The 55,367-nt window shown below is 55.1% G+C and carries 60 protein-coding genes, 2 tRNA genes and 1 other RNA gene (1 of these 63 running past the window's edge); 28 read left to right on the forward strand and 35 right to left on the reverse strand.

All coding sequences use genetic code 11. The features are described 5' to 3' along the window. Positions 1-81: 81 nt before the first annotated feature. The 22 genes from V8L71_RS15615 to smpB form a co-directional block, all read right to left on the reverse strand. A complete protein-coding gene (locus tag V8L71_RS15615; RefSeq protein ID WP_336274694.1) occupies positions 82-831 on the reverse strand; it encodes a hypothetical protein in 750 nt (249 codons plus the stop codon). 1 nt (position 832) lies between these two features. Then, complete coding sequence (locus V8L71_RS15620) at positions 833-1,063, reverse strand: hypothetical protein (protein ID WP_336274695.1); 231 nt, start codon at positions 1,061-1,063, stop codon at positions 833-835. Beyond that, positions 1,060-1,668: a hypothetical protein gene (locus V8L71_RS15625; protein WP_336274696.1), complete on the reverse strand. Its 609-nt coding sequence runs from the start codon at positions 1,666-1,668 to the stop codon at positions 1,060-1,062. Before V8L71_RS15625 ends, V8L71_RS15620 begins: the two co-directional genes overlap by 4 nt. Before the next feature lie 14 nt (positions 1,669-1,682). Then, positions 1,683-1,877 (reverse strand): hypothetical protein, encoded by a 195-nt coding sequence (locus tag V8L71_RS15630; RefSeq protein ID WP_336274697.1) that lies wholly within the window; start codon positions 1,875-1,877, stop codon positions 1,683-1,685. Beyond that, positions 1,864-2,949, reverse strand: coding sequence for a hypothetical protein (locus V8L71_RS15635; RefSeq protein ID WP_336274698.1), 1,086 nt, complete (start codon positions 2,947-2,949; stop codon positions 1,864-1,866). Before V8L71_RS15635 ends, V8L71_RS15630 begins: the two co-directional genes overlap by 14 nt. Further along, positions 2,949-3,194: a hypothetical protein gene (locus V8L71_RS15640; protein WP_336274699.1), complete on the reverse strand. Its 246-nt coding sequence runs from the start codon at positions 3,192-3,194 to the stop codon at positions 2,949-2,951. Before V8L71_RS15640 ends, V8L71_RS15635 begins: the two co-directional genes overlap by 1 nt. Before the next feature lie 220 nt (positions 3,195-3,414). After that, entirely contained in the window at positions 3,415-3,885 is a 471-nt protein-coding gene (locus V8L71_RS15645; RefSeq protein WP_336274700.1) for a GNAT family N-acetyltransferase, read from the reverse strand. Further along, entirely contained in the window at positions 3,857-4,198 is a 342-nt protein-coding gene (locus V8L71_RS15650; protein ID WP_336274701.1) for a hypothetical protein, read from the reverse strand. The genes V8L71_RS15645 and V8L71_RS15650 overlap by 29 nt, the downstream gene beginning before the upstream one ends. Next, positions 4,188-4,709, reverse strand: a complete 522-nt coding sequence (locus V8L71_RS15655) for a hypothetical protein (protein ID WP_336274702.1) — start codon at positions 4,707-4,709, stop codon at positions 4,188-4,190. Before V8L71_RS15655 ends, V8L71_RS15650 begins: the two co-directional genes overlap by 11 nt. After that, entirely contained in the window at positions 4,706-5,689 is a 984-nt protein-coding gene (locus V8L71_RS15660; protein WP_336274703.1) for an AAA family ATPase, read from the reverse strand. The genes V8L71_RS15655 and V8L71_RS15660 overlap by 4 nt, the downstream gene beginning before the upstream one ends. Then, entirely contained in the window at positions 5,686-6,627 is a 942-nt protein-coding gene (locus tag V8L71_RS15665; protein WP_336274704.1) for a toprim domain-containing protein, read from the reverse strand. Before V8L71_RS15665 ends, V8L71_RS15660 begins: the two co-directional genes overlap by 4 nt. Beyond that, positions 6,627-6,866: a hypothetical protein gene (locus V8L71_RS15670; RefSeq protein ID WP_336274705.1), complete on the reverse strand. Its 240-nt coding sequence runs from the start codon at positions 6,864-6,866 to the stop codon at positions 6,627-6,629. The genes V8L71_RS15665 and V8L71_RS15670 overlap by 1 nt, the downstream gene beginning before the upstream one ends. After that, positions 6,863-7,087, reverse strand: coding sequence for a hypothetical protein (locus tag V8L71_RS15675; protein WP_058578199.1), 225 nt, complete (start codon positions 7,085-7,087; stop codon positions 6,863-6,865). The genes V8L71_RS15670 and V8L71_RS15675 overlap by 4 nt, the downstream gene beginning before the upstream one ends. Continuing rightward, on the reverse strand, positions 7,080-7,475 hold the full coding sequence (locus V8L71_RS15680; RefSeq protein WP_336274706.1) for a hypothetical protein: 396 nt from the start codon (positions 7,473-7,475) through the stop codon (positions 7,080-7,082). The genes V8L71_RS15675 and V8L71_RS15680 overlap by 8 nt, the downstream gene beginning before the upstream one ends. Continuing rightward, positions 7,472-7,708, reverse strand: a complete 237-nt coding sequence (locus V8L71_RS15685; protein ID WP_336274707.1) for a hypothetical protein — start codon at positions 7,706-7,708, stop codon at positions 7,472-7,474. Before V8L71_RS15685 ends, V8L71_RS15680 begins: the two co-directional genes overlap by 4 nt. After that, positions 7,705-7,950: a hypothetical protein gene (locus V8L71_RS15690; protein WP_336274708.1), complete on the reverse strand. Its 246-nt coding sequence runs from the start codon at positions 7,948-7,950 to the stop codon at positions 7,705-7,707. The genes V8L71_RS15685 and V8L71_RS15690 overlap by 4 nt, the downstream gene beginning before the upstream one ends. Beyond that, the gene (locus tag V8L71_RS15695; protein ID WP_336274709.1) at positions 7,947-8,153 is read right to left on the reverse strand and encodes a hypothetical protein; all 207 of its coding nucleotides are present in this window, start codon (positions 8,151-8,153) and stop codon (positions 7,947-7,949) included. The genes V8L71_RS15690 and V8L71_RS15695 overlap by 4 nt, the downstream gene beginning before the upstream one ends. 272 nt (positions 8,154-8,425) lie before the next feature. Beyond that, positions 8,426-8,650, reverse strand: a complete 225-nt coding sequence (locus V8L71_RS15700; protein ID WP_336274710.1) for a hypothetical protein — start codon at positions 8,648-8,650, stop codon at positions 8,426-8,428. A 75-nt stretch (positions 8,651-8,725) separates the two neighbouring features. Beyond that, positions 8,726-9,394, reverse strand: coding sequence for a hypothetical protein (locus V8L71_RS15705; protein ID WP_336274711.1), 669 nt, complete (start codon positions 9,392-9,394; stop codon positions 8,726-8,728). Between the two features lie 2 nt (positions 9,395-9,396). After that, positions 9,397-10,626 carry a tyrosine-type recombinase/integrase gene (locus tag V8L71_RS15710; RefSeq protein WP_336274712.1) on the reverse strand — a complete coding sequence of 410 codons (1,230 nt, stop codon included), beginning with the start codon at positions 10,624-10,626 and terminating at the stop codon, positions 9,397-9,399. A gap of 166 nt (positions 10,627-10,792) precedes the next feature. Then, positions 10,793-11,170, reverse strand: a transfer-messenger RNA (tmRNA) gene (ssrA, locus tag V8L71_RS15715). 45 nt (positions 11,171-11,215) lie between these two features. Then, positions 11,216-11,707: an SsrA-binding protein SmpB gene (gene smpB, locus V8L71_RS15720; protein WP_008958772.1), complete on the reverse strand. Its 492-nt coding sequence runs from the start codon at positions 11,705-11,707 to the stop codon at positions 11,216-11,218. A gap of 126 nt (positions 11,708-11,833) precedes the next feature. Between smpB and V8L71_RS15725 the strand changes: the two genes are divergently transcribed. Continuing rightward, entirely contained in the window at positions 11,834-12,268 is a 435-nt protein-coding gene (locus tag V8L71_RS15725; RefSeq protein WP_336274713.1) for a type II toxin-antitoxin system RatA family toxin, read from the forward strand. Then, positions 12,258-12,575 carry an RnfH family protein gene (locus tag V8L71_RS15730; RefSeq protein WP_336274714.1) on the forward strand — a complete coding sequence of 106 codons (318 nt, stop codon included), beginning with the start codon at positions 12,258-12,260 and terminating at the stop codon, positions 12,573-12,575. The genes V8L71_RS15725 and V8L71_RS15730 overlap by 11 nt, the downstream gene beginning before the upstream one ends. 11 nt (positions 12,576-12,586) lie before the next feature. Here V8L71_RS15730 and bamE read toward each other — a convergent pair whose 3' ends face one another. Next, positions 12,587-13,045 carry an outer membrane protein assembly factor BamE gene (gene bamE, locus V8L71_RS15735; RefSeq protein WP_336274715.1) on the reverse strand — a complete coding sequence of 153 codons (459 nt, stop codon included), beginning with the start codon at positions 13,043-13,045 and terminating at the stop codon, positions 12,587-12,589. 72 nt (positions 13,046-13,117) lie between these two features. On the opposite strand from bamE, the gene fur reads away from it, so the two are divergent. Beyond that, positions 13,118-13,570 carry a ferric iron uptake transcriptional regulator gene (fur, locus tag V8L71_RS15740; RefSeq protein ID WP_007111850.1) on the forward strand — a complete coding sequence of 151 codons (453 nt, stop codon included), beginning with the start codon at positions 13,118-13,120 and terminating at the stop codon, positions 13,568-13,570. Between the two features lie 143 nt (positions 13,571-13,713). On the opposite strand, the gene recN is transcribed toward fur, so the two are convergent. After that, complete coding sequence (gene recN / locus V8L71_RS15745) at positions 13,714-15,387, reverse strand: DNA repair protein RecN (RefSeq protein WP_336274716.1); 1,674 nt, start codon at positions 15,385-15,387, stop codon at positions 13,714-13,716. 210 nt (positions 15,388-15,597) lie between these two features. On the opposite strand from recN, the gene grpE reads away from it, so the two are divergent. The 4 genes from grpE to V8L71_RS15765 all read left to right on the forward strand — a co-directional run bounded on the left by grpE (position 15,598) and on the right by V8L71_RS15765 (position 20,591). Then, positions 15,598-16,239: a nucleotide exchange factor GrpE gene (gene grpE / locus V8L71_RS15750; protein WP_336274717.1), complete on the forward strand. Its 642-nt coding sequence runs from the start codon at positions 15,598-15,600 to the stop codon at positions 16,237-16,239. A 158-nt stretch (positions 16,240-16,397) separates the two neighbouring features. Then, positions 16,398-18,332, forward strand: a complete 1,935-nt coding sequence (dnaK, locus tag V8L71_RS15755; protein ID WP_336274718.1) for a molecular chaperone DnaK — start codon at positions 16,398-16,400, stop codon at positions 18,330-18,332. 124 nt (positions 18,333-18,456) lie between these two features. Next, on the forward strand, positions 18,457-19,602 hold the full coding sequence (gene dnaJ / locus V8L71_RS15760) for a molecular chaperone DnaJ (protein WP_298965657.1): 1,146 nt from the start codon (positions 18,457-18,459) through the stop codon (positions 19,600-19,602). Positions 19,603-19,691: 89 nt separating this feature from the next. After that, on the forward strand, positions 19,692-20,591 hold the full coding sequence (locus V8L71_RS15765) for a DMT family transporter (protein ID WP_008958780.1): 900 nt from the start codon (positions 19,692-19,694) through the stop codon (positions 20,589-20,591). Here the strand turns inward: V8L71_RS15765 and V8L71_RS15770 are convergent. Genes V8L71_RS15770 through V8L71_RS15780 form a run of 3 tightly spaced genes read right to left on the reverse strand, consistent with a single transcriptional unit; the run spans position 20,569 to position 23,520 of the window. Next, complete coding sequence (locus V8L71_RS15770) at positions 20,569-21,318, reverse strand: ABC transporter ATP-binding protein (RefSeq protein WP_336274719.1); 750 nt, start codon at positions 21,316-21,318, stop codon at positions 20,569-20,571. The genes V8L71_RS15765 and V8L71_RS15770 overlap by 23 nt on opposite strands. Then, positions 21,312-22,397 carry a FecCD family ABC transporter permease gene (locus V8L71_RS15775; RefSeq protein WP_198556007.1) on the reverse strand — a complete coding sequence of 362 codons (1,086 nt, stop codon included), beginning with the start codon at positions 22,395-22,397 and terminating at the stop codon, positions 21,312-21,314. The genes V8L71_RS15770 and V8L71_RS15775 overlap by 7 nt, the downstream gene beginning before the upstream one ends. Further along, a complete protein-coding gene (locus V8L71_RS15780) occupies positions 22,387-23,520 on the reverse strand; it encodes an ABC transporter substrate-binding protein (protein ID WP_101145705.1) in 1,134 nt (377 codons plus the stop codon). Before V8L71_RS15780 ends, V8L71_RS15775 begins: the two co-directional genes overlap by 11 nt. 230 nt (positions 23,521-23,750) lie before the next feature. Here V8L71_RS15780 and V8L71_RS15785 point away from each other — a divergent pair, with 230 nt between their 5' ends. From V8L71_RS15785 to greA, 5 genes are all read left to right on the forward strand, one after another. Continuing rightward, entirely contained in the window at positions 23,751-24,032 is a 282-nt protein-coding gene (locus V8L71_RS15785; protein ID WP_101145704.1) for a DUF2218 domain-containing protein, read from the forward strand. Positions 24,033-24,149: 117 nt separating this feature from the next. Next, positions 24,150-24,956 (forward strand): 4-hydroxy-tetrahydrodipicolinate reductase, encoded by an 807-nt coding sequence (gene dapB, locus V8L71_RS15790; RefSeq protein WP_336274720.1) that lies wholly within the window; start codon positions 24,150-24,152, stop codon positions 24,954-24,956. A 381-nt stretch (positions 24,957-25,337) separates the two neighbouring features. Further along, positions 25,338-26,483: a glutamine-hydrolyzing carbamoyl-phosphate synthase small subunit gene (carA, locus tag V8L71_RS15795; RefSeq protein WP_336274736.1), complete on the forward strand. Its 1,146-nt coding sequence runs from the start codon at positions 25,338-25,340 to the stop codon at positions 26,481-26,483. Between the two features lie 68 nt (positions 26,484-26,551). Beyond that, the gene (gene carB / locus V8L71_RS15800) at positions 26,552-29,782 is read left to right on the forward strand and encodes a carbamoyl-phosphate synthase large subunit (protein WP_336274721.1); all 3,231 of its coding nucleotides are present in this window, start codon (positions 26,552-26,554) and stop codon (positions 29,780-29,782) included. After that, entirely contained in the window at positions 29,779-30,255 is a 477-nt protein-coding gene (gene greA, locus V8L71_RS15805) for a transcription elongation factor GreA (protein WP_008958788.1), read from the forward strand. Before carB ends, greA begins: the two co-directional genes overlap by 4 nt. A gap of 94 nt (positions 30,256-30,349) precedes the next feature. On the opposite strand, the gene yhbY is transcribed toward greA, so the two are convergent. Next, a complete protein-coding gene (yhbY, locus tag V8L71_RS15810) occupies positions 30,350-30,676 on the reverse strand; it encodes a ribosome assembly RNA-binding protein YhbY (protein ID WP_008958789.1) in 327 nt (108 codons plus the stop codon). 114 nt (positions 30,677-30,790) lie between these two features. Between yhbY and rlmE the strand changes: the two genes are divergently transcribed. The 16 genes from rlmE (at position 30,791) to V8L71_RS15890 (ending at position 48,141) form a co-directional block, all read left to right on the forward strand. Further along, a complete protein-coding gene (gene rlmE / locus V8L71_RS15815) occupies positions 30,791-31,438 on the forward strand; it encodes a 23S rRNA (uridine(2552)-2'-O)-methyltransferase RlmE (RefSeq protein WP_101145700.1) in 648 nt (215 codons plus the stop codon). Between the two features lie 274 nt (positions 31,439-31,712). Beyond that, on the forward strand, positions 31,713-33,719 hold the full coding sequence (ftsH, locus tag V8L71_RS15820; protein ID WP_101145699.1) for an ATP-dependent zinc metalloprotease FtsH: 2,007 nt from the start codon (positions 31,713-31,715) through the stop codon (positions 33,717-33,719). A gap of 114 nt (positions 33,720-33,833) precedes the next feature. Further along, complete coding sequence (gene folP, locus V8L71_RS15825; RefSeq protein ID WP_336274722.1) at positions 33,834-34,748, forward strand: dihydropteroate synthase; 915 nt, start codon at positions 33,834-33,836, stop codon at positions 34,746-34,748. Then, on the forward strand, positions 34,745-36,094 hold the full coding sequence (glmM, locus tag V8L71_RS15830; protein WP_101145697.1) for a phosphoglucosamine mutase: 1,350 nt from the start codon (positions 34,745-34,747) through the stop codon (positions 36,092-36,094). Before folP ends, glmM begins: the two co-directional genes overlap by 4 nt. Before the next feature lie 154 nt (positions 36,095-36,248). Next, a complete protein-coding gene (gene tpiA, locus V8L71_RS15835) occupies positions 36,249-36,998 on the forward strand; it encodes a triose-phosphate isomerase (RefSeq protein WP_101145696.1) in 750 nt (249 codons plus the stop codon). 4 nt (positions 36,999-37,002) lie between these two features. After that, positions 37,003-37,362, forward strand: a complete 360-nt coding sequence (gene secG, locus V8L71_RS15840) for a preprotein translocase subunit SecG (RefSeq protein WP_022520708.1) — start codon at positions 37,003-37,005, stop codon at positions 37,360-37,362. Between the two features lie 48 nt (positions 37,363-37,410). Then, positions 37,411-37,497: transfer RNA gene (locus tag V8L71_RS15845), tRNA-Leu, on the forward strand. Positions 37,498-37,663: 166 nt separating this feature from the next. Next, positions 37,664-37,740, forward strand: a tRNA-Met gene (locus V8L71_RS15850). Positions 37,741-38,048: 308 nt separating this feature from the next. Further along, a complete protein-coding gene (rimP, locus tag V8L71_RS15855) occupies positions 38,049-38,510 on the forward strand; it encodes a ribosome maturation factor RimP (protein ID WP_008958796.1) in 462 nt (153 codons plus the stop codon). Between the two features lie 72 nt (positions 38,511-38,582). Then, positions 38,583-40,097, forward strand: a complete 1,515-nt coding sequence (gene nusA, locus V8L71_RS15860; RefSeq protein WP_008958797.1) for a transcription termination factor NusA — start codon at positions 38,583-38,585, stop codon at positions 40,095-40,097. Positions 40,098-40,124: 27 nt separating this feature from the next. Then, positions 40,125-42,704 carry a translation initiation factor IF-2 gene (gene infB / locus V8L71_RS15865; protein ID WP_101145695.1) on the forward strand — a complete coding sequence of 860 codons (2,580 nt, stop codon included), beginning with the start codon at positions 40,125-40,127 and terminating at the stop codon, positions 42,702-42,704. Between the two features lie 18 nt (positions 42,705-42,722). Beyond that, positions 42,723-43,133 (forward strand): 30S ribosome-binding factor RbfA, encoded by a 411-nt coding sequence (rbfA, locus tag V8L71_RS15870; protein WP_101145694.1) that lies wholly within the window; start codon positions 42,723-42,725, stop codon positions 43,131-43,133. Further along, on the forward strand, positions 43,133-44,053 hold the full coding sequence (gene truB / locus V8L71_RS15875; protein WP_101145693.1) for a tRNA pseudouridine(55) synthase TruB: 921 nt from the start codon (positions 43,133-43,135) through the stop codon (positions 44,051-44,053). The genes rbfA and truB overlap by 1 nt, the downstream gene beginning before the upstream one ends. Before the next feature lie 129 nt (positions 44,054-44,182). After that, the gene (rpsO, locus tag V8L71_RS15880; protein WP_007111823.1) at positions 44,183-44,452 is read left to right on the forward strand and encodes a 30S ribosomal protein S15; all 270 of its coding nucleotides are present in this window, start codon (positions 44,183-44,185) and stop codon (positions 44,450-44,452) included. A 163-nt stretch (positions 44,453-44,615) separates the two neighbouring features. Further along, entirely contained in the window at positions 44,616-46,784 is a 2,169-nt protein-coding gene (pnp, locus tag V8L71_RS15885; protein ID WP_101145691.1) for a polyribonucleotide nucleotidyltransferase, read from the forward strand. A 187-nt stretch (positions 46,785-46,971) separates the two neighbouring features. Beyond that, positions 46,972-48,141: an MFS transporter gene (locus tag V8L71_RS15890; protein ID WP_101145690.1), complete on the forward strand. Its 1,170-nt coding sequence runs from the start codon at positions 46,972-46,974 to the stop codon at positions 48,139-48,141. 70 nt (positions 48,142-48,211) lie between these two features. Here the strand turns inward: V8L71_RS15890 and V8L71_RS15895 are convergent, their stop codons facing one another. From V8L71_RS15895 to V8L71_RS15925, 7 genes are all read right to left on the reverse strand, one after another. Further along, positions 48,212-49,390 (reverse strand): acetyl-CoA C-acetyltransferase, encoded by a 1,179-nt coding sequence (locus V8L71_RS15895; protein ID WP_101145689.1) that lies wholly within the window; start codon positions 49,388-49,390, stop codon positions 48,212-48,214. Between the two features lie 205 nt (positions 49,391-49,595). Further along, on the reverse strand, positions 49,596-49,976 hold the full coding sequence (gene panD / locus V8L71_RS15900) for an aspartate 1-decarboxylase (RefSeq protein ID WP_101145688.1): 381 nt from the start codon (positions 49,974-49,976) through the stop codon (positions 49,596-49,598). A 28-nt stretch (positions 49,977-50,004) separates the two neighbouring features. Continuing rightward, a complete protein-coding gene (panC, locus tag V8L71_RS15905) occupies positions 50,005-50,877 on the reverse strand; it encodes a pantoate--beta-alanine ligase (protein WP_336274723.1) in 873 nt (290 codons plus the stop codon). Between the two features lie 56 nt (positions 50,878-50,933). Further along, positions 50,934-51,725, reverse strand: coding sequence for a 3-methyl-2-oxobutanoate hydroxymethyltransferase (gene panB / locus V8L71_RS15910; RefSeq protein WP_101145686.1), 792 nt, complete (start codon positions 51,723-51,725; stop codon positions 50,934-50,936). Positions 51,726-51,878: 153 nt separating this feature from the next. Beyond that, positions 51,879-52,373, reverse strand: a complete 495-nt coding sequence (gene folK, locus V8L71_RS15915; RefSeq protein ID WP_101145685.1) for a 2-amino-4-hydroxy-6-hydroxymethyldihydropteridine diphosphokinase — start codon at positions 52,371-52,373, stop codon at positions 51,879-51,881. 11 nt (positions 52,374-52,384) lie between these two features. Beyond that, positions 52,385-53,767, reverse strand: a complete 1,383-nt coding sequence (gene pcnB, locus V8L71_RS15920; protein ID WP_336274724.1) for a polynucleotide adenylyltransferase PcnB — start codon at positions 53,765-53,767, stop codon at positions 52,385-52,387. A gap of 889 nt (positions 53,768-54,656) precedes the next feature. Continuing rightward, on the reverse strand, positions 54,657-55,367 hold the 3' portion of the coding sequence (locus V8L71_RS15925) for a sigma-54-dependent transcriptional regulator (RefSeq protein WP_336274725.1). It continues 678 nt past the right edge of the window; 711 of the gene's 1,389 nt are visible here — the last part of the coding sequence; the start codon falls outside the window, past its right edge — the gene reads right to left on this strand; it ends in the stop codon at positions 54,657-54,659.

The following is a 55,367-nucleotide window of genomic DNA, read 5'->3' on the forward strand; positions in this document are numbered from 1 at the left end:
GGCGATTCCGGAAAACTGCCCAAAATCGGTCACGATAAAACGGAATGCGCGGTCACCATCATCCAGAACAGACGGTCACGTTCAAACGGAATGGGCGGTCACGATAGGGCGGAATACGCACTCAACAACCAGCGGTGCAAAAACACGTTGCTTGTAGCGAACGGCCAGCAGTGCCGGCACTTCAGACGGCAGCGCAGCTTCAACCAATGACTTTGCCGTTCTGTTTTCAGAGCCCGCCCAATCTAGTGCTGCCGTGAGTAGCGTTCCCTCAGGTGCTAAGTAGCGAGGTAACGCCCAATCCATTAAAAGGTTGATGGCTTCCTCTACTTCTGTCTGAGGGTCACGCCAGGCGCGAAGCATGATCGTCACGTTCAACTTGATAGGGGTCATGCCAGTGAAAACCTGGGTGCTGTTTAGCTTGGTAATGCCCGTACGTCCTCGCGCATGCTCAACGGCGGCGGTCGTTTTATCAGCGAAGCTACCCGGCGTGGCTTTGTCGAACTTCTCCCTCTCTTCGCTGGATAGCATCCCCCTCACGGTTTCAATAATTGGCTGAATCGTCCCAGATTGGAGCATTGCGCTAAGACTGGGTGAAAGTGAATCTGAGCCCGAGTTTTCAAACGGCGATCGCCAGTCGAACGTTGCTTCTAGGTTGGCATCATCCACGAACAAGCACTGAAGGATGCTGCCGTTCTCGTAAAGCGGGTCGCCGTTAGGGCCCACCTCGTAGATACTAGCGATTAGGTGCTTATTGATACCGTCCCAGTGGGGGCCAATGCCCCCACCTGGTGCGGCAGCGGTAACCCGCATATCAGAAAGCCGCGTTGCCATATCAATCTTCTCCCTCAGCGCATTTATAAACCGCTTTTAACAGCAGGCGGGCATTCTGAAGTCGCATCATGGCAGCCTTTAAAGCGTTTTCATCGTTACCGTATAACCGCTTATCGGCCTGAAAGCGCTGCACTGCCGGGTACGTTTCTAGCGCGCTCAGCAACTCCTTGGTTTGCTCTTCAAGGATGGCGTGGATCTCTGCCGGGGTAGGCGTCACGTTGCTCATACTCATGCGGTTAGCTCCCGGGGCGATTTGGCTTGCTCATGCATCTGTAGGCGATGAACGTAGCTACCTAAGCGCCATTGAACCTCCTCTTCAATTGAGGGCAGTGAACGAAGCTCTGAAGTTAATTTTTGAATGTCCGACTGAGGCGGCTTTGCTCGACTTTCTGCCTCTTCAAACGTTAAACCAGCTTCGGTTAACTGCTGGATCGACTTGAGTTGCTGGCTTTTCAAACACTCTATGCGTTGTTCAAGGCCCGTCTTTTCATCTTTGAAACGGCTCCTTCGGTTCATCAATGCTGTCGTGACCGACTGAAGCGCATCGTCTAAGGTTTTCTTTTGGCGTTGCAGGCGGCCATCCTCTTTGCTAACCGCATCATTGAGCGCTTCGGCATCTTCGACCTGAAGCTTTAGACTTAGCAGCAGGTCGGTAACAGACCAGTTGTTCTCGCTTAGTAGCAGCGCTATACGGGCTTTTCGCGGCGCTCGTGCTAAATCTGCATTTAGCTTATCAAGCCGTGCCAGTAGGCTCTGGCCTTCGGCGGCCAGGCGTGGGTCCGTAAGCACATCAAGCTGAACAGCGGCGGTTTTGAGGTCTGTGGTTTTTTTAGCCATGGGTAGTTCTCCGTTTAGCGGTGATTAATGAGGTGTTGGAGCTGCTCATGGGCAGCGGTGATTGATTGCTGGGCTTGCCTACTCCAGATCCGGCGCAAAACGCATAGCTGGTTGTGGGCTCCGCGATCGCCGGTGATAACGCGGCGGCTAAGCGAATCTTCCAGCCGCTGGCGCTCCTGTGGCGTGAGAGGCGCGTTATTTTTTGGCATTGCGTAGCCCTGCTATAAGCGCTTCGGCACGGTCGATACCCAGCTCGGATGCCATTCCCATGAAGGCGGCTTCAGCATCTGGGGTATTCATCCTCGCCAGAGACAGCGCCTTTTTGCTTCCGTTGGCTACTTTCTTCGGCTTCGTAGTGGTCGCCCGGCTTGCCTTGCGCAGCGATGCCCGGGAACGGTCAAACTCCCTATCGCCCGTCACAGCGCGCCCACCGGTAGGCCGTGCCGCCTGCTTGTCAGCCATACGATCGGCGTCTTTCTGAAGCTGGCGTATGTGGCCACTGCCATCGCCGCTCTTACGGCCTTTCTCGATAGCGCGGGCAAGGAACATTTGCACGGCGTTACCTGCCTCGATCTCCGACATCACGCGCAGTACGTGCTTGCAGGCCACGCCCACGAGGTTGGGATTTCGAATCTTGGGGAAGCCGTCTTCACGCGGGCCTGCGTTGTAGTTGCCTACGGTGGCTAAATACCGGTACCAGTAGCGGTGGCGGCCACAGTCGCAGTTAAACCGGATGCCTTTCTTGCGTAGCTGCCAGGCTGCTCGCTGGGGCGTGTCTTCGCCTGCAATGACCTGCTCGGCGTAGCCGGTAAACTCCACAATGATGTGGTGACGGCTTACATCGCTATCAGGCCCTGCGTTGGTCATGAAACGCACTTCCAGGGCAGTCACCTTGCCGCCTGCCTTCAGCGCACGTGCGCCAGCGGGTATGACCGTGGTGATTTGAGTACGGGCCCGCTTCCTGTCTTCAGACAGAGACATATCAACCACTTGGCGCGCTGTGATGCCCCCTTCAAAGCGGCGGCCTAGCTCGCGGGCCTTTTGGCGAAGCTGCGCTAGGTCGTCGGGCGTCATGGGGCGAATCTCGCCGCCCAGCATGGTCATCATCAGTCCGGCGGCATTGACCGGCACATTGCCCGAACGCAGCTGCTCGGGGCTTAGGATGTTCTCAGCCTTAGCGCGCTCGCTAAGCTGTTCGCTCTGAACCTTGCGCGCCTCAGCCGCGGCGCCCTTCAGGTTAGCGGCGTTGTTGGCTGGCGCTGGCCTACGTGCGCCAGCCATTAGCCTTCGTCCGCGTCGGGTTCTTCGCCTGATGCATCCATGCATTGGAGGAGGATGCATTCACGAAGGGCGGAAATGGCCAGGTCAATACCCGCTAGTCCGAGAATGGCGCGGCCTTGGGTAAGCTGCTCACCTGCGGCCACATCGAGCAGCTCATTGGCTAGGGCTTCGAGGATGCCTTCCACATCATTGAGCAGTGCTATTTGCTCTGACTGCTCGGAAGTATCGATATGGTTCTGGTGCATGGGGTACGCTCCTGTTGGTTGAGCGTCCAGTTTTCACCATGCTTGATTAATCTTACTTAGTCTTTTCCGGGTGCGAATATTCTTGTCCATATCCGGGTAAGGGCACTATGATGAGAACAGCCCATCAGGCCCCTGGCTCATTCCCGGGTAAGTCTGGTGGGCTTCTTTGTTGGTGCGCCGCTTTGTGCGTCTTGATCCTATGCGGGTCATGCCGTGAACCTCACATCAAGCGTAGCCGCGTTTCTCGATCTGCCGTTGTCATACGGCGGTATTCTCCATCTTTGCTTTCGATGCAGAAGCCAGCGCGCCCAAAGAATGCGCGGCGTCGCGGCCCATGGCAGACCAGGCTCATGCAGTATTCGCGTGAATACTTCTTCAACAGATATCGCAGAAATGCCATGCCCATCCTGCGACCACGGCGATCAGGGTCGATATATAAAGCCCAAAGGTGCGGAACTAAGCCATCCGGAGCCTCTGTCAATTGAAGTATTGCAAAGCCGTATTCGCGGGCTTCGATAACAGCACTACCGTTTTCGACTCTCGTAGTAACATCCCCTGGCTCTATGCCACTCATATCAAGTGCGTGTTGATGCTCGACCAAGAAGGCATCAATCTCCTCAGTAGTTAATTGGCTGAAGTCAGTCATATCGGTGCTCTCCAGGTCAGGCGGCAGGTGGCTGGGTGTCGTCATCAAGCAAGGCATTCACCAGCCCTTGCAGGCGTGAAAGCCGTACACGCACCAGGGCGGCCAGTGTGCCCGTTGGTAGCCGCTGGTCGAGGGTTTCCAGCGTGGCCGCGCACCCCATTAGGGTTTCATGATCGTGGTCTGACCCCAGCGCTATCCACACCATGTAGGCGCTGTGTGCAACGTCCGGGGTGATACCGTGAAGGTTGGCCGCCAGGCGGCGGGCTTCGATGATGGCTTCATCTAGCATGGCGGCTGCCTCCCTCAATTCATGGTGGCGCTTGTCGGCGTAGGCTTGGGCGGGTGGTTTACCGGGCATACTCACCCTCTCGCTTTAGTCGAGTGATAACCAAATTGGCAGCGTTGCGACCTGCATTATCTTTACGGTGTGGCTTCGGCTCTAAGCTTGCTGCTATCTGCCAGGTTTCAACGTAACGCTCGGCTATACGTTGCTGAATACGTGGATGAAGGCGTAGTAGCCCCATGGCAACATGGCGGCGATCTTCCGGCGCTAGGGGGCATTGTGTAGCGATCCACGTTAACCAATCGGGAGCTTCCTCGCTGTAGGTAAAACCTTCTGTGGCTGGCGCAACTTTTACCCCCTGATAATCCTCTGAAAGTTGCGCTGTTTTTGGGCCTTCGGTTGCGGCTTGGTTGCGTTGCTGGTTGCGCTCTTTTCTCTGCAAGTACCTGTTTGCAAGAGTTTTTAAATCGACGGTTGCGCTATCGGTTGCGCCATCACCTGCAAAAGTTGCGCTTCCTTTCTGCGAAAGTTGCGCGTTGCGTTGCCTAGGGGGCGCAACCCGCAACTTTGGATCAGTGGGCATCATGGCTTAGGCTCCCGCTTAGGCTTGGTGTATAACCCTTCGCGCTCGGCACGTTTCGCGTGTCGGTTGACGTTGGACTTGTTAATCTCCAGTTCTCGCGCAACTTCGACTTGGGTGAGCCCTTCGTTAAGCAGAGAAACGACACGCTGATACGTGCTGTCCTGTAGGGATTGATAGGCCCAAGAAATGCGTCCGCCTGGTGCGCTTACTAACTCTATTTCACGGCTCTTAGCATCATCGCCGTAGAAACCACGATTCTTTTCAAAATGAAGCTCGAATTTAGCCCCCTGGGCGTCTTCCTCGCCTTTGGGATAGCGTAGGGCTATGACCGTATCAAGTACGTCCTCTCGTCGGCTGGTGCCACGTTGCTGGCCTCCCTTGCCGCTATGGTGAACAAAAAGCACGGTTTTGCCCTGGGCACGCATACGCAGTGCCCACTCTTGAACCCCTAGCCATGACTCACCTTCGTTTTCTTTACCGCTGCGGCATAGTGTGGCGATGTTGTCCACCACGATCAGCTTGGCGGGATCGGTGAAAGGCTCAATAGCAAGTTGCCCCTCTAGGCTGGCCAAGTCAGGCATACCGCGCTCCTGTAGGTCAGGCGTAAGGATTTGTAGGTTATCGGGCGGGGCTTGGTAGGGGGCGCTGTTCACAATGCTTACAAAGCGTTCCTGAAGCGCCACAGCGGGCATCTCTCCGTCGATATAAAGCACTGGGATTGGCTCGGGCGCTTCCCATCCAAGAAAATCGCCTCCTGACGCACAAGCGTAGGCAACGCCCATTGCAAACCAAGTCTTGCCCAGCCCGCGTGGTGCGTAAACCATCGCCAAGCCGCTTGACGGCAGCCATGGGGATAGCAGCATTGTGCGCTCTGGTAAATCCATGCCAATTAGGCCGGGTAAGCTAACGGCGTTCAGGCGCATTTCGTTGACTGTTTCCTGCACGGCTGCGGCCACTTTTCGAAGGTTGGGAGCTGCTGTCATAGCGCCAGCCCTCCCCCTAGCCGTGATAGGTCGTTAAAGTCTGTAACGCCCTCGTGAGTCTCAGGCCACACACAGCGCGCCCCAATGGCTGAAGCGGCTTCCTTGCCCTTGGTCACGCCAGGATTGCCAGTGGTGCCATGGTCGTTATCAGCGCATACAATAATGGGGTGCGTGGGGTAGCGCTCGCGTAGACTTTTCGCCACCGGCAGCAGGTTGCCCGCATTCATGGCAGCAGCTACCGCGTAGCCTGTCGCTTCGTGAAGGGTGGCAGCGGTTGCCCAGCCTTCAGCTATCAGCAATGGTTGGTGCTGCACAATATTTCCTATTGGGGAATAGCAGCCTTTCACCTTGCCACCTGTCTGGAAGTATTTGGCCCCATCCGGTGCGATGGTCTGCCAATTCACTAGGCGATGCCCATCGGTAAGCGGGACCACCAGCAGGCCGCGCATCTGGCGTAGGTTGTGGGGTTTTACTCCCTTGGTGGCTAGGTAGGCATGGGTAGGGCTTGCAGGCACCAGCAGCGGCCATTCACAGCGCGTCTGGTCGGCTGTGTTGGCGTGTTGCTGGCGCTGCTCTTCCTCGCGTTTCTCCCGTGCCCGCTGGTAGGCTAAACGGGCCTCAGCGGCGGCTGTGGGGTCAATCTCGCCGCCAATGCCGATAGTGTGCTGCTCTCCGGTATGCCAGAAGCCATAAACGCCCACTTCCAGCGAAGGGCACACATACCAGCCGTTACGGTTGCCTTTAGGCTTGTCGGCACTATCAAAACGGTGCAGGGCACCATCTGCGCGGATTGCCAGCCCGGTAACGCCATAAGCGGCTAAGGCATCGACTAACGCCTGCTCGATACTGCTATACTGGTTTTGCGTTGGCAGGACGCTTGCACGGGCCTCGGCTCCTCTATTGAGGGCCGGGGCTTGTTGCTTTGTGGGTGCAGGCATCACTCACCTCCCACAAGACGCACAGAGACTCCGCTTTCAACCAAGTGATATTCGATCAAGCCATTACCTGCCAAGCGGCGCAACTCTTTGCGGGCCATCTTTCGGCTGAAGCCATTCATTGGTGCCAGTTCGTTTACCAGATAGCCCAAGAAACAGTCGTCGAATTCGTCGGTAATTTCCCTAATGGCGTTAAGCATTAGATCAACAAGGGCATGCTGAGGGTTGTCGAAGATGCTCATTGTTTGCCCCCTTCCTGCTCAATCGAACCGCCTAGCTCACTTACATCGTCAGCACCTTCCCGGGTGATTTCATGCCCAAGTTTGGCTAGGCGTGCCGCTGTCTTGTGTTCACCGCTTTCAAGCATCTTTGCGATGGCGTCAAACAGCGCGCTAGCGTGCTCAAAGCGAATCTCTGCAATCTCGACGTCGAGCATAATGTGCTGAATGGCTGCCTTATCCATGGGATACCTCCGATTGCATCTGGCTAGCTGCAAGGGCTTCTTCAAACAGGTGCGCGTAGTGAGTAAGTGCGCCAGGCATTATTTCGTGGCCACGCTCTTCTGCATCAGCAGCTTCTTGCCGCATCGTGCGAAGTAGGCCAGTGAGCTTGGTACCGGGGTCGGGGACTGGCTGGGGCTTGTGTGCAGTGGTTTGAAAGAGGCGGGTGGTAAGTTGCTCTAACGTATCGAGGTGGTGCTGGGTACCATACAAAACAGCCGCCAAGACGTGGGGCGCAACCTGCTTATCACCTTCAGCGGCATCGTTAAGCGCGATCTCCACCAGCGCGACGGTGTTACGCAGAATATTAAGATGCTGACTGGCTTCGTTGTAGGCTTGAAAGTCGCTCACGAGCGCACCTCCTGCTCTTGCGAGGCGTGATCGATGGCATCCAGGGCGCAGTAACCACGATTGGCAAGTTCATCAATGGCGGATAGCAGGCAGCCAATATGATGATCATCGAATATCGCTTTTTCGCCTTCGCTGGCCTTGCGGATCAGATCTTCCTGGATGATGTGGGTAAGGCCGCTAATGGTGCCGAATAGATCGTCTAACTTTTCGAGCTGGGGCTGAACGCGACTCATGACAGCACCTCCTGAAGATGCTCTTCGGCGGCATCAAACAGATTGGCCAGATCTTCCATGGCGGCGGCGTCATCAGCCGAAGCGTTAGCCGCTTCCTCACGCCATTTATCTGCCTGCTCGGAGAAACCAGCGTCGTCCCGGAGCAAAAGCGGCGCTTGAAGGAAGTCCACGACGGCATCATGCATCAGGTCGTGCAATTCGTCGGCGGTGGTGCATTCGTTGATGTGGTGGGTGGTAATCATGCTGCACCTCCTTTGCCGGAAACGGCATTGAGGGCACGGGCTTCTAACTGTTGGGCTTTTTCAATGTGGGAGTTGTACTTGCGGAGGCGAACGCTGGCGCTGCTATCGGCAAACAAGGCGCTTTTGGCCATTGCACGGTGGGCAGCGGCGCGGCCTTTAAGGCTGCGAGTAACCAGGTTGGATAGGCGGATTGATGCCGTCATTGGTGACACTCCTAGAGTTGAGGAGTCGCCACGATCCTTCCTACGGGATTGGGTGGCGACTGTACGCAGGGTAGGAAACCGGCACTCTAGGAAACCGGCCAAGCCGAAGCTTGCCCACGCACAGCCGCCATGACGTTCAGCGGGCACAAAAAAAGCGCCTGCTGATATGGGGGCGCTGTTGCGCCTAGAGATAAACGGGTTCCTACGCCCGGCTGACGATTTTGCGCCAGCACATGAAGCATATAACGGCATTGGTGAGCGTTGCAAGGTCATTATGCAGCACCCCGCTCAGCCAGCTTGGCCTCTAGCCAGGCGTTAAACTCGCTCACACAGAAGTAGCAGGTAGATTGTTGGCTATCGCCGAATTTCAGTGGACGGGGAAAGTTGGGGTCGGTCTTGAGTAGTCTATCTACGCCGCTGCGTGTCATATCCATCGCGCGGCACAGGTTGGGCTTGGTGATTAGCTTTTGGTCTTTGGGTAGTGCTTCGATATTCATAAGAACGCGTCCGTATGCATGAGTACGCTCTTATGGTGAGATACTGAATGTTCGTTGTGCTTAGCTTGGGTTCGTTTAGTTTTTCCCCCAGTTGGCTCTTCGCCATTCCCTTACAGTCTTTGGGTGTACCCCCATCCGTTTGGCCACCAGGGTAGCAATGCCGTGTTTGGAGCGCCCATCGGCGGCAAGTTTTTCCCATATCTGTTGAGCTTTTGCCATCCTGGCAGCGGCTTCTTTCTGCATTCCTTCACCTCTACTCCTGCCGCCTCCCTGTCGCCCTTCATTGTGGAGAAGGTCGGCATTCTCAATAAGCTGCTTAGGTGGCATTTTCAGAGGGTTAGGCTGCTGGTAAGTAACCAGCTTGCCATTCTCAATTACCTGCTCTTCCACGTCTGGCAGCACCATCTCTTTCGGTTTTCGCGTTTGCGCTAGGTCAACCAGAGGGCGGATCATTGCTAGCCCCGCATCTTCTAGTCGGGCAAATAGGTGCAGAGTGAAATTAGGCGATACTGTGCCCGCTGCAATTTCTGCCATCCTGCTATGGCGCTGTTTGTTGGTTTCGTCGCCGTACCCATCGTAAGACGGTGCCAGGAACTCTTTTCCAAATTTCTCGATGACCTCGTATTGAGAGCGATGCGCACAAAGCATCTTGTGTACCAATGCGAGTAATTCCTCGGCATTGTCAGGGCGTGATTCTTCGATCCCTTCTTTCAAGGCAATCAGGTTTGCTATCTGATCATCCATCTTCAAGCCCTCTTCATCTCTACAACGTTTCCACGCTGTAAGTTGTCCAGGTGATCGGCGTACCACTGCATCATCACGCGGCGCTGCTCGATGTACTGTGCTTTGTTATAGACGCCTGCTACACCGTCTTTAACGTGGGATAGCTGTGCCTCTATGTGGTCAGCGTTATAGCCGTGCTCATTCAGGATCGTGCTAGCGATGTGCCGGAAACCGTGCCCGGTCTGGCGTCCCTCATAACCAAGGCGGCGTAATGCCATGATGAATACCGTGTTGGAGCGTGGCGCTGTCTTGTCGCTGCGTCCAGGGAATAGAAGCGGTTGGTATCCGGTCAGTTGGTGGAGGTTCTGAAGGGCTTCAATAGCCTGTTTGGGCAGTGGAACAGTATGCTCACGGCGGCGCTTCATGCGCTCGGCGGGGATCGTCCAGAGTGCTTTGTCTAGGTCGAATTCTTCCCAACGGGCTTCTCTTAGTTCTGAAGGTCGGGCAGCGAGGCGTGATAGCAAGATCAGGCCAAGGCGTACATCTTCAGCATGGGGATAAGAGCCAATGGCACGTAGCAGGGCGGGCAGTTCATCTTGGCTAACGTGGGAATAGTTGGTTGCCCGGCGGGTGGACAGGTGCTTATGCAGGCTCTCCAATGGGTTGTACGTGATGCGACCACTCACTAGCGCCAAGTCGTACACTTCCCGGCAGATAGCGCGTATGCGGCCAGTCTGCTCAATGATCCCGGTCTTCTCTAGGCTGCGTAGGAACTCCAACCATTCCATTGGCGTTATATCGGTGAAAGGGCGCTTACCAAACTTGGGGAATACGTGCTTTTGCAGCGAGCCAATGACGCGGGTAGAGGTGCCGTCCGTCCAATTCTGGCGCTTGTTGGTGTGCCACTCTCTTGCCAGTGCTTCAAACGTACTATTAGCAGCTTCCAGGGCTTCTACTTCCCTTGTCCGTTTGGCGACGATAGGGTTTTCTCCATTGGCCGCGTCTGCCCTAAGCTGGTCGGCCTTCTTACGTGCCAAGCTACCGCTTGTATCTGGATAGCCGCCTAAGCCAATCCACGACCACTTGCCGTCTGGCTTCTTATAGCGAAGCTGCCACGACTTGGAGCCGTTAGGCTTTACGCGAAAGTGCAGCCCTTTATCGTCGTCCTTCTCCCGGTACTCTTTTGCTTCGGGTTCCAGTGTCGCCAATACCGTGTCAGCCAGCGGGCGGCGCTTAATCTGGGAGCGTTTCATTTTTGTATCCCTCTGGTTCACTATATCGAAAAGGATACACGCAGGGATACACGGTGCGCAATGCTGTATGGGTATATTGGAAAGCATACAGGCACAAAAAAACCCGCTCGGGGCGGGCTTTTCTGCATCATTCAGACCTATGTGGAAGCATCTGAATTTAGGTAGGTGGTGGAGGCGGCGGGAATTGAACCCGCGTCCGCCAGCACGCGCCTATTGGCTCTACATGCTTAGATTTCGTCATTTGATTTAACACGACTGACTCCGACGATCAGGATTCAGCCACGCGAGCCTTCTAAAGTTTAACGCTTGGCGAGAAGACACCACCAAACGCGGTCCTATCAGCTTTAGCTCGTATCCCCTCAGTGATGAATAGGCACATCACCTTGGGGCCAGACAAGAAGCTAACAGTTTAAGCTGCTAGCGCGCCTTGAGCGTAGTTTTCGTCATTTGCGACTATTTTTCGTGATGTGGGATTTACGAGATACATCACGCTCTCGGCATGCACCGCAAGGGTTGTCACCGGCGTCGAAACCATGTCGCCCCCTTATTACAAGTGAGCATTCTAACGTGCTCACACCTGATTGACCAGTTATGCCTTATTATGTTCCCGCATAATTCGACCTTTTTGACGGCTCCAATCTCGATCTTTTTCAGTGGCGCGCTTGTCGTGCAGCTGTTTACCGGTCACCAGTGCCAATTCGCACTTCACTTTATTGCGTTTCCAGTAAAGCTTCAGGGGCACACAGGTGTGGCCTTTGTCCTGGGTGATCGAAAAGATCTTGGCGATCTCTTTGCGATGCAACAGCAATTTACGCGTGCGAGTCGGGTCGGCAATTTCATGGGTACTTGCCGTGTTGAGCGGCATGATGTGGCTACCCAGCAGAAAAGCCTCGCCATTGCGCACCAAAATATAGGTGTCGGTAAGCTGCGCTTTGCCAGCACGCAGGCTTTTTACTTCCCAGCCCGCCAGCGAAAGCCCTGCCTCAAAGGTCTCATCGATATGGTACTCAAACCGTGCCTTCTTGTTTTGGGCGATAACGCTGCTACCGGGCCCCTTACTATTACCTTTCTTAGTGGCCATGGAACCTCATAATTAATCTGTCAGTGGCATCCCCTTCGTTATTTGGGGAGGCGTGATACCATTTAGAGTCTGAAATAATGTTTCCCATGATACGCTTTGGGCACTGTGAAGTCAGCGGAGAGGTCAATGCCAACCGTCAATCGTTCCGCCTTGGTGCGGCACACCCCCCAGAAAATGTTCGATCTGGTTAACGACTTCGAACGCTACCCGGAATTTTTGCCCGGTTGTCGTCATGCGCGTTTGGTCGAGCATGATGATGAGCATCTAATCGGCGAAATGACTCTTGGGCGCGCCGGCGTCGAGCAAACCATCACCACACGTAACGACTTATTTGCACCTGAGCGTATTGAGCTGTCGCTGGTAAAAGGGCCCTTCAAACGTCTAAAAGGTCGCTGGCTGTTTATCCCTATGGGGGAGGGCGCCTGCAAGGTCAGTTTAGAAATGGAGTTTGAATTCGCCAATCGGCTGCTCGGTATGGCCTTCGGCAAGCTTTTTCAGCAAATAGCGGGGCAGTTGGTCGATGCCTTCACCAAGCGCGCAAACGAGCTGTATGGCCGGTGAGATGCTCGCAATTGAGGTAGCCTTCGCGCTGCCGTCTAAGCAGCGCATCGTGGCGCTACGGGTGCCTGAGGGCACCACCGCACGTCAGGCCGTTGCCTTGGCTGATTTACCGACGCTATTCCCTGACATGCCTGATGGCACATTTTCTCAGGCACCGCTAGGGATCTTCGGCAAAGCACTACGCGACCCCGACACCCAGTTGTTGCGTGAAGGAGATCGAGTAGAAGTTTACCGGCCACTGGCTATCGATCCAAAAGTCGCTCGCTTGGAGCGTGCAAAGCGCCAAGCGAGCGACTCTGGGCGATAGATAAGCTTGCTTTAAGGCTGTGAAACAGGCTGCGCACTCGGCGGTATTGGCGCCCGCGTGCTCTCTGTGGGTAGCGCATCCATTGGGTCAACACCTTCCGTTGCTGGCCCCATGCTGCTCTCACCGTCGAGCGGCAGCGCTTCCGATAAATCACCCTCTTGCTCAATGTTCACCAAGCGGCCCTGTGGGTCGAAAGTGAGCGTAACGCGGCGTTGTTCTACATCACCGTACGCCTTGTCTAAACGAAATACATAGTCCCACTGGTTGGCATCAAAGGGCGCTTCTAACAGCGGCCTGCCCATCACGTAAGTAACCTGCTCTTGAGTCATGCCGGGCTGAAGTTGGCTCACCATCTCCTGAGTGACCAGGTTGCCTTGGGGAATATCGCGCTTGTACACGCCAACGTAGCTGCAGCCACTAACAACGGTCAGGGCAACGGAAAGCGTGATGATTCGAGTCAATTTTTGCATTTGGGCCTATTCTTCACTATCGTGGTTTCGGTTGATCATACCCGACCTAACCTGTTACTGCGAAGAGCGACCATGGCCGATCAGAACCATGAATTGCGCAAAGCCGGTCTGAAAGTGACCCTGCCGCGCGTCAAGATACTTCAGATTCTCGAAAATGTTTCGGGTCAGCACCACCTTAGCGCGGAAGAAGTGTATAAAACACTGATTGATGCGGGCGAAGATGTTGGCCTGGCAACTGTATACCGTGTATTGACTCAATTCGAGTCGGCAGGGTTGGTTATTCGTCATAATTTCGACGGTGGCCACGCAGTATTTGAGATGACCCAAGAGGATCACCATGATCATATGGTGTGCCTGGAAAGCGGTGAAATCATTGAGTTTGTTGATGAAATCATTGAGCGTCGTCAGCAAGAGATCGCTGAAGAGCATGGCTACGAGTTAGTGGATCATGCGCTAGTGCTTTATGTTCGTCCGCGTGGCTCCGATGTGACCCGCCAAGACAGCGGGCCAACGAACAAGAAATAATGTTCGTGGATAGACACTGCTCGCGGCTCGAAAATATGAGCGCCCCTGCATTACCTGTTTAAATTCGCCATCAATGGAATTTGTCAGGTAATGAGGGGCGTTTTATTTTGCCGCGTATAACGTCCCGTTCGATGCTTTTCTAATCAGTGCGGTGGGCGCTGACTTGCGTGCAGCATTTCACGGGCATGAGCGAGAGTTTGGTCAGAGAGCGTCACGCCGCCCAGCATCCGCGCCAGTTCGCTGATGCGCCCCTGTTCATCAAGTAGTGCCATCTGGGTCAGCGTGGTGTCGCGTTTCGCCTGTTTCTCGATATGCAGGTGCTGATGCGCCTGGGCCGCCACTTGCGGTAGGTGAGTTACCGTCATTACCTGACCATTTTCACCTAGCTTGCGGAGTAATTGACCAACGATTTCTGCGGTCGCGCCCGAAATGCCTACATCTACTTCGTCAAACACTAGGCTTGGCACCGTTGAGTGTGTCGCCGCGACCACTTGAATGGCCAGGCTAATCCGCGACAGTTCGCCGCCGGAGGCGACTTTGGTCAATGGCCGCGCAGGCTGGCCGGGGTTGGCACTGATCAAAAATTGCACACGATCAAGGCCTTCAGGGGATGGCGCCTCTTTCGCGGTGACCTCTACTTCAAAGCGGGCTTTGCCCATGGCCAAAAAGCCCAGCTGTTGCTGCACTTCCTTGCCTAAACGAAGCGCGGCTTTTTGGCGGCTCTCGCTGATTTTTTTCGCTTCCTGGCGGTAACTTTCGCGTAGCTCAACGACTCGCGCACTCAGTGCCTCCAGGTCATTGCCACCCTCTTCTAACTGCGCGACTTCTCGTTGTAGATCAGTATGCAGGGCGCATAGTTCTTCTGGGGCAACGTGATGCTTACGGGCAATCCGGTGGACATCGGTCATGCGCTCTTCAACCCAGGCGAGCCGCTCGGGGTCTAATTCAGTGATGCTAGCGAGTCGGTTGAGTTCGCTAGAGGCCTCTTCAACCTGAATTCGCGCATCACTCAGCATGGCAAGCGTGTTCGCCAGGGTGCCTTTGTCACTACCTGGCAGCGCGCTTAAGTGAGCGAAGGCTTGGTTGAGTAAAGAGAGTGCACCGCCTTCATCACTGGCACAGCAGTCGGCAGCAAACTGGGTCTCGCGCAGAGTTTCTTCTGCGTGGGCGAGCGTATGTTGCTCTTCCTCCAGCGTCGCCAGCTCGCCCTCCGCCAGGCCGAGCTGATCCAGCTCTTCTACCTGATAACGCAGCAACTGCCGTTTGGCTTCTACCTCACTGCCTTCTTCGCTTAGCTTTTTCAGCTGACGGCGCGCATTGCGCCACTCGCGAAACGTTTCGGCTAATTGAGTGGTGCCATCGTTTAGGCCCGCGTAATCGTCCAGCAGAGAAAGGTGGGTCTCCTCGCGCATCAGGGCGTGGTGGGCGTGCTGACCATGAATCTGGATTAACTGCTCGCCCAGTGATTTCAGGTCTGAAATAGTTGCGGGGTGGCCGTTAATCCACGCTTTGGAGCGGCCGTTGGCGGTCACCACGCGGCGCAGCAAGCACTCCTCAGCAGGGAGTTCCCGCGCCGTTAGCCACTCGACGGCGGCGGGCAGGTGCTGAATGTCGAAACGCGCGGAGAGATCCGTACGCTCGCGGCCATGTCGCACGCTTCCGGCGTCGGCGCGCTCGCCCAGGCAGAGCCCAAGGGCACCTAACAGGATCGATTTGCCCGCGCCAGTTTCCCCGGTAATCGCGGTCATGCCGCCGGTTAGGTCGAGCTCTAGATGGTCAACAATAGCGAAATCTTGAATGGCTAGCTGAGTAAGCATGGCGCCTCCTGAGGCGGTACAGCACAGAAGCTGGATACTTATCCAATAGTTGTTGATTTATACAGTAGTTAATAACTCACTTCAATGCACCTCTTGAGATGGAATTTATGGCCCCCATATAGCGTGCATGATCAGTTAAGGCTAGTAACTAACAGCTTACTTCTTTGCGCGCCGCCCGCGTGGCAGCGCCCTACTTAATAGGAGCACAACATGGCGAAAGAACCGCAAACACCGATGGATGACGAGCTAGCCCGCCACGAGCAAGAAGCAGATGGCGCCGAGCAAGCGGAAGAGCAGGCCGCCGAAGAGCGCTTGATGGAAGGCGAGCTGGAAGGATTGATCAATGACGAAGAGTCGTTAGAAGGCAGTGTCGATAATCCTGAAGCAGAAATGCTGGCCGCTCAGGTAGGTGAATTAGAGCAGAGCTTAGCCGAAGCCAAGGATCAAGCCCTGCGCGCCGCTGCGGAAGCGCAAAACGTGCGTCGCCGCGCCGAGCAAGAAGCCGAAAAAGCCCGCAAGTTTGCCCTGGAGAAGTTCGTTAAAGAGCTGCTGCCGGTCGTTGATAGCTTGGAAAAAGCGCTTGAGACCATGGAAGAGGGTGCATCGGAAGTGCATCGTGAAGGCGTTTCCATGACCTTGAAAATGCAGGTGGATGTACTCAACAAGTTCGGTGTGGAAAGCATTGAGCCCCACGGTGAGCCCTTCGACCCGCAGGTGCACGAAGCCATGACCATGGTGCCTAACCCGGATCTCGATCCCAACACCGTGATGGACGTTATGCAGAAAGGCTATTTGCTTAATGGACGCTTAGTGCGCCCGGCCATGGTGGTTGTCAGTAAAAAAGTCGATTAAGCCACTGGCGGCACAGAAGTGAAAAAAGTGTGTGATAAAAAAGCCCTTGAAATGTCAGCGGCGGCCCCCAAATAAAGGGCAACCCCGCGGGGAAACCCGCAGACAAGCTTTAAAAGCTAAATTTTCAGTTTTGTAACAACCGAATTCGAGGTATTGCTATGGGACGTATAATTGGTATCGACCTGGGCACCACTAACTCTTGTGTGGCCGTGCTTGATGGTGACAGCGCTAAAGTAATTGAAAATGCCGAGGGTGGTCGTACGACGCCTTCAATCATCGCTTATACCGATGATGGTGAAACGCTGGTCGGTCAGGCGGCAAAACGCCAAGCGGTGACTAACCCAGAAAACACTCTGTACGCCATTAAGCGCCTTATTGGCCGTCGCTTTAAAGACGACGTTGTCCAGAAAGACATCAAAATGGTGCCGTACAAAATCACCGAAGCGGACAACGGTGATGCTTGGGTTGAAGTGAAAGGCAAAAAGATGGCACCGCCGCAGGTAAGCGCGGAAGTGCTGAAGAAAATGAAGAAGACCGCCGAAGACTACCTGGGCGAAACGGTCACCGAAGCCGTTATTACCGTACCGGCCTACTTCAACGACAGCCAGCGTCAGGCGACGAAAGATGCCGGCCGCATCGCGGGTCTAGACGTTAAGCGCATCATCAATGAGCCGACCGCTGCCGCACTGGCCTACGGTATGGACAAATCGCGCGGCGACAAAACCATCGCGGTCTACGACCTGGGTGGCGGTACCTTCGATATCTCTATCATCGAAATTGCTGACGTTGACGGCGAAACCCAGTTTGAAGTGTTGGCCACTAACGGCGACACCTTCTTGGGCGGCGAAGACTTTGACTTGGCGCTGATCAACTACCTGGTAGACCAGTTCAAGTCTGACAGCGGTATTGACCTGTCTGGCGACAATCTGGCCATGCAGCGTCTGAAAGAAGCCGCTGAGAAAGCCAAAATTGAACTTTCAAGCGCCCAGCAGACCGACGTGAACCTGCCTTACATCACCGCCGACAACACTGGCCCGAAACACCTTAACGTTAAGGTGACACGCGCCAAGCTGGAGTCGCTGGTAGAAGACCTGGTACAGCGCTCGCTCGATCCGTGCAAAATGGCACTGAAAGATGCTGGCTTGTCCGCGTCTGAAATCGACGAAGTGATCCTGGTCGGTGGCCAGACACGTATGCCGATGGTGCAGAAGAAAGCCGCTGACTTCTTCGGTAAAGAAGCACGTAAAGACGTTAACCCGGATGAAGCGGTTGCCGTGGGTGCCGCGATTCAGGGCGGCGTACTGGGTGGCGACGTTAAAGACGTTCTGCTTCTCGACGTTACCCCGCTTACCTTGGGTATCGAAACCCTGGGTGGCGTGATGACGCCGCTGATTGAAAAGAACACCACCATTCCGACGAAGAAGACACAAACCTTCTCAACGGCGGATGACAACCAAACGGCAGTGACCATTCACGCCGTGCAGGGTGAGCGCAAGCAAGTGTCGCAGAATAAGTCGCTGGGTCGTTTTGATCTTGCTGACATTCCGCCCGCACCGCGCGGCGTGCCGCAGATCGAAGTCGCTTTTGACTTGGATGCCAACGGTATTCTGAACGTGTCGGCGAAAGACAAGGCCACCGGTAAAGAGCAGTCCATCGTCATCAAGGCCTCTAGCGGTCTTTCCGAGGAAGAAGTCGAGCAAATGGTGCGCGATGCCGAAGCTCACGCCGAAGAAGATAAAAAGTTCGAAGAGCTGGTTCAGCTGCGTAACCAAGCTGACGGCATGATTCACGCCACGCGCAAAACGGTGGAAGAAGCTGGCGACAAAGCGACTGACGACGAGAAGCAGGCGATTGAAACGGCCATCAGCGAGTTGGAAGAGGCGGTTAAAGGTGACGACGTCGATAACATTCAGAAGAAACTGGATGCATTGACCGAAGCCTCTGGCCAGCTAGCCCAGAAGATGTACGCCGAGCAGGCAGAAGCGGCTCAGCAAGAGGGCGGTGAAGGTACCGAAAGCACAGGTTCCAAGCCGGAAGATGACGTGGTTGACGCCGAGTACGAAGAAGTCAACGACGATCAGAAAAAGCAGTAATAACCTCTTTCTGCCAAGGAAAGCGGTGACGCGGGAGCTTACTCCCGCGTTGCTGTTTCCGCAGCCAAAGCGCACGAGATAAGTTTCTGTTAAGTGCGTAGCTAACCAGGAGGCGTAGGGCCCTATGTCCAAACGCGATTATTACGAAGTCCTGGGTGTCGAAAAAGGGGCCGATCAGAAAGAGATCAAGAAGGCCTATCGCCGTCTGGCGCAAAAATTCCACCCTGATCGAAACCCGGACGATAACACCTCAGCGGAAAAATTCCGTGAAGTGTCCGAAGCGTATGAAGTGCTTAGCGATGGCGAGAAACGCGCAGCTTATGACCAGTTCGGCCATGCGGGCGTTGATGGCCAAGGCGGCGGCGGTGGTTTCGGCGGCGCAGGCGCTGGTGATTTCAGCGACATTTTCGGCGATGTGTTTGGCGATATTTTTGGCGGAGGTGGTGGTCGCCGTCGTGGCCCCAACGCCCCGGCGCGCGGTTCCGACCTGCGCTATAACCTAGAGCTGGATCTGGAAAACGCCGTTTCAGGCACCACAGTCGATATCCGCGTACCGCGGCATATCGAGTGTGACCGTTGCGATGGCGGTGGTGCGGAGCCGGGCTCATCTAAAGAGACCTGCCCTACCTGCCACGGTCACGGTCAAGTGCGTATGCAGCAGGGCTTCTTCGCCGTGCAGCAAACGTGCCCCACCTGTCATGGCTCTGGTCAGCACATTAAAGTGCCGTGCCATAAGTGTAATGGCGAAGGGCGCGTACGTGAGACGCGCACGCTGTCCGTTAAGATTCCGCCTGGTGTAGATACTGGTGATCGTATTCGTTTGAATGGCGAAGGCGAAAGCGGCGTGAACGGTGGCCCGCCTGGGGATCTGTACGTGCAGGTGGCTATCAAGCCGCACCACATCTTCCAGCGTGACGGTAAACATCTGCAGTGTGACGTGCCCATCAACTTCGTCGACGCAGCGCTAGGTGGCGAGCTTGAAGTGCCGACGCTAGATGGCCGCGTAAAGCTGAAGATTCCGCCGGAAACGCAAACCGGCAAGCTGTTCCGCCTACGTGGTAAAGGCGTGAAGCCAGTGCGTGGTGGTATGCCCGGCGACTTGCTATGCAAGGTAGTGGTCGAGACACCCGTCAAGCTCAACGACGAGCAGCGCGACCTACTGCGCAAGCTCCAAGAGAGCTTCGACGGCAGCAACAGCCATAGCCACTCACCGAAGAAGACCGGTTTCTTCGACAGTGTGAAGAGCTTCTTTGAAGATATGAAGCCGTAAAGCTGAGATGATGGTAGTAAGTTAGATGTTTGATTCAAAGACCCTCGGTTCGCCCGGGGGTTTTTGCTGTTTAGGAAATGCTGCGCACAATGGATCACCTTGAAGAAAAGCCCACCATGGGCATTTTGCTGCGGGTACTGTCTGGCCTGCTTTTTACCGGCATGCTGGTGTGTATTAAGGCAGTCAGTGACGAAGTGCCGGTGGGGCAGTCGGTGTTTTACCGTTCGCTGTTTGCGCTGCTGCCTATCGTCGTGTTTCTTCTGGTGCGTCGGGAGTTTCCTCGGGGGTTGGCGACGCGGCGCCCGTTGGGGCATGCGCTCCGTTCCGGGCTGGGGGCGGCGGCCATGTTTGCCTCTTTTGCGGCGGTGGCACTGTTGCCGGTTGCCGAGGCGACGCTGCTTGCACAGCTAACGCCGGTTTTTATGGCGATAGGGGGTGTGCTGCTCTTAAGAGAGCGTTGCTCACTTTATCGTGCGGGCGGCATAGTATTGGCGCTTGCTGGTGTCGCTGTGCTGATTTTGCCTGGGCTGGGCGCTAGTTCAAGCAATGGCCACATAACCGGGTACGCGCTTGGGGCGCTGGGTGCGCTATTAACTGCTGGGGCGCTACTGACCGTCAGACGTATTTCGCGAACTGAAACGGCAGCATCAATTGCATTCTACTTTATTGTGGTAGCAGCGCTGGCTGGGCTGGCAACGATGCCATTGGGCTGGGCAGCGCTTAACCGGGTGGAGTTTTCGCTGCTGGTGTTATCGGGCCTATTTGGCGGCGCAGCGCACATTGCGATGACATTAGCGTTGCGCTATGCCGAGGCGTCGCGCTTGGCGCCTTTTGAATATATTGCCCTGGTGTGGCCCGTGCTCGCCGATTGGGTGCTGTTTGGAATACCGGTCTCCAGCGGCTTCCTGCTAGCGCTACCGCTCATGTTATCCGGGGTGGCGCTAGCGGCAATGGAAGGGCGGCGGCTTAAATGGCTGCTTCGACGATAAGCTGCGGTTGGCCTTTCGAGCAGGACTCAATACGTGCAGATACCCGATAAACCTGACGTAGCAGCGCAGGGGTAATCACTTCGGCGGTGGGGCCGCAGGCAATCAAGCGACCATTTTCGAGCATCATGGCGGCATCGGCGAAACGTAGCGCATGCCCCAGGTCATGGAGCGCCACCAAAATCAGCATCTGGCGTTCATCGGCTAGCCGGCGCAGCACCGTCAAAAGGCTGATCTGGCGGTTCAAATCGAGTGCCGAAGTGGGCTCGTCCAGCATCAGAATCTCAGGCTCTTGCACCAGAGCCTGGGCAGCGCTGACCAACTGGCGCTGCCCGCCGCTAAGGTCGCCGATATCGCGTTCGCCAAGGGTCGTAATGCTGAGTTCCTCCAGCGCACGATCAACCTGCGCTAAATCCTCAGGCTGCACTTTTAATCCACGTCCCTGCATACGTGCCAAAAGCACTGATTCATAGACCGTCAGCACGGCCTTGGCGCCGGTGTCCTGGGGCATATAGCCCACGGGGTGCTCGGCGCTGGTGCCGCTGATAATCACTTCGCCTTCGCCTTTCAATAACCCTAATATGCGGCGAAAAAGCGTCGATTTACCTGCTGCATTGGGCCCTAGCAAGGCAACGACTTGCCCCCCTTGAAAGCAGGGTGTGGTGATCTCTTCCAGAATAGGGCGACGCCCGTAGCGGGCGGATACACGGTTCAGTTGTAGGGTTACCATGAGGCCTTCTTGTGGCTAAGCACCAGAAATAGGAAGAAGGGAATGCCCACCAGCGAAGTAATAATGCCAATGGGAATAATGGTGCCAGGAATAATGATCTTGGAGATAACCGAGCCAACGGAGAGGATAAGCGCGCCGCACAGGGCCGAGCCGGGTAGGAAGAAGCGCTGATCCTCACCCAGTAAAATGCGTGCAATATGCGGGCCCACCAAGCCGATAAAGCCAATGGTGCCCACGAACGCCACCGCGATGGCGGCGAGCAGCGATACCAGCACCAGCACTTCCAAACGCAGCGCGCGGGGATTGACACCCATACTTTCGGCTTTGGCGTCGCCCAGGCGCATGGCGGTTAGCGCCCAGCCATGTCGGGCAAGCAGCGGCATGGATAAAGCAAGAATGCTAAGGGCGATCCAGAACTTGGGCCAGGTGGCTTTGGTTAAGCTGCCCATCGTCCAAAAGACCACTGCAGAGACCGCCTCCTGGCTGGCAAAGAACTGAATCAGCGCCATCAGCGAGTTGAAGATAAACACCATGGCGATGCCGAGCAGCACAATGGTCTCTACCGTCACACCGCGCTTAAGGCTTAAGGCATGAATTAAAAATGCGGTGAACATGGCCATCACGAAGGCGTTGATGGGCACCACAAATTCAATGGCGGCAGGCACCAGTGCCACCCCGAAGGCGAGACCCAGAGCGGCACCAAAGCTGGCCCCGGCGGAAATCCCTAGGGTAAACGGGCTGGCTAGCGGGTTGCTCAGAATGGTTTGCATCTGTGCCCCGGCCACCGACAAGCTGGCGCCTACCACTAGGGCCATCAGCGCTACCGGCATGCGGATTTCCCAGAGAATCACTCGCGCTTGCTGGCTAACGCTGTCCGGGGTAAACAGCGCCGCGATCACTTCACCCAGGCTATAGCGGGCGGGCCCCAGTGCCAGGTCAACGCAGAGACTAAAAAACAGCGCTAACACCAGTGCCGCCAGTATCATTTGGCGGCGGAAAACCTGGCTATGGTAGAAGGTGCGTCCCTGTGAAAGGCGCTCTGTTACCGCCGTTTCCGTCATCCTCGTATCAGTCGCCATGGAGCGATATCCAGTAGCCGGTTTCATAGTCGATGGGTAAGAAGCGCTCGTGCAGCTCTTTCATCGTGGCGTTGGGATCCAGGTCTTCAAACAGCTCTGGGTGTAGCCATTTGGCTAGCTGCTGCACGGCTACAAAGTAGTAGGGGCTATTGTAAAACTGGTGCCAAATGGCGTGGAAGTTACCGGATTCTACCGCCTTGATGCCGGTCATTGCGGTGCGCTCGGTCAGTGCTTCAAGCTTGGCGCGAGCGTTTTGCATATCAGCCCCGGGGCCTACGCCGACCCAGTTGCCGCCCGGCACGTAGGCATCCCAGTTGCCGCCGGTGACGACGACATGATCAGGGTTGGCAGCAATAATCTGTTCAGGGTTCAGGTTGCCGAAACTGTTAGGAATGATGCCTTCAGCGATATTGCTACCGCCAGCTAGGGTGACATAGTCGCCAAAGTTGGCGGGGCCAAAGCTCATGCAGCACTCGTCGGAGTAGCCGCCAGCCCGGTCAATAAACACGCTGGGGCGTTCTGGGTTGGCCTCGGCGATGACATTGGTTACCCGTGCCAACTGCGTCTCGGCAAACTCGATGAACGCTTCGGCCGCTTCTTCGTCGTCCATGATCTGGCCGATGATGCGCATGGAGGGGATGGTGTGCTCAAGCGGGTCTTCGCGAAAATCCACATAGATGATGGGAATGCCGAGTTGTGCCAGCTTGTCGTCGTAGGCGGCGTCTTCTGTGGCGGCTTTCGCCTCGATGTTCATCAGCACTACGTCAGGATTAAGCGAGGCGGCCTGCTCGACGTCGAAAGTGCCGTCTTTAAAACCGCCAAAGGTGGGGATCGCTTCGATCTCTGGGAAGCGTTTCAGGTAGCGGGAATAATTATCGGGATCCGCTTGAGAGAAGTCTTCGCGCCAACCCACCACGTGAGCGAAAGGGGCTTCGGGTTCGAGCAGCCCTAACAGATAAATCTGTCGCCCTTCGCCTAAAATAACCCCTTCTGCGGGCGCATTTAGGGTGACTTGTCGGCCAGCGATATCTGTAATGGTGATATCGTCAGCCTGAGCAGTGACGCAGCCAGCAAAACTGATAAGAGTAGCCAACAGGGTTTTTAAGTGCGGAGAACTGAGCATTTATTTACTCATTGGTCGATATTGGTTAATAGAACGGGTGTCGCTAACACCGTTTTAGGCAAAGATAGCATAGTGATGCAACTGATATTGTAACTTATTATCGTTTGGGTGGTAATGCTTTAATCGGCATCTGGTTATTAGCATGCTGCGCTTTTTGTGTTTACAGCTAACTGATAATGTTGTTAAAACTATCTTAATTAGCAAGTACTTACTCTTATGGGGAGGCCGCTATGCCTTTATCTCGCGTTGAAATTGCCACGCCTTCTGCTGAGCGTTTGATCAACCGCCTTTGTAAGCACTGGTCGCATAAGTTGGAGGTTGAACAGAGTGATCAGCAAGGCAAGATCACTTTTGCCACAGGTACCTGCTTAATGCTCGCTGAGCACGATAAATTGGTGGTTGCCATCGAAACCCTGGAAGAGGAGCATTTGGATGAGCTGGAAGGCGTGGTCGAACGTCACTTAATTCGTATGGCAGGGGATGAAGAGCTGGCGATTGTTTGGGAGAACTAAGCTGAGTCTTCATGGCAGCAATCTTCATGGCAGCAAAGGAGAGCGTCTAATGCGCTGGTGCGTCTGCTATAATTGCGACACTTTTTATATACCGGAACGCAGAGCGCAGGAGTTCGCATGACCCGAATTGCCATTGTAGGCGTGGCTGGCCGCATGGGCCGTACGTTGGTAAATGCTGTAGAGCAAGATGCTGAGGCAACGCTGGCTGGCGGCATTGTGGAGCCGGGCAGCTCCTTAGCGGGCGCTGATATTGGCGAGCTCGCAGGGTTAGGGAAGCGCGGTGTCGTCGCGGTAGATTCACTCGCGTCGATAGTTGATGATTTCGATGTGTTGATCGACTTCACGGCTCCGCAGGTCACCCTGGGTAATCTGGCATTCTGCGCCGAACACGGTAAGCGCATTGTGATTGGCACCACCGGCATGAGCGATGATGAGCTGGCCCAGCTCGATAGCTATCGCGATAAAGTCGCTATGGTGTTTGCCCCCAATATGAGCGTCGGCGTGAATCTAACGCTGAAGCTGCTCGAAACCGCTGCTAAGGCGCTGGGCGATGAAGGTTACGATATCGAAGTCATCGAGTCCCATCACCGCCACAAAGTGGATTCGCCTTCAGGTACTGCTATTAAAATGGGCGAAGTGATCGCCGACAGCCTGGGGCGCTCCCTGAAAGAGCACGGTGTGTTCGAGCGGGTAGGCCAGTGCGGTCCACGTACCGATAAAGAGATTGGCTTTGCCACGGTGCGGGCGGGCGATATCGTCGGCGAGCACACGGTGATGTTTGCCACCGAAGGCGAGCGTATCGAAATCACCCATAAAGCCTCCAGCAGAATGACCTTTGCCAAAGGCGCCGTTCGCGCAGCGCGCTGGGTCGCTGGCAAAGAGCTCGGTCGTTACGATATGCAGGATGTGCTGGGGCTGGATTAAGAAAACACTAATGTCTGCGGGTGCTACGATTAAGGGGTAGTCCTAGGCCTAGAATTCCTGTAACATTTCAAAAATTTTGGCCGGGTGGCTTAGAAGCTCTGACTTACAGACCTTAGACGGCGCGCTTGTTGCGTTGGCCAGCCCAAAGCCTGCCCTTGAGTTCACGGCTATTGCATTGATAGTGACGTGTCTCTAAAAGGCATAGAACAACAAGCGGGATGAAACCGATTCTTTTTATCGGCTTCGTCCCGCTTTTTTACGACCTCATTATTGATAATGAATCGTTTGATAATGAGGTCGTGGATTCATAAAGAATTTGCTGAGCCTGCGCCCTACAGGCTCCCACCAGCATGGGAGGATCTTGTTTTGAATAACGCCGCATTGAGCAAACCCGCAATATTGGCCCTGGAAGATGGTAGCGTGTTCCACGGCATCGCCATTGGCGCGGACGGATTAACAAGCGGTGAGGTGGTGTTCAATACGGCCATGACCGGTTATCAAGAAATCCTCACTGACCCCTCCTACACCCGCCAAATCGTTACTCTCACCTATCCCCATATCGGCAACACCGGCATCAACGCAGAAGACATTGAGTCCGCCTCTATTGCCGCGGCAGGGTTGGTCATTCGTGATCTACCGTTAATGGCTAGCAGCTTCCGCTCAGAGCAGTCGCTGTCGGATTACCTGAAAAGCCAGAACGTGCTGGGCATTGCCGATATCGATACCCGCCGCCTAACGCGCATTTTGCGCGATAAAGGCGCGCAGAACGGGGCGATTTTAGCGGGTGCTGATGCTGAGGGCGAAGATGCAGTGGCGCGTGCGCTGGAAGCCGCCAAGGCTTTCCCTGGTCTGAAGGGCATGGATCTGGCCAAAGAGGTGTCGTGTAAAGAAACTTACGAGTGGTCGGAAGGTGAGTGGACATTGGGTGAAGGCTACGCTGATGCTTCCAAAAGCGAGCGCCCCTACCATGTGGTGGCGTACGACTACGGTGTGAAATTCAACATTCTGCGCATGTTGGCCGCCCGTGGCTGCCGTCTGACGGTGGTTCCCGCGCAAACCCCCGCCGCTGACGTGCTGGCGATGAAGCCTGATGGCGTGTTTTTAGCCAATGGGCCGGGCGACCCAGAGCCCTGCGACTACGCTATTAAAGCGATTCAAGATGTGTTGGAAACCGATATCCCGGTGTTTGGTATCTGCCTGGGCCACCAGCTGCTGGCGCTCGCCGCCGGGGCGAAGACGGTCAAAATGAGCCACGGCCACCACGGTGCCAATCACCCGGTGCAGGATTTGGATACCGGCACAGTGATGATCACCAGCCAGAACCACGGCTTTGCGGCGGATGAAGCAACACTGCCTGCCAACGTTCGCGCAACGCACCGGTCGCTGTTCGATGGCACCTTGCAAGGGATTGAGCTTACCGACCGACCCGCGTTTAGCTTTCAGGGTCACCCGGAAGCGAGCCCCGGCCCGCGCGATGTGGCACCGCTGTTTGATCGCTTCGTGGCCATGATGCAGGCACGCCGTTAACGCGTTCTGCGCATCACCGTATCGCCGTCTTTTGTCGCTCATCGTCACCATTTTTTGCGGGAACCGTTATGCCTAAGCGTACCGACATCAACACTATTTTGATCATTGGCGCTGGCCCGATTGTGATCGGCCAGGCCTGCGAATTCGATTACTCCGGCGCCCAGGCGTGTAAAGCGCTGCGTGAGGAGGGTTACCGGGTTGTTTTGGTCAACTCTAACCCCGCCACTATCATGACCGACCCGGCTATGGCCGATGCCACTTACATCGAGCCGATTACTTGGCAGACAGTAGAGAAAATCATCGAGGCCGAGCGCCCCGACGCGATTCTGCCGACCATGGGCGGTCAGACGGCGCTGAACTGCGCCCTCGAGCTTGAAAAGCATGGCGTGCTGGAGAAGTTCGGCGTCGAGATGATCGGTGCCAACGCCGATGCGATTAACATGGCCGAAGACCGCGATCTGTTCGATCAGGCCATGAAACGCATTGGCTTGGAGTGCCCGAAAGCGAAAGTGGCGCACACCATTGATGAGGCGTGGGAAATTCAGGCAGAGCTTGGTTTTCCGACCATTATTCGTCCTTCCTACACCATGGGCGGCTCCGGCGGCGGCGTGGCGTACAACAAGGAAGAGTTTGAAGAGATCTGTACGCGCGGTTTTGAGCTTTCCAACAACCACGAGCTGCTCATTGATGAGTCGCTACTGGGCTGGAAAGAGTACGAGATGGAAGTGGTGCGTGACAAAAACGACAACTGCATCATCGTCTGCGCGATTGAGAACTTCGACCCCATGGGCGTGCACACCGGTGACTCCATCACCGTGGCCCCGGCGCAAACGCTGACGGATAAAGAGTATCAGATCATGCGTGATGCCAGCCTCGCGGTACTGCGCGAGATTGGTGTGGAGACCGGTGGTTCCAACGTCCAGTTTGGTATGGACCCCAAAACCGGGCGCCTAGTGGTGATCGAGATGAACCCGCGGGTGTCGCGTTCTTCGGCGCTAGCCTCTAAAGCGACCGGTTTCCCGATTGCGAAAATCGCCGCGAAATTGGCGATCGGCTATACCCTGGACGAGCTACAGAACGATATTACCGGCGGGCGTACGCCGGCATCCTTTGAGCCGTCTATTGATTACGTGGTCACTAAAATTCCACGGTTCACCTTTGAGAAATTCCCCCAGGCTAATGATCGCCTAACGACGCAGATGAAGTCGGTGGGCGAAGTGATGGCGATTGGCCGTACCTTCCAAGAGTCGCTGCAGAAAGCGCTGCGTGGCCTGGAAACCGGCAACGATGGTCTTGATCCGATCATTACCGATTTCACGCCGGACAACATGGCGATTATTCAGGGCGAGCTCCAGGCCGCCGGTGCCGAGCGCATTTTCTACGTGGCGGACGCCATGCGTTCAGGCATGAGTGTCGATGAGGTCTTTGCATTGACCAATATCGATCCCTGGTTCCTGGTCCAGCTTGAAGATCTGGTGCTGACTGAAAACGCCGTTGCCAAGCGCTCGCTGGCCGATTTCTCTTCCCGTGAGATCTATCAGCTCAAGCGCAAAGGCTTTGGCGATGCGCGCCTGGCCAAGCTGCTTAACGTCAGCGAAAAAGAGTTTCGTCAAACCCGTCAGGCCGCTGGCATTCGCCCGGTTTATAAGCGCGTCGATACCTGTGCTGCGGAGTTTGCTTCGGACACCGCCTATATGTACTCCACCTATGAAGAGGAGTGCGAGGCGGATGTGTCTGACCGTCAGAAAATTATGGTGCTGGGCGGAGGCCCTAACCGGATCGGCCAGGGTATCGAGTTTGACTACTGCTGCGTTCACGCCGCCTTCGCCATGCGCGATGACGGCTATGAAACCATCATGGTCAACTGCAACCCGGAAACTGTCTCTACCGATTACGACACCTCTGATCGTCTCTACTTTGAGCCGGTAACGTTGGAAGACGTGCTCGAAATCGCCGACAAAGAGAAGCCGGTGGGCGTGATCGTTCAGTTCGGTGGCCAGACGCCGCTGAAGCTGGCCCGAGAGCTAGAGGCCGCTGGCGTGCCGATTATCGGCACCACGCCGGACGCTATTGACCGTGCAGAAGACCGCGAGCGCTTCCAGGTGATGATCGACAAGCTGGGCCTGAAGCAGCCGCCCAATGCCACAGCGCGCAGCTTTGCTGAAGCCTTCGATAAAGCTGAAGCGATTGGCTACCCGCTGGTGGTACGCCCCAGCTATGTGCTGGGTGGTCGGGCCATGGAGATCGTCTACGACGCCTCCGAGCTTGAAAATTACATGACCCACGCGGTGAAAGTCTCTAACGATTCACCGGTGCTACTGGATCACTTTCTGAGTGCCGCAATCGAGATCGATATCGATGCGGTGTCGGATGGTCAGCAGGTAGTGATTGGCGGCATCATGCAGCACGTAGAGCAAGCGGGTGTTCACTCCGGTGACTCTGCCTGCGCGCTGCCGCCTTACTCGCTGCCTGCCGATGTGCAGGACGAGATGCGCCATCAAGTGAAGCAGATGGCGGTTGAGCTGGGCGTTAAAGGCTTAATGAACGTGCAGCTCGCCTGGCAGGATGGCGAGATCTACGTAATTGAGGTTAACCCCCGCGCTTCGCGTACGGTGCCCTTTGTGTCCAAGTGCATCGGCACCTCGCTTGCCCAGATTGCGGCGCGCTGCATGGCCGGTAAAACATTGGCTGAACAGGGCTTTGAGAAGGAAATCGTGCCGCACTTCTATAGTGTTAAAGAGGCCGTTTTCCCGTTCAATAAATTCCCGGGCGTCGATCCGATTCTGTCGCCGGAAATGAAGTCAACCGGCGAAGTAATGGGCTCTGGCGATACCTTTGCCGAGGCCTTCTTCAAGGCCCAGTTGGGCGCGGGCGAAGCGATTCCGGCGCTGACCGGCGAGCGTAAAGCGTTCCTGTCTGTACGCGAACCGGACAAGGCGGGGATTATCGAAGTGGGTCGTTCTCTGTTAGCATTAGGCTTTACGCTATGTGCAACACGGGGAACAGCGGCTGCTTTGGAAGCTGCTGGGCTTGCCGTGGAGCACGTCAATAAAGTCTACGAAGGTCGTCCCCATATCGTCGATCTGCTTAAGAACGACGAAATCGCCTACATTGTGAACACTACTGAAGGTCGTCAGGCTATTAACGACTCTTCGGTCATTCGCCGTACTGCTCTCTCGCGCAAGGTGCCCTATGCGACCACCTTGGCGGGCGCTAATGCTGTTTGCATGGCGCTTGAGTACGGTAGGGAGATTACGGTGCGGCGCCTTCAGGATCTGCATGCAGGAGCAAGTCAATGAACAAGGTTCCGATGACAGTTGCGGGAGAAAGAAGCCTTCGTGAAGAGCTCGACCACCTTAAAAGCGAAGCTCGTCCGCAGGTGATCGCGGCCATCGCCGAAGCGCGGGAGCACGGTGATCTTAAAGAGAACGCCGAGTATCACGCCGCTCGTGAGCAGCAGGGGTTTATCGAAGGGCGTATTCAGGAGATCGAAAGTAAGCTCTCCGTCTGCCAGGTAATTGATGTCACAAAACTACCGAAAACCGGCAAAGTGATTTTTGGTGTTACCGTTTCGCTAATGAATCTGGATACCGATGCGGAAGTTACTTATCGTATCGTCGGCGAAGATGAGGCGGATATTAAGTCTGGCCGTATCTCGGTCACTTCTCCCATCGCCCGTGCTTTAATCGGCAAGGAAGAGGGGGATGTTGTGGTGGTGAAAACCCCCGGCGGCGATGTCGAGTACGAAATAGGTAGCGTCGAATACGTTTGATGAAAAAACGCCCCTTCAATTGACCTCGGTTAGGTCGGTTGAAGGGGCGTTTTAGTGCAGCAGTATTCGTTTTAGAACGAGTACAATCTAACGGTTAATGCCGACCGTGGTGGTTCTCAAAGCGGGTAACATTAGAAAGCTTTGGATTCACCTGCGGGTTCCTACGGTAGAGCAGCGCCATTTTGCCAATGGTTTGCACAAGGTCGGCACGGCTGTTGGCGATCAGTTCGGCTATCATAGCAGCCCGATCATCACGCTCAGGAATGGCGAGTTTCACTTTGATCAGTTCGTGATCGGTGAGTGCGCGGTTAAGTTCTGCGAGCAAATTTTCGGAGACGCCGTTCTCAGAAACGGTGACCACTGGGTTAAGATGGTGGCCAATGCTACGAAATGCTTTCTTTTGTGCCTGTGACAAGCTCATGGTATCTTGCGGTATCCCGGTTAGCGCTTAACGCTCCATCTTACGGTGAAACGTCACCGAGTGAAAGCGATCGCGTGAATGCGCCCATCTCTTATTCCAGTGTTAGATTCCCACATGCAGCAAAAGCCCCCAAGCCGTAAACATTCCGTTAGCAAAACCAGCAATAACTGGAAGAAGGAGCATTTTGACGACCAGTACGTGAAGCAGAGTTGGCAAGATGGCTATCGCTCCCGTGCCAGCTATAAGCTGATTGAGCTGGATGAAAAGGATAAACTGCTGCGACCCGGTATGACGGTCATTGATTTAGGGGCAGCGCCCGGCGGATGGAGTCAGATTGCTGCTGAGCGGGTAGGGCCTGAAGGTGTGGTCATCGCTTCTGATATTTTGGAGATGGATGCGCTCGCAGGCGTGGACTTTATCCAGGGGGATTTTACGGAAGAGGCGGTGTTGGAGGCGATATTAAAACGTCTAGATAATCGTCGCGTAGACCTTGTGATGTCGGATATGGCCCCCAATATGAGTGGTATGGCGGCAATTGATCAGCCTCAGGCGATGTACTTAGTGGAGTTAGCGTTAGAACTTGCTCGCGAAACTCTGTCACCCGGTGGTCGGTTTTTAGCTAAAGTATTCCAGGGGGAAGGGTTTGACGCTTACCTGAAAGAGTTGCGCGGAAGCTTTAGCAAGGTAGTGACTCGCAAGCCGGATGCATCGCGGGCACGCTCCCGTGAAGTGTATTTTCTGGCCGAAGGGTTTCGCGGTTAACGCATCATATGGTTCGATGATTTTACCTGTGATGGGATAACGGTGTATGTGGTTCATAGCCAAGATTTATCAGCGCGATTGCCAGACAGGCAAGCGCAACGTGTGTCACATTAGCCGCAATACGCGCGTGACACAGATGGCCCGAGGCATAAGACGCTTTGGCAATGGTTGAACGCTTGATGCTGATGTAATGTCGTAGTACTAAGATTATTAGTAGCAGGCTTTATTAAGCACCAGGGTTTAACTGACGGATTCTTGTAATGAGGGTAGCCCCTTGAATGATATGGCGAAGAACCTGATTCTGTGGTTGGTCATCGCGGCCGTCCTACTGACAGTGTTCAATAATTTCAGCACCGAAAGCGCACCGCAAAACACCAACTATTCTCAGTTTGTGCAGCAGGTGCAAAATCAGCAGGTACGTAGCGTCACGATTGATGGTTACACCATCAGTGGTGAGCGCACGGATGGCTCTCAGTTTCAGACGATCCGCCCATCGGCAGAAGATCCGAAGCTGATGGACGACCTGTTGAGCAATAATGTGACGGTCGTGGGTAAAGAGCCAGAACAGCAAAGTATCTGGACGCGGCTGCTTATTGCCAGCTTCCCGATTCTGCTGATTTTGGGCATCTTTATGTTCTTTATGCGCCAGATGCAGGGTGGTGCCGGCGGTGGTAAAGGCGGCCCGATGAGCTTTGGTAAATCGAAGGCCAAGCTGCTCTCTCAAGATCAGATCAAAACGACCTTTGCCGACGTGGCTGGCTGTGATGAAGCCAAAGAAGAAGTCGAAGAGTTGGTCGACTTCCTACGTGACCCCACCAAATTCCAGCGTTTGGGCGGTACGATTCCCCGCGGCGTGTTAATGGTAGGGCCCCCAGGTACCGGTAAAACGCTGCTGGCAAAATCCATTGCTGGCGAAGCGAAAGTGCCGTTCTTCTCTATCTCGGGCTCTGACTTCGTTGAAATGTTTGTCGGTGTCGGCGCATCACGTGTGCGCGACATGTTCGAACAGGCTAAGAAGCAGGCGCCCTGCATCATCTTTATCGATGAGATTGATGCTGTGGGTCGCTCTCGCGGTGCTGGCATGGGTGGCGGTAACGACGAGCGCGAGCAGACGTTGAACCAGCTGCTGGTCGAGATGGATGGTTTTGAGGCCAACGAAGGCGTCATCGTTATCGCTGCGACTAACCGTCCTGACGTGCTTGATCCTGCGCTTATGCGTCCAGGCCGCTTTGACCGTCAGGTTACCGTTGGCTTGCCGGATATTCGTGGTCGTGAGCACATTCTTGGCGTTCACCTGCGTAAAGTGCCGCTGGGTGATGACGTAAAACCGCAGCTGATTGCCCGCGGCACGCCTGGCTTCTCTGGCGCGGATTTGGCCAACCTGGTCAACGAAGCCGCACTGTTTGCTGCGCGCCGCAATAAGCGCCTAGTCAGCATGGAAGAGTTGGAGCTGGCTAAAGACAAGATCATGATGGGCGCTGAGCGCAAGTCGATGGTCATGACCGATAAAGAGAAGCTCAACACCGCTTATCATGAATCAGGTCACGCCATCATCGGTTTGGTTGTGCCTTCGCATGATCCGGTCTACAAGGTAACCATTATCCCCCGTGGGCGTGCCCTCGGCGTGACGATGTTCTTGCCGGAAGAGGATCGCTACAGCCTGTCGCGTCAGCAAATTCTGGGGCAGATCTGCTCGCTGTTTGGTGGTCGTATTGCTGAAGAGATGACGTTGGGTCCGAACGGTGTCACCACCGGCGCCTCTAACGATATCAAGCGCGCCACTGAGCTTGCCCACAACATGGTGGCGAAGTGGGGCTTGTCGGACGAGATGGGTCCGATCATGTACGACGAGGACGAGTCGCATCAGTTCCTCGGTGGCCCGGGTCAGGGCGGCAGTAAGATGAAGTCGGGTGATACCACGACGCGCCTTGATAAAGAAGTCCGCAAAATCATCGACGATTGTTATGAGCAGGCCCGCCAAATCCTAACGGATAATCGCGACAAGCTTGATGCCATGGCCGAAGCGTTGATGAAGTATGAGACTATTGACGCCACGCAGTTGAAAGACATCATGGAGGGGCGCGATCCCCGTCCGCCCGAAGGCTGGGACGACGGTGATTCATCCGGTGGCGGTACGCCTGTTGGCGGCGGTAATAAGCCAAAAGCGCAAGAAGCCGATGATGATACGTCTACCAACGCTTCTGGCAGCGACGGTGAAGAGGATGATGACGAGCCGCGCCGTCGGCCTTCAGACCCTCTCGGCGGCCCTGCGGGTCCTTAGATGATTAGATAGTTAACCCTGCGTATAAGCAAAAGGCGCCCCTTCAAGGGGCGCCTTTTTTGTTATGCTGTGCCTATAACACTGCAAAGTTTCTTTTATTGACCAGGCTGCAGCATGAAATCACTTATGGATACGCCCTCTACGCAAACAGCTGAAAATGCTTTCCAACTGCGTTGCGGGCGCCACCTGTTGGATCTCTCCTTTCCCCGCGTGATGGGTATCCTTAATGTCACACCCGACTCTTTTTCTGATGGCGGGCAGCACGTTGCTCTAGATGACGCGTTGCGCCATGCCGAGCGGATGTTGGCGGAAGGGGCGGCGATCATTGATGTGGGAGGCGAGTCGACTCGCCCTGGCGCTACGCCTGTCAGCCCCCAGGAAGAGCTTGACCGGGTTGCCCCCGTGGTAGAAATCCTGGTGCGCGAACTGGATGCGCTGGTATCGGTGGATACCAGTTGTCCTGCCGTTATCCGCGAGGCGAGTGAGCTGGGCGCCGGTATGCTTAACGACGTGCGCGCGTTAGAGCGCGAAGGGGCGCTGTTGGCTGCGGTAGGCAGTGGCCTGCCCGTTTGCTTAATGCATCGCCAGGGCGAGCCGCAAGATATGCAGCAAGCACCTGCTTATTCGCGCCCAATCGAGGAAGAGGTAGCAGACTATTTGGCCCGCCGAGTGGCCGAGTGTGAGGCGGCCGGGCTGCGCCGTAATCGGCTTTTAGTTGACCCTGGTTTTGGCTTCGGCAAAACCGTCGAACACAATCTACGCTTACTCAAATATATGGAGACTCTACAATCGTTGGAGCTTCCATTACTGGTAGGTATGTCACGCAAGAGTATGATTGGGAAAGTGTTAGGCCGCCCGGTAGAGGAGCGTCTTTCCGGTGGTTTGGCACTGGCAGCCATGGCGGTAGAGCGTGGGGCTAATATTCTGCGTGTACATGATGTCGCTGCAACGGTAGATGCAGTCAATATGGCGTGGGCGGTACTACAAGAGGGCTGCGAGCCGCCGCTTAACAAGGAGTCTGACGCATGACAAGGCGCTATTTTGGTACCGATGGTATTCGCGGCACAGTGGGTAAATCGCCCATTACGGCTGATTTTATGCTCAAGCTAGGCTGGGCGGCAGGGCAGGTCTTGCGCCGTGATAAAGGTCGAACGCGGGTGTTAATTGGCAAAGATACGCGTATCTCTGGCTACATGTTTGAATCCGCATTAGAGGCGGGGCTTTCTGCCGCCGGTGTGGATGTGTCGCTGTTGGGGCCAATGCCTACACCAGGCATCGCCTACTTGACGCGTACGTTCCGTGCTGACGCGGGTATTGTCATCTCGGCATCTCACAACCCCTTCGATGACAATGGCATCAAGTTCTTCTCCGCAGAGGGCAAGAAGCTCCCTGATGAAACGGAAGATCGTATTGAGGCCATGCTTGAAGCGCCGCTGACCACGGCAGAAGCCGCTCAGTTGGGTAAAGCTACCCGTATCGACGACGCCGCAGGTCGTTACATTGAATTTTGTAAATCAACCCTGCCTGATCGGCTTAGTTTGCATGGCCTTAAGGTAGTCCTAGATTGCGCCCACGGTGCCACTTACCATATCGCGCCTAATGTGTTTCGCGAGCTGGGGGCTTACGTTACCACCATCGGCGCTGCGCCCGACGGGTTAAATATTAACCAGCAGGTAGGTTCAACGCATCCCGCCGCATTGCGTGCTGCCGTCATTCAGCAAAATGCAGACTTGGGGATTGCCTTTGACGGTGATGGTGATCGCGTAATGTTGGTTGACGGCGATGGCCGCGAAGTGGATGGCGACGATATCCTCTATTTAATTGCCCGTGATCGTCATGAGCGTGGTTTGCTGCAGGGCGGCGTGGTGGGCACCTTGATGTCTAATTTTGGCTTATCCATGGCGCTGGATAATCTGGGTATTCCTTTTGAACGTGCAAAAGTGGGCGACCGTTTTGTCATGGAGCGAATGGCCGCTAACGGTTGGGAGTTGGGTGGTGAGTCGTCAGGGCACATTGTCTGCGGTCATGTGCAGACTACCGGTGATGGTATCGTCTCGGCGCTGCAGGTATTGGCGCTGATGATGCGCGAGCAGAAGAGCCTGCCGACGCTGCTAAAAGAGCTGGAAAAAGTGCCGCAGGCGCTGGTTAATGTGCGTTTACCCGCCCATACAAGTGCTAAAGAAGTGATGGAGTCGGCGCCGCTCCAGCAGGCGGTTGCTGCATTAGAGCATGAGTTGGGTGATGAAGGACGCGTATTGTTGCGCCCGTCAGGCACTGAACCGCTAATTCGTGTGATGGTGGAGGGGCGTGCCCATTTGGATGTCGAACAATTGGCGCACAGCTTGGCTGAACAAGTTCAGGCATTGCTTAAATAAATGTGCCCCACTATTTGATATAACTAGCTGGTCGATTTAACTAGCGGTCGATATAGCTAGCTGGCCCAGGAAAGCAAACCTGTGCTTGCAACAGCGGTTGTCTTGACAAGGCCGCTCCTATACCATTTCGCTCCACCTTGAGTGAGGAGAGTCGATGCGTACGCCTTTAATTGCCGGTAACTGGAAAATGAACGGTTCCGTGGCGTTGATCAACGAATTCGGACAGGCCTTCTCTGCCGCCGTATCGCCAAAGGGCGTGGATGTCGTTATCATTCCGCCGTTCCCTTATTTGGATGCGGCGCGCCTTGCGTTTGAGGGCACGGGGCTGTCATTGGGTGCGCAAACGTTGAATCCCATTCACTCTGGTGCCCATACCGGTGAAGTGAGTGGTCGTATGCTCAAAGAGTTTGCGGTCTCTTACGTCTTGGTAGGGCACTCAGAGCGGCGTCAGCTTTATAAAGAGAGCGACGAACAGATATTTGCGCGTTTGCTAGCGGCATTGAGCGTGGATATCACGCCGATTCTCTGTGTGGGAGAGTCTTTAGAGGAGCGCGACGCAGGCCGTACGATGGACGTGGTGCTGCGCCAAGTAGGGCATGTAATGTCTCGCCTGGAGCCAGACCAGCGCAAGCAAGTGGTTATTGCCTACGAGCCCGTTTGGGCAATTGGCACGGGGCGTACGGCATCTCCTGAACAAGCCCAGGAAGTCATGGCAGGCATTCGTGCTTACCAGGCGGGCTTTGATAAGGGGTTAGCTGAACAGCTGCGTTTGCTATACGGCGGCAGTATGAACGCAAGTAATGCGGCTGAGCTGCTTGCTCAGCCAGATATCGACGGCGGTCTAGTGGGCGGAGCCTCACTCAAGACCGATGATTTTTATGCCATTTGTCAGTCAGCAGGATAACGCCATGCAAGTTGCAATTCTTATGATCCATGTGGTGATTGCGGTCGCCCTGGTGGTACTCATTCTGCTTCAGCAGGGTAAAGGTGCCGAAGCCGGTGCGGCTTTCGGGGGCGGTGCTTCACAAACTGTGTTTGGTTCGCGGGGCAGCGGTAACTTTTTATCGCGCACGACAGCTATTTTGGCAGCGGGTTTCTTCGTTACCTCGATGGCGCTGGCTTACTTCGCCACCCAGGCTGGTCAGGCACCGGAAGCAGGTATTCCAGATTCGCGTTTGATCGAGCAGCAGCAAAGCGTCCCGACGCTTGACGACAGGCCTGCAGACGTGGATAATACCGCGCCAGTGCTAGAGGAAAGCAGCGAGTAATTAATCCTCGTTGTTTAGTTAGATAACGTTTCTTTAGCCTCCCCTGATGCCGAAGTGGTGGAATTGGTAGACACGCTATCTTGAGGGGGTAGTGACCGTATGGTCGTGCGGGTTCAAGTCCCGCCTTCGGCACCATCTGTTTTGCTGGTTCGCCAGCTTCCCAGAATGTTTTTCTTTACTGTCAAAATGGCACTGTTGCATTTAGCAGCTAAATGAAAAGCAGCTTTAAGTAAGATGTTCTTGAAGCAAGTAGTTCTTGACGTAGGTGGCTTTAGTGTCTATTATCGTCGACCTAGATTGATGCGGGGTGGAGCAGTCTGGTAGCTCGTCGGGCTCATAACCCGAAGGTCATCGGTTCAAATCCGGTCCCCGCTACCATTTCCTAGTAACATGTAGATAGTTTGTTTCCTTTGTACTTTTTTGGAAAACAATCAATCTTACCAGGCTAGCCCTGTTACATGTTTCTAAGATGGTACTTAAGGTTTCTTTCAAAAAGCCCCTTCCAGTGAAGGGGCTTTTTGTTAGCAGCTTTTGGATAGCGAGCGCTTTTGTAAACAGGAGCGCCTTAAGAACGGATGTCGTCCGGATTTTCGGAGACACATTCCCGAGTAACGCCAATCAGCCACCTAGCTTTTCTAATAACTCCTGGCCAGGTGCCTGATGCAACGGCTATAGGAGCTTTGTCTGTGGCCACTAAACACGCTGCGCTTCACGCGCTGATCGAACCTGTTGTTGCTGCCATGGGCTTTGAACTATGGGGCATCGACCATCTTTCCCAGGGCAAAAATTCGCGGCTGGTGATCTACATCGAGCGCGAGAGTGGCGTTAGCGTGGAAGACTGCGCAGATATTAGCCGCCAAGTCAGTGCTGTTATGGATGTGGAAGACCCCATTGCCGGTGAGTATCGGTTGGAAGTCTCCTCGCCAGGCATGGCACGTCCCTTGTATTCCCTGGATCAGTTTACCCGCTTTCAAGGTCATCACGTCGCGCTCAAGCTGCGCACTGCCTTTGACGGGCGGCGCAAGTATCAAGGGCTTCTGGTCGGTGTTGAGGGAGATGAAGTACTCATTCAACTGGATGGCGAAGAGTATTGCTTTCCTATTGAGAGTATTGATTCTGCTCACATTGTACCGCAGTTCGACGATTAACCGAGTGGCGGCGCTGCCGGCAGGCTGCCGGGGTGATGCACATAAGGATAGGTTTTCTGGCGAGGCATACGCATGAGTAAAGAAATTTTAATGGTCGTTGACGCGATCTCCAATGAGAAGGGCGTCCCACGTGACGTCATCTTCGAAGCGGTAGAAGCCGCTCTTGCGAGCGCGTCACGTAAGCGTTTTGACAAAGAAGAAGCCAATGTGCGCGTCCATATTGACCGTCGCACCGGTGAATACGAAACCTTCCGCTTTTGGACTGTCGTAGAAGACGACGAGTTTGAAACGCCAGATTACGAAATTAAAGAGACCATCGCCGAGCAGCGTGATCCGCCGCTAAAATTGGGCGATGTGGTCGAAAAAACCATCGAAAACGCATCGTTTGGTCGTATTGCAGCGCAAACCGCTAAGCAGGTTATCGTACAGAAAGTACGTGAAGCTGAGCGGGCTGAAGTCGTACGCCAATACGCAGATCGTGAAGGCGAACTGGTTGCTGGCATTGTTAAGAAAACCACCCGCGACGGCCTGATCATTGATTTGGGCGAAAACGCTGAAGCGTTTTTACCCCGCAATGAAATGATCCACGGTGAGCGTTACCGCATGAATGAGCGGGTGCGTGCCCTGTTGGTCAAAGTAGACCCGGACGCTCGTGGCGCCCAGCTCCAGCTGTCGCGGACATGTCCCGAGCTGATTATTGAGCTGTTCAAAATTGAAGTGCCTGAAATCGCTGAGCAGCTGATTGAGATTAAAGGGGCTGCGCGGGATCCCGGTTCGCGCGCCAAAATTGCGGTTAAAACCAATGATCGCCGTATCGACCCCGTGGGTGCCTGTGTGGGTATGCGCGGTTCGCGAGTTCAAGCAGTTTCGTCCGAGCTGCAAAACGAGCGTGTCGATATTGTGTTGTGGGACGACAATCCCGCCCAGTTGGTAATTAATGCCATGGCGCCCGCCGATGTTGGGTCTATCCTTGTTGACGAAGATGCCCACGCGATGGACGTGGCCGTGGCGCAAGATAATCTGGCTCAGGCCATTGGCCGTAGCGGCCAGAACGTGCGTTTAGCCTCTGAGCTTACCGGCTGGCGGATTAACGTCATGACCGAAGAAGAAGCAGAGTCTAAGCGCGACCAAGAGATTGATAGCCTGGTGGACTCTTTCATCCAGCACCTTGAAGTGGATGAAGATGTCGCTCGCCTGTTGGTGGAAGAGGGGTTCACTACCCTGGAAGAAGTCGCCTACGTGCCGATGGAAGAGATGCTCGAAATCGAAGAGTTCGATGAAGAATTAGTAGAGCAGCTACGCGCACGTGCGAAAGACGAGCTGCTGACGATGGCAATTGCCTCGGAAGAAGCGCTAGACGGTGCCCAGCCAGCAGCTGATCTGCTGGAGATGGATGGCATGGAACGCCACCTGGCCTTCATTTTGGCCAGTCGCGGCATTGTCACTATGGAAGATCTCGCCGAGCAGTCTGTCGACGATCTGGTCGATATCGAGGAGTTGGACGAAGCGCGCGCAGCGGCACTGATCATGACTGCCCGTGCGCCCTGGTTTGAAGTCGATGACGCATCGGATTCGAACACACAGTAAACAGGTCACGGGCTGAGGAGGGTCAATATGTCAGATATGACAGTTAAAGATTTCGCAGGAAAGGTGGGCCGTGATGTGCCCCGCCTACTAGAGCAAATGAAAGAAGCAGGTTTAAAGCACGCTCGAGAAAGCGATGCTGTGTCTGAAGAAGATAAGCAAAAACTGCTGAGTTTCTTGAAGAAAAGCCACGGTGGTAGCGACACCGCTGAAGCGGGCAAAAACCGCATCACGCTGACGCGCAAAACCCGTAGCCGTATTAATACCGGCGAGCGCGGCAAAACTATCGAAGTGCAGGTACGTAAGAAAAAGACTTACGTCAAAAGCGCTGAAGATGAGAAGCCGAAAGCGCCAGAGCCTAGCTACACCGGCCCACGCCAGTTAGTGGGTGATATGGCGGAAGCGGAAGCTGAGCGCAAAGTAAACGATGCGCGTGTCGCTGAAGAAAAAGCAGCTGCGCAGAAGGCCCAGGCAGCTAAAGCGGCTGAAGAAGCTGCGAGCAAGAAAGAAGCCGCTGCTAAGAAGCCAGCTGACGCCAAGCCGAAAGCTGAAAAGGCGCCTGTAACGCCTGCTCTCGACGTGCCTAATCTGCAAATCGACGATACCCCGTCGGGCGACGACATGCCGCCAGCGCCGCCGAAAGAAGGCCGCTCTGACCGCCGTACCGCGCCGCCGAAGAAAACGGCAGCAAAGGCCAAAGGTCGTCGTGACGATGAAGATCGTGGTGAGCGTGAAGAGCGTAAGCGTGGCGGCGGTGGCAAGAAGGTAAAACGTGCCGAGCAACGTCGTGGCGGTCGCCGTGGTGGCAACCAGACCGGCAATGGCAAGCACGCCTTCCAGAAACCGACCCAGCCGATCGTGCGTGAAGTGTCGATCCCTGAGTCTATCAGCGTGGCGGAATTGGCCGACAAAATGTCGATCAAGGCCAACGAAGTGATCAAGGCCATGTTTAACATGGGCGCAGCGGTCACCATCAACCAAACCATCGATCAGGATACGGCTGCGATCGTGGTGGAAGAGATGGGCCACACGCCGAAGCTGGTGAAAGATGACGCGCTGGAAACGGAAATGCTCGAAGGCATCTCCTACGAAGGCGAAGAGATCACTCGTTCACCGGTCGTGACCGTGATGGGTCACGTCGACCACGGTAAAACATCGCTGCTGGATTATATCCGTAAAGCGAAAGTGGCCACCGGTGAAGCGGGTGGTATCACCCAGCACATTGGCGCGTACCACGTGGAAGATAACCACGGTGGCGTGACCTTCCTGGATACGCCTGGTCACGCGGCGTTTACCGCCATGCGTGCCCGTGGTGCCAAGGCAACGGACGTGGTCATTCTCGTTGTCGCAGCGGATGACGGCGTGATGCCGCAGACGATTGAGGCGATTGAGCACTCCAAAGCCGCTGAAGTACCCATGGTGGTGGCGGTGAACAAGATCGATAAGCAGGGCATCGATCTGGATCGCATCAAAAACGAACTTTCGCAGCACGGCGTTATTTCGGAAGAGTGGGGCGGTGATACTCAGTTCGTTCACGTGTCTGCTAAGACCGGTGAAGGTATGGAAGAGCTGCTGGAAGCGATCCAGCTGGCCTCCGAAGTGCTTGAGCTGAAAGCTGTGCCTTCCGCACCAGGTAAAGGGGTTGTGGTTGAATCGCGCCTTGATAAAGGTCGTGGTCCGGTCGCTACCGTACTGGTTCAAAACGGCACGCTGAGAAAGGGCGATATCGTCCTGGCTGGCCTGCACTACGGCCGCGTACGTGCGCTGACCAACGAACTTGCCCAGCAAGTCGATGAAGTTGGCCCGGCCATGCCGGTCGAGATTCAAGGCTTGGGTGGCACGCCGGATGCCGGTGACGACTTCATGGTCGTGGCCGACGAGAAGAAAGCCCGCGAAGTGGCTAACTTCCGTCAAGGCAAATACCGCGAAGTGCGCCTGGCGCGTCAGCAGAAGGCCAAGCTGGAGAACATGTTCAGCCAGATGGGTCAAGACGAAGTGGCCAAGGTCAACATCGTCCTCAAAGCCGACGTACAAGGCTCGCTGGAAGCGATCAAAGGCGCCCTGGAAGAGCTCTCCACTGATGAAGTCGAAGTGGCTGTGGTCTCCTCGGGTGTGGGCGGTATCACCGGTACCGATGCCAACTTGGCGCTCGCGTCAGAAGCCATCGTGGTCGGCTTTAACGTCCGTGCCGATGCCGCTGCCCGTGAGATCGTTGAGCGCGAAGGCCTGGATCTGCGTTACTACAGCGTTATTTACCAATTGATCGACGAGGTCAAGCAGGCGATGAGCGGTATGCTCGCACCTGAGTGGAAAGAAGAGATCGTCGGTATTGCTGAAGTGCGCGATGTATTCCGTGCGCCGAAGATTGGTGCTATCGCTGGCTGTATGGTCATCGAAGGCAACGTCCATCGTAATAAGAAGATCCGCGTATTGCGTGATGACGTGGTGATCTACGAAGGCGAGCTCGAATCGCTGCGCCGCTTCAAAGACGATGTGCAGGAAGTGCGCAACGGCATGGAGTGTGGCATCGGCGTGAAGAACTACAACGATGTCCAAGTCGGCGATAAGATCGAAGTCTTCGACCAAGTGAAGGTCGAGCGTAGCCTGTAAGGCTGCGAGGAGCTAACCATGCGCGAATTTAAGCGTACCGACCGGGTAGCCGACCAGCTCCAAAAGGAGCTGGCGGTACTGATCCAGCGTGAAGTGAAAGACCCACGTTTAGGTATGGTCACGGTCAGCGGTGTTACCGTTAGTCGTGATCTTGGCTACTCTGACGTCTACGTCACTCTGTTGGGTGAGCAAGAGCCCGAGCGTATTAAGGAAAACCTGCAGGTGCTTAAGCGTGCTGCTGGTTTTCTAAGAAGTCAGATTGCTAAGCGCATCAAGCTACGTCATGTGCCAGAACTACGTTTTCATTTCGATGAAAGTGTGGTGCGTGGTCAGCAGCTCTCTTCATTGATTGATGAAGCGGTGACCACGGATCGTGCACGCTATCAAAATGACGAGGATGACGCCGAGCAAAGTGAGGAAACTCGCTAGTGGCGCGTCAACGTCGAGGTTTACCGGTTAATGGCGTGCTGCTGCTGGATAAGCCTAAGGGCGTTTCCAGCAACCATGCGCTGCAGCGTGTTCGTCGGCTGTTCCAGGCTCAAAAAGCTGGGCATACCGGCACGCTAGACCCGATGGCAACCGGCTTATTGCCGATTTGCCTTGGGGAAGCCACTAAGTTCTCGTCGCACTTGCTTGAAGCCGACAAGGTGTATCGCACCCGGGTAGAACTGGGGGTAATCACCGATACCGGCGATGCGGAAGGCTCGGTGATGGAGCAGCATGAAGTTCCCAGCCTAAGCGTCGATGATGTGGAAGCTGTGCTCACCCGTTTTCGCGGTGAGATTGACCAAGTGCCGCCCATGTATTCGGCGCTAAAGCATCAGGGCAAAAAACTCTACGAGCTGGCCCGTGAAGGCAAACACGTAGAGCGTGCAGCACGGCGGATAAGCGTGTATGATGCGCGCCTGCTATCGTTTGAAGGCACTGCTTTCGAGCTGGAAGTAAGCTGCAGTAAAGGCACTTACATCCGCACGTTAGCCGAAGATATAGGTCAAGCGCTTGGCTGTGGAGCGCACATCAGTCAGCTAAGAAGGCTCAAAACGGGGCCTTTTTTAGCCGACGCGATGTGGACGCTAGAGGCACTGGAAGCATTGGCCGACCAAGCCGCCTTGGAAGCTGAGCTAATGCCTGTGGATGTGCTGGTGAATCATTTACCGTTACTAACAGTCGATGACACCGCACACGCCCGTTTGGCCCATGGCCAGCCCGCTACTCTCGAAACCGGCGCATTAGCCGCGGACGACGTAGCCCGACTTTATTATGCCGAGACGTTTATCGGCCTTGGTGTAGTGAAAGGTGCCCAGGAAGTGTCGCCTAAGCGGCTGTTAAGTACCGTCGCTATCTCGTAAGGCCTGTTGCAAGGACGCCGCAGACTACGTGAAAATAGTAAGATGCAAGACGCACATAGTAGCTTGAGACTGCAAATATGCGTGGTCTCACCCATTCATTTTTAGGCATATTGCTTACTGGAGATACAGATGGCTTTAACCGCTGAGAAGAAGGCCGAGATCGTCACTGAATACGGCCGCGGCGATAACGATACCGGTTCCCCTGAAGTGCAGGTTGCACTGCTGAGCGCCAACATCAATGGCCTGCAGGACCACTTCAAGACCAACAAGCAGGATCACCACTCTCGTCGTGGTCTGATCCGCATGGTTAACCAGCGTCGTAAGCTGCTGGACTACCTAAAGCGTAAAGATTTCGAACGCTATCAGTCTCTGATTCAGCGTTTAGGTCTGCGTCGTTAAGCGTTAACGGCAACGATTAGAAACGGGCAGCTCCCAAGGAGCTGCCCGTTTTTTTATGTTTCGAGTTGACGACGAGAGGGAACAGGTAGCCCTAACGCGCTCCAGCGCCTAGAATGGTAACGAGTCAAAACGACCTAAACGAATAGACAAGTAGATATTGATAATGCTGAAGGAAGTCGCTGTGAATCCGGTAAAGAAAACGTTCCAGTACGGTCGTAGCACCGTCACGCTCGAAACCGGGCGTATTGCTCGCCAAGCTACCGGCGCTGTCATGGTAACAATGGATGACACCGTCGTACTGTGTACCGTGGTTGCTCGAAAAGAAGCTAACCCGAGCCAGCCCTTTTTCCCCCTCTCGGTACACTACCAAGAGAAAACCTACGCAGTGGGCAAAATTCCTGGCGGCTTCTTCAAGCGCGAAGGGCGCCCCACTGAAAAAGAGACGCTAACCTCGCGCCTGATTGACCGCCCTATCCGCCCGCTGTTCCCCAAAGGCTTTATGAACGAAGTGCAGGTTGTCTGTACCGTTCTCTCTACCGATCGTAACCACGATCCGGATATTGCCGCTTTGCTTGGCACCTCCGCGGCGCTGAGTATCTCTGGCGTACCGTTTAGTGGCCCGATTGGCGCGGCTCGCGTTGGCTTTAACGAAGAGAAAGGCTACTTCCTCAACCCGACGGTTGAAGAACTGGCCACCTCTGAGCTCGACATGGTCGTTGCCGGTACTGAAAAGGCCGTGCTGATGGTTGAGTCCGAAGCCAAAGAGCTGCTTGAAGACGAGATGCTGGGTGCCGTACTGTTCGGTCATCAGGAGATGCAGGTCGCCATCAGTGCGATCAACGAGCTGGTCGCTGAGGCGGGCAAGCCGCGCTGGGAATGGCAGGCAGCTGAAGAAAACGTGGCGCTTAAAGCCGCCATGGCCGATGCCTTTGAAGCGAAAGTGGGCGATGCCTATCGCATCACTGACAAGATGCAGCGCCAAGATGCGCTAGCTGAGCTGAAAGCTCAAGCCATTGAGCAGCTGGCAGCCGATGAAGGCGAACCGGTTAATGACAAGTTCAGTAAAGATGACGTGAAAGGTGCCTTTGCTGGATTGGAAAAACGCGTTGTCCGTTCACGCGTGGTAAAAGGCGAGCCGCGCATTGACGGTCGTGATAACCAAACCGTGCGCCCCTTGGCCATCGAAGTCGGTGTGCTGCCCAAAGCGCACGGTTCTGCTGTGTTCACTCGCGGTGAGACCCAGGCGATTGCCGTGGCAACGTTGGGCACGCTGCGTGATTCTCAGCTCATCGAATCGTTGGAAGGTGAGCGTAAAGACCGCTTTATGCTGCACTACAACTTCCCTCCCTACTCAGTGGGCGAAGCTGGCTTTATGGGTGGCCCGAAACGTCGTGAAATCGGTCACGGCCGCTTGGCGCGTCGTGGCGTGCAGGCCATGCTGCCCGCCGAAGATGCTTTCCCGTATACCATTCGTGTAGTGTCCGAAATCACCGAGTCTAACGGTTCAAGCTCGATGGCTTCTGTATGTGGCTCTTCGCTGGCCTTGATGGACGCGGGTGTGCCGTTGAAAGCACCGGTCGCTGGTATTGCCATGGGCTTGGTGAAAGACGCCGATGGCTTTGCCGTCTTGACCGATATCCTGGGTGACGAAGATCACCTTGGTGATATGGACTTTAAAGTGGCCGGTTCGGAAGAGGGCATCACCGCCCTGCAGATGGACATCAAGATCGAAGGCATCAACGAAGAGATTATGGAGCTCGCGCTGCAACAAGCACTGACCGCGCGTTTGAGTATTCTCGAGCAGATGAATGTCGTGATCAGCCAGAGCCGTAGCGATGTCTCCGACAACGCGCCGTCCATGGCAACCATTAAAATCGATCCTGATAAGATTCGTGACGTTATCGGTAAAGGCGGCGCGACGATTCGCAAAATTTGCGAAGACACCGGCGCCTCCATCGATCTCGACGACGATGGCACCGTCCGTATCTATGCGGAAGATAAAGCCGCTGCGAAACGTGCCATCGATACCGTACTGGCGATTACCGCCGAAGCGGAAATTGGCAAGCTGTATAACGGCAAGGTCGTACGTATTGCCGACTTCGGTGCGTTTGTTAACATCATGCCGGGAACCGATGGCCTGGTACACATCTCGCAGATCGTTGCTGAGCGCGTTAATAACGTGCGCGACTTCTTGAACGAAGGCGACGACGTGATCGTTAAGGTGCTCGATATCGACAACCGCAACCGCGTGAAGCTGTCGATGAAAGAGATCACCGAAGAAGAGAAAGCTGCTTTTGCCGCAGAAGCAACAGAAGCCGAAGCCACGATTTAATCAGTTCAATTTAAATCGCTAATTAGGTTTTTGTTATCGCCCTCGTAGCCTCTGGCTGCGGGGGCGATATTTTTTGGTTAGGATTAGTTTTATTAGAGATTGTTTTATTAGTATTTATTTTGCTCGATAAGGTTTTGTTCGGTAAAGGTTTTTAAGCGGTTACTTAGAGAGCGTTAGGGAGCAGTAAATGGAGCAGGAACAAGCGCCACACTGGTGGGCGGTGGTGGCCGTAATGATCGGCATTTTTTTATTGGTGACCGCTGAACAGTTGCCGATTGGGCTGCTCTCTCAAGTGGCCGCTTCAATGGGTGTTACGCCAGGTATGGCGGGCTTGATGGTCACCGTACCTGGCGTCGTCGCTGCCTTTTCAGCCCCGCTGTTACCGGTCGCGGTGGGGCGCTTGGATAGGCGCATCATGCTCACGGTATTGATGATCGTCATGGTCGCCGGGAGTGTGTTGTCGGCCCTGGCGAGCAGTTTCATACTGCTGCTTGCCGCTCGGGTGTTGGTGGGGCTTAGTATTGGTGGGTTTTGGGCCGTTGCCGGCAGTATTGCCCCGCGCCTAGTGCCTGAAGCGCAGGTGCCAAAAGCAATGACGATGATCTTTGGTGGCGTGGCGGCAGCCTCCGTGCTGGGGGTGCCACTAGGCACGCTGCTGGGGGACCTTAGTAACTGGCGCGTCGCCTTTGGCACGTTGGGCGTTTTTAGCCTACTAACGGCGATTGCGCTGTGGTGCTGGCTGCCGCCATTACCACCAAGGGAACCGGTGCGCCTGCGGGTATTGGCGCAGCAATTCAGCAATCGCGGTGTGCGGATAGCGGTGTTAACCACGGGCTTTGTGGTGGTTGGCCACTTTGCCGCCTACACCTTTATTAGCCCCATTCTGCAAGAGATCAGCGGTATTTCCCAACGGCATGTGGGGAGCTTGCTATTGCTTTATGGGGCGGCAGGCATTGTGGGCAATATTGCGGCAGGCATGTTTGCCGGTCGTCACCCTTACCGCGCCGTGCTGGCGATTCCCAGCCTGTTGCTGCTTGTTGTGGCTGTGTTCCCCGTGCTGGGTGTGCAGCCGAGCAGCGGCGTTATGTTGTTGATGGCGTGGGGGGCGGTATTTGGCAGCGTCTCGGTCAGCATCCAGACCTGGATTTTACGCACCGCGCCGAATACCGAGGCCGCCACGGCTTTGATGGCCTTCACTTTCAATATGTCTATTGGTCTCGGGGCCATGCTGGGTGGGCGTATTGTCGATGGTACTAGCTTACCCATTGCCATGTGGGCGGCTTCGGGGCTATTCCTGCTGGGGGCACTATTGGTGCTGAGCACACCTGCCAGAGTGGTCGGTGAAAAGTCACGCTGATCAACTACAAGCCAAAAAAATGCCCCCGCCGTAACGGGGGCATAGGTGATTGGTTAACCGAAGACGTTTATTAAGAACGCTCAATGGCCAGTGCGACACCCTGGCCGCCGCCGATACACAGCGTCGCGAGGCCTTTTTTAGCATCACGAGCAATCATTTCGTGCAGCAGTGATACCAGTACGCGGCAACCGGAAGCGCCAATCGGGTGGCCAAGGGCGATGGCGCCGCCATTAACGTTCACCTTGCTGACATCCCAGCCAAGCTCTTTATTGACGGATAACGCTTGTGCTGCAAACGCTTCGTTGGCTTCTGCTAAATCTAGATCATCCAAGCTCCAGCCAGCTTTCTCTAGACAGCGGCGAGTAGCAGGCGCAGGACCGATCCCCATAATAGCCGGGTCAACAGCGGCGTTGGCGTAAGCGGCAATACGCGCTAGCGGCTCCAGGCCAAGTTCTTTAGCTTTTTCAGCGGAGCAAATCATCACCACGGCCGCACCATCGTTTAATGAAGAGGCGTTACCTGCCGTAACGGTGCCATCTTTTTTAAACGCTGGCTTCATGCCCGCCAGTTTTTCGACGGTGACTTCGCGCGGGTTTTCGTCGGTATCAAAGACGATTGGGTCGCCTTTACGCTGAGGAATTTCTACCGGCACGATTTGGCTTTTGAATTTGCCCTCTTTAATAGCGTTCGCAGCGTTCTGCTGAGATTGAGCAGCAAATTTATCCATCTCTTCGCGGGTAATACCGTACTTCTCGGCTAAGTTCTCAGCGGTAATGCCCATGTGGTAGTCGTTGAACGCGTCCCACAGGCCGTCATGCACCATGGTATCGATGGCTTTCCAATCGCCCATACGCTGACCATTGCGGGAATTGGGTAGGACGTGGGGAGACGCTGACATATTTTCCTGGCCGCCAGCCAGAATCAGGTCGGCATCGCCGCAGCGAATTGCCTGCGTGGCGAGGTGAATCGCTTTCAGACCCGAGCCACATACTTTGTTGATGGTCATGGCGGGTACCGAGGCCGGTAGGCCGCCTTTGATCGATGCTTGGCGAGCTGGGTTTTGGCCGACGCCTGCGGTCAACACCTGGCCTAGCAGTACTTCATCAACTTGGTCGGGGGCTACACCGGTTGATGAGAGGATATCTTTAATGACTAAAGCGCCAAGGTCACTTGCCGGGATGCCAGCCAGTGAACCACCAAAGGCACCAACAGCGGTGCGGCGTGCCGCAACAATGACTACTTCTTTCATAAGATGACTCCTGGAGTTAAAAGCAGGCAGTCTGATTCCAGATGCCCAGTTGGCGTACTCTGTCAGCCGTACTCTTTTAGACGTGCTCTGTCAGCCGTCTCTTCAGCATAGGGGAAGGGTGTGCATTGCGGCAATACGCTTTTATAAGCAAATTAAAACGGGCCACAAAATGGCCCGTTTTAGAAAAGTGTGAAGTGTTCTACCTCTACGCTAACTGCACCGGAATAATATTACTGGTGTGGCTGACGTGGTTGCCTTCCTGGAGATACACCAGCGCGGGCTGATGCTTTTCCAATTCGGCTTCAGTGTAGTGGGCGTAGCTGCAGATAATAATGCGATGGCCAGGGGCGGCGAGGTGAGCAGCGGCGCCATTGATCGAGATCAGCCGAGAGCCTTCCTCACCGCGGATAGCATATGTGGTAAAACGCTCGCCGTTTTCGACGTTATAAATCTGAATCTGCTCGTTTTCGCGAATACCCGCCATATCCAGCAGATCGCCATCGATGGCACAGGAGCCTTCGTAATTGAGCACTGCATGAGTAACGCGTGCCATGTGCAGTTTGGCTTTGAGCATAATGGTATGCATGGGAGTTCCTCTATGACCGGTTGTTAGTTTATTGGCTGGCAGAGCTGGTAGTGCTGCCTGGGAGTTGTACCGTCACGTTGTCGATCAATCGCGCTGGGCCTAGCTTGGCGGCGGCCAGCAGTATCGCTTGGCGAGTGGTGGGACTCACTGGCGCGAGCGTGGTCTCACGTAGTTCCAGATAGTCCGGCGTAAAGCCTGCTTCATAGAGCGCGGTTTTGCCTTGCTTAAGGGCTGTTTCGATAGCCGCGCCGTGTTCAAGGCTATCGCGTAGCGTACACAGCGTGCGATATAGCGCGGGCGCTTTCGCACGCTCCTCGCTGCTTAAATAACCATTTCGCGATGACAGCGCCAAGCCATCCTCGGCACGCACGATCGGCACACCGATAATCTCGATGGGCATGTGCAGATCCCGCACCAGCTTGCGAATGACGGCAAGCTGTTGGTAATCCTTTTCGCCGAAGCAGGCAATGTCTGGCTGGACGAGGTTGAACAGCATGCTGACGACGGTAGAAACCCCGTCGAAGTGGCCGGGACGCGAGCCACCGCACAACCCCTCGCCGACGACGGGTACATGAACACGGGTTTGAGCATCCAAGCCGTTTGGATAAAGTGAGCTCACCGCAGGTGCAAACAGCACGTCACAGCCAGCCTCAACCAACTGCGCCTGGTCGGCGTTAAAGGTCCGCGGATAGCCGTCTAAATCTTCCCCTAGGCCGAACTGCATCGGGTTGACAAACAGGCTTGAGACCACGATATCGGCGTGCTGGCGCGCGCAGGCCACCAGCGCTAAATGCCCCGCATGCAGGTTGCCCATCGTAGGCACCAGGGCAATGCGCTGGCCGCGCTGACGGTATTCCTGCAACGTACTGCGTAGCTGATCAATGTCTCGCAAAGTGCGCATAGTCAAGATGTCTTCTTCTAAAAGCGATCTACAAGAACGGTATTTAAAAACAGTATTTAAAAACAGTGCTCTGGGGCCGGGAACGTGCGCGATTTGACCGCTTCGTGGTAATGCTGGAAGGCTGTTTGAATACTGTCAGCGTCAACCATAAAGTTTTTCACGAAGCGCGGTGTGCGGCCATGGGTAACACCGAGTACATCGTGCATCACCAGGATCTGACCGTCGGTATCGGGCCCTGCACCAATACCGATGACTGGAACATCCAGCGCTTCGGTTACCGCTTTGCCCAGACTCGCGGGAACGCACTCAAGCAGAATCACCGAGGCGCCTGCCTCAACGAGGACTTTGGCATCATTAATGATCCGCTCAGCGTGAGCGGCATCGCGGCCCTGCACTTTATAACCGCCTAGCTGGTGCACGGTTTGTGGGGTTAAGCCAAGGTGGGCGCAGACCGGTACGCCGCGGCGAGTCAGTTTACGAATGCCATCGGCCATCCAGGCTTCGCCTTCCAGTTTGACCAATTCCGCACCCGCACGCATGACGGCGGCTGCATCTTCCAGCAGACGCTCAGTAGTGGCGTTGCTCATAAACGGCAAATCAACCATCAACAGGCTGTGGCCTTTACCGCGCGCTGCACAGCGAGTGTGGTAAACGATGTCCTCAATAGTGACAGGTAAGGTGCTGTTATGGCCTTGTAATACCATGCCTAGCGAATCACCGACCAGCAGTACATCAATGCCTGCCTGGCTTGCCGCGTGGGCAAAGGAAGCATCGTAAGCGGTCAGGCAACTGAACGTCTCGCCAGCCTGCTTGTAGGCCTGCAGCGTGCTTAGAGTGACGGTTTTCATGGCGTGCTCTCTTTATACAAGGCCACTGCGACATAGGCAGCGGCCATTATTGACGCTGCATCCCTGCATGCGCGAAGTGGCGTAACCGGCAATTGTTACCTGAATGGGGTGTCGGTGTCGAGATATGTGTCAGATGGTAGCATTGAGTGCACGCTAGGCGTCGGAGAGTCGTTCCAAGCTTTGGTCTTCAACGCCTTTAAGCCATGCTGATAGCGGCTGTTGGAGAAGGTTGAGTGAGGGCGCGATCTCTGCGAGCGGTAGCAGTACAAAGGCGCGGGCGGTCATTTGCGGGTGGGGTACTTGTAGGCGTGGCATGTTGATAGCGTTGTTGGCGTAGAGCAGCAGGTCAAGGTCAAGCGTGCGGGGCCCCCAATGCCGCTGGCGGCGGCGGCGATGCTGTTGTTCCAGCGCCTGCAGCTGGTCAAGCAAGGCCAGTGGCGAAAGGTGTGTTTCCAGCGCTGTCACGGCATTGACAAAGTCCGGTTGGTCTTGTGGCCCCACTGGGCGGCTGGCATACAGTGATGACGCCGCCACCAGACGGCTCAGCGGCAGCGTGTCAAGCTCTTTAAGCGCTGCGCGAAGCTGCTCTACAGGCGACTCAAGATTGCTGCCGAGGCCAATATAGGCGAGTTGAGGAGAGGTGCCCACGCGCAATCTCGCTACTCAGATGCCCGCGGTTTACGCCGCCGTTTGCGCCGGCCATCACCTTGACTCGCCGGGTCGCCGCCAACTTTTTGCAGCAAGCGACGCTGTTCGTGCTCATCGCCACACTGAAACGCGGTCCACCAGTCGCCTAAGCCACGCGGAATTTCACCCGCTTGTTCGCGCAACAGGAGTAGGTCGTAGCCCGCTCGGAAGCGTGGGTGCTCACGGGTTTGGAAGGCTTTTTTACCGCGTCGCTGAGGTAGTCGCTGCTGTAACTCCCAGATTTCCCGCATGGGAATACCAAAGCGCTTGGGAATTGATGTGAACTCTAACTGACGCGAAACCACCTGTTGAGCGGCTGCTTGAAGCGCGGGTATCGGCGGCATGCCCTCTTGCTCCAGCGCTTCCTGGCGCTGTTTGACCGGTGCCCATAAAAACGCTGCCAGCAGGAAGGCCGGGGTGACAGGGCGCTCTTCGGCAATGCGCTTATCGGTGTTGGTCAGCGCTTGTTCAATCAGCTCCTCGGCCCAGGCGGCATCAGCCATGGCTTCTTCGGCTTCAGGGAAGAGCATGCCAAACAGGCCGTAGTGGCTGAGTAGACGAAACGTGACTAAGCCATGACCCGACATAAACAGTTTGAGCACTTCATCGAATAGCCGCGCCGGGGGAATCTGCAGCAGCAGCGGCGCCTGATCGTACATCGGTGCTTCGGTGGCGGGGTCTAACGTGAAGTCGAGCTTAGCCGCAAAGCGCACCGCGCGTAGCATCCGTACCGGGTCTTCGCGGTAACGCGTCGCCGGGTCGCCAATCAGGCGCAGGGTGCGGGTTTCGATATCCCGGGCACCATTGGCAAAATCAGTAATGCTGAAGTCAGCGATATTGTAGTAGAGCGCATTAACGGTGAAGTCGCGCCGCAGTGCGTCCTCTTCGATGTTGCCCCATACGTTGTCGCGCAGCAGTAACCCTTCATCGGACTGGTGGGCAATATGATCGCCATGCTCGTCTTGGGGTTTGCCACGAAAGGTGGTGACCTCAATAACCTCACGGCCAAAGCGCACGTGGACAATCCGAAAACGGCGGCCGATCAGACGCGAGTTGCGAAACAGATCGCGAACCTGCTCGGGGGTGGCATTTGTCGCAACGTCGAAATCCTTGGGCATCTTGCCCAGCAGCGCGTCACGAATGCAGCCGCCCACCAAATAGGCATCGAACCCTGCGCCGCTAAGGCGGTAGAGCACTTTTAACGCGGCATCACTAATATGCTGGCGAGAAACAGGGTGCTCGGACCGTGGGATATTACGTGGGGAGAGGGCGGTGGTGGTGCTCTCTTGGGGATCGAGCAAGGTTTTCAATTGCTCCCCCGGGCTGTGTAGGAAACGGGTAAATCCTTTAAACATGCGATAATTTCAACTCGCAGGGTACGAAAAGATAGTCATTAGTAAGTACTTCAAACGAGCACTGAACATAAACAATTAGTGGCTGAGTGTAGCCGACCCTTGATGGCTTGCAAAGAGTGGCTTGCAAAGAGCTGCTTGCAAAGCACTTGACACTAACGTGTATAAACTCAAGTCTCAGACACGGAAAAGGGAGGCTAAGAGAGCCTCCCCTATTAAGCAATTAATCAGCGTCCATGCTGCTGTTTTTCTTCATGATGGCACATCGCCCTGAATACGCACCGCAGTCGGTAGGCGTAAGGATCACGATAGTTCCGACCGCCTCGTATTCAAAACAATAATCCAACCGCGAACTATTCTCCCCCCGGGGAATTATTATTGGCGCCGGGGTGTACACACTGACTGCTATTGTTGTTGTTAGGATGCAAATTGTTGTGTACGTCGCGTCCTTTCGGGCTACTTGCTAATTTTATTTTTGTTTGCGGCGCCTGTGTTGCCTGCGCCAGCAAGTAATGAGACTCAAGCCTGTTGTTCTTGTTAGTACCTTTATCTCTACCTGGCCCTGTTGTTTTTGCTATGGCTCAGGTTGGGGCGAGGTCGTGTTGTTTTTGTTGGTGACCTACCGCTATGCCCAGTTTGTTTTTCTTACCCAGTAATACTGCAGACGGTGTGCCACCTATTGGATAAATTATAAATTTCAAAAGGTTGGCGTTTTTTGAAATAAAGAGGAACTTTGCGGCTCGAGAAGTGTTACCCCTTTTGCGGCCGTTTATGCACGTTGTTGTGTGGGAAGGTAACAGTGCCGATGTCGCCGCGAATAGATAATTTCTTATTTAAATCAGTGTATTAGACGATAGTCTTAGGTGGATGCTTAAAGCCGTTTCCTAAGCCTTTAGCCTGGGCGACGAGCGGTTTTTTTACGCGGTATACCAAGCCGCTGGCGCCGTTCCCAGAGGTTTTTCCGGCTGATACCAAGTTTTTGCGCCAGCTCGGTTTCACTCATTTGATCCTGATGTTCGAGCACAAAGTGCTGAAAGTAATCTTCTAAAGAGAGGTCATCTTCATTCTCTTCAGCGATTTTGTCTGGGCTGCCCCCGGTAGGCGAGGTGCTATTGGAGGGTGCATGAGGGCGAGCAGTAATGGGCGCCAGGCCCAAGTCATCCGGGTGGATCAAGTGTCCTTCAGCAAGAATCACCCCGCGTTCCAGGGCGTTCTCCAGCTCACGTACATTGCCCGGCCAAGGGTAGTCGCGTAGGTCTTGGCGGGCTGCACGGGATAGGCGCAGCCCCGTGCGTTCGTGACGCTTACACGCCTTATCGAGCAGAATATCGGCGATCTCCAGCACATCATCTTCACGCTCGCGAAGCGGCGGCAGCTCGATCTGCATCACGTTCAGGCGGTAATAAAGATCGAGGCGGAACTCGCCGGTTTTTGACAGTGCGCGCAGGTCGCGATGGGTCGCGGCAATCAAGCGGACGTTAACGTGGCGGGTTTCTACCGAGCCAATTTTACGGATTTCACCCTCTTGCAGCACGCGTAACAGACGCGCCTGGGCATCCAGCGGTAGCTCGCCAATCTCATCAAGGAACAGTGTGCCGCCATC

It is taken from the genome of Vreelandella indica, from assembly GCF_037070225.1.
In the GTDB taxonomy this organism is placed as follows: Bacteria; Pseudomonadota; Gammaproteobacteria; order Pseudomonadales; family Halomonadaceae; genus Vreelandella; species Vreelandella arctica.

What these genes read in the sequence shown, in the direction of transcription:
- pnp (WP_101145691.1), top strand. Translation starts at nt 44,616, where the DNA reads ATGCTGAAGGAAGTCGCTGTGAATCCGGTAAAGAAAACGTTCCAGTAC.
- V8L71_RS15645 (WP_336274700.1), bottom strand. Translation starts at nt 3,885, where the DNA reads ATGACGACACCCAGCCACCTGCCGCCTGACCTGGAGAGCACCGATATG.
- panC (WP_336274723.1), bottom strand. Translation starts at nt 50,877, where the DNA reads ATGCGCACTTTGCGAGACATTGATCAGCTACGCAGTACGTTGCAGGAA.
- V8L71_RS15700 (WP_336274710.1), bottom strand. Translation starts at nt 8,650, where the DNA reads ATGAATATCGAAGCACTACCCAAAGACCAAAAGCTAATCACCAAGCCC.
- V8L71_RS15725 (WP_336274713.1), top strand. Translation starts at nt 11,834, where the DNA reads ATGCCAACCGTCAATCGTTCCGCCTTGGTGCGGCACACCCCCCAGAAA.
- dnaK (WP_336274718.1), top strand. Translation starts at nt 16,398, where the DNA reads ATGGGACGTATAATTGGTATCGACCTGGGCACCACTAACTCTTGTGTG.
- V8L71_RS15775 (WP_198556007.1), bottom strand. Translation starts at nt 22,397, where the DNA reads ATGGCGACTGATACGAGGATGACGGAAACGGCGGTAACAGAGCGCCTT.
- V8L71_RS15655 (WP_336274702.1), bottom strand. Translation starts at nt 4,709, where the DNA reads ATGATGCCCACTGATCCAAAGTTGCGGGTTGCGCCCCCTAGGCAACGC.
- secG (WP_022520708.1), top strand. Translation starts at nt 37,003, where the DNA reads ATGCAAGTTGCAATTCTTATGATCCATGTGGTGATTGCGGTCGCCCTG.
- yhbY (WP_008958789.1), bottom strand. Translation starts at nt 30,676, where the DNA reads ATGAGCTTGTCACAGGCACAAAAGAAAGCATTTCGTAGCATTGGCCAC.
- carB (WP_336274721.1), top strand. Translation starts at nt 26,552, where the DNA reads ATGCCTAAGCGTACCGACATCAACACTATTTTGATCATTGGCGCTGGC.
- rbfA (WP_101145694.1), top strand. Translation starts at nt 42,723, where the DNA reads ATGCGCGAATTTAAGCGTACCGACCGGGTAGCCGACCAGCTCCAAAAG.
- nusA (WP_008958797.1), top strand. Translation starts at nt 38,583, where the DNA reads ATGAGTAAAGAAATTTTAATGGTCGTTGACGCGATCTCCAATGAGAAG.
- V8L71_RS15665 (WP_336274704.1), bottom strand. Translation starts at nt 6,627, where the DNA reads ATGCCTGCACCCACAAAGCAACAAGCCCCGGCCCTCAATAGAGGAGCC.
- panB (WP_101145686.1), bottom strand. Translation starts at nt 51,725, where the DNA reads ATGAAAACCGTCACTCTAAGCACGCTGCAGGCCTACAAGCAGGCTGGC.
- V8L71_RS15625 (WP_336274696.1), bottom strand. Translation starts at nt 1,668, where the DNA reads ATGGCTAAAAAAACCACAGACCTCAAAACCGCCGCTGTTCAGCTTGAT.
- smpB (WP_008958772.1), bottom strand. Translation starts at nt 11,707, where the DNA reads ATGGCCACTAAGAAAGGTAATAGTAAGGGGCCCGGTAGCAGCGTTATC.
- V8L71_RS15770 (WP_336274719.1), bottom strand. Translation starts at nt 21,318, where the DNA reads ATGGTAACCCTACAACTGAACCGTGTATCCGCCCGCTACGGGCGTCGC.
- glmM (WP_101145697.1), top strand. Translation starts at nt 34,745, where the DNA reads ATGACAAGGCGCTATTTTGGTACCGATGGTATTCGCGGCACAGTGGGT.
- V8L71_RS15780 (WP_101145705.1), bottom strand. Translation starts at nt 23,520, where the DNA reads ATGCTCAGTTCTCCGCACTTAAAAACCCTGTTGGCTACTCTTATCAGT.
- V8L71_RS15705 (WP_336274711.1), bottom strand. Translation starts at nt 9,394, where the DNA reads ATGGATGATCAGATAGCAAACCTGATTGCCTTGAAAGAAGGGATCGAA.
- V8L71_RS15730 (WP_336274714.1), top strand. Translation starts at nt 12,258, where the DNA reads ATGGCCGGTGAGATGCTCGCAATTGAGGTAGCCTTCGCGCTGCCGTCT.
- V8L71_RS15710 (WP_336274712.1), bottom strand. Translation starts at nt 10,626, where the DNA reads ATGAAACGCTCCCAGATTAAGCGCCGCCCGCTGGCTGACACGGTATTG.
- V8L71_RS15890 (WP_101145690.1), top strand. Translation starts at nt 46,972, where the DNA reads ATGGAGCAGGAACAAGCGCCACACTGGTGGGCGGTGGTGGCCGTAATG.
- V8L71_RS15635 (WP_336274698.1), bottom strand. Translation starts at nt 2,949, where the DNA reads ATGGCTGGCGCACGTAGGCCAGCGCCAGCCAACAACGCCGCTAACCTG.
- V8L71_RS15685 (WP_336274707.1), bottom strand. Translation starts at nt 7,708, where the DNA reads ATGAGTCGCGTTCAGCCCCAGCTCGAAAAGTTAGACGATCTATTCGGC.
- V8L71_RS15785 (WP_101145704.1), top strand. Translation starts at nt 23,751, where the DNA reads ATGCCTTTATCTCGCGTTGAAATTGCCACGCCTTCTGCTGAGCGTTTG.
- panD (WP_101145688.1), bottom strand. Translation starts at nt 49,976, where the DNA reads ATGCATACCATTATGCTCAAAGCCAAACTGCACATGGCACGCGTTACT.
- V8L71_RS15620 (WP_336274695.1), bottom strand. Translation starts at nt 1,063, where the DNA reads ATGAGTATGAGCAACGTGACGCCTACCCCGGCAGAGATCCACGCCATC.
- infB (WP_101145695.1), top strand. Translation starts at nt 40,125, where the DNA reads ATGTCAGATATGACAGTTAAAGATTTCGCAGGAAAGGTGGGCCGTGAT.
- rlmE (WP_101145700.1), top strand. Translation starts at nt 30,791, where the DNA reads ATGCAGCAAAAGCCCCCAAGCCGTAAACATTCCGTTAGCAAAACCAGC.
- V8L71_RS15695 (WP_336274709.1), bottom strand. Translation starts at nt 8,153, where the DNA reads ATGACGGCATCAATCCGCCTATCCAACCTGGTTACTCGCAGCCTTAAA.
- V8L71_RS15690 (WP_336274708.1), bottom strand. Translation starts at nt 7,950, where the DNA reads ATGATTACCACCCACCACATCAACGAATGCACCACCGCCGACGAATTG.
- folP (WP_336274722.1), top strand. Translation starts at nt 33,834, where the DNA reads ATGAAATCACTTATGGATACGCCCTCTACGCAAACAGCTGAAAATGCT.
- V8L71_RS15670 (WP_336274705.1), bottom strand. Translation starts at nt 6,866, where the DNA reads ATGAGCATCTTCGACAACCCTCAGCATGCCCTTGTTGATCTAATGCTT.
- fur (WP_007111850.1), top strand. Translation starts at nt 13,118, where the DNA reads ATGGCCGATCAGAACCATGAATTGCGCAAAGCCGGTCTGAAAGTGACC.
- V8L71_RS15650 (WP_336274701.1), bottom strand. Translation starts at nt 4,198, where the DNA reads ATGCCCGGTAAACCACCCGCCCAAGCCTACGCCGACAAGCGCCACCAT.
- V8L71_RS15660 (WP_336274703.1), bottom strand. Translation starts at nt 5,689, where the DNA reads ATGACAGCAGCTCCCAACCTTCGAAAAGTGGCCGCAGCCGTGCAGGAA.
- recN (WP_336274716.1), bottom strand. Translation starts at nt 15,387, where the DNA reads ATGCTTACTCAGCTAGCCATTCAAGATTTCGCTATTGTTGACCATCTA.
- V8L71_RS15640 (WP_336274699.1), bottom strand. Translation starts at nt 3,194, where the DNA reads ATGCACCAGAACCATATCGATACTTCCGAGCAGTCAGAGCAAATAGCA.
- V8L71_RS15630 (WP_336274697.1), bottom strand. Translation starts at nt 1,877, where the DNA reads ATGCCAAAAAATAACGCGCCTCTCACGCCACAGGAGCGCCAGCGGCTG.
- rpsO (WP_007111823.1), top strand. Translation starts at nt 44,183, where the DNA reads ATGGCTTTAACCGCTGAGAAGAAGGCCGAGATCGTCACTGAATACGGC.
- V8L71_RS15895 (WP_101145689.1), bottom strand. Translation starts at nt 49,390, where the DNA reads ATGAAAGAAGTAGTCATTGTTGCGGCACGCCGCACCGCTGTTGGTGCC.
- bamE (WP_336274715.1), bottom strand. Translation starts at nt 13,045, where the DNA reads ATGCAAAAATTGACTCGAATCATCACGCTTTCCGTTGCCCTGACCGTT.
- dapB (WP_336274720.1), top strand. Translation starts at nt 24,150, where the DNA reads ATGACCCGAATTGCCATTGTAGGCGTGGCTGGCCGCATGGGCCGTACG.
- tpiA (WP_101145696.1), top strand. Translation starts at nt 36,249, where the DNA reads ATGCGTACGCCTTTAATTGCCGGTAACTGGAAAATGAACGGTTCCGTG.
- V8L71_RS15615 (WP_336274694.1), bottom strand. Translation starts at nt 831, where the DNA reads ATGGCAACGCGGCTTTCTGATATGCGGGTTACCGCTGCCGCACCAGGT.
- dnaJ (WP_298965657.1), top strand. Translation starts at nt 18,457, where the DNA reads ATGTCCAAACGCGATTATTACGAAGTCCTGGGTGTCGAAAAAGGGGCC.
- greA (WP_008958788.1), top strand. Translation starts at nt 29,779, where the DNA reads ATGAACAAGGTTCCGATGACAGTTGCGGGAGAAAGAAGCCTTCGTGAA.
- V8L71_RS15765 (WP_008958780.1), top strand. Translation starts at nt 19,692, where the DNA reads ATGGATCACCTTGAAGAAAAGCCCACCATGGGCATTTTGCTGCGGGTA.
- V8L71_RS15675 (WP_058578199.1), bottom strand. Translation starts at nt 7,087, where the DNA reads ATGGATAAGGCAGCCATTCAGCACATTATGCTCGACGTCGAGATTGCA.
- pcnB (WP_336274724.1), bottom strand. Translation starts at nt 53,767, where the DNA reads ATGTTTAAAGGATTTACCCGTTTCCTACACAGCCCGGGGGAGCAATTG.
- grpE (WP_336274717.1), top strand. Translation starts at nt 15,598, where the DNA reads ATGGCGAAAGAACCGCAAACACCGATGGATGACGAGCTAGCCCGCCAC.